Here is a 57,671-nt window from a genome sequence, read left to right as displayed (position 1 = left end):
TCAAGGAAGGCCTCACCCTGGCCAAGCGCCACAAACTTCCGCAACCCGTCATGGACGCCATCGAGCAGCACCACGGCAACGGCCTCATCTCCTTCTTCTACCACAAGGCCAAAACCATGGCCAAGGCCGGCGCCGGCGGGTCGATGAACGATGTCATCAACGATTCCGATTTCCGCTACGGCGGCGCCCCGGCCGTCTCGCCGGAGATGGCCATCCTGTCGCTGGCCGATGCCTCCGAGGCGGCCTCGCGCTCCATCGAGAAACCCACGCCGCAGAAAATCTCCAACATGATGGACGACATTTTCGCCGCCAAGATCCGCGATGGCCAGATGGACTACGCCAACCTCACCATGGCCGAGATCAATGTCGTGAAACAGTCCTTCATCTTCTCCCTATCCAACATGCTGCACGGGCGCATCCCGTACCCCAAAGACAATGACAACAACCTTACTAAACCAACAGCAAAACCATACCCTTCGGCTGTCGCAGCTCCAAAAGCTAGCTGATTGGCTCGGGCAAAAACTGGAAGCACGCATGGACGAGGCATGGGGCGAGGTCTGCATTGTCCTGACCGACGACGCGGGAATCACCCCCGCCAACCTCGAATATTTCGGCAAGGAGCGCCCGACCGACGTCATCAGCTTCCGCTACGATCCCGTGCCCGGCGAGGACGAAGGATTCAGCGGCGACCTCATCATCAATGTCGACCGCGCCGTGCAGGTTGGCCCGGAACAAAACGGCGCCGACTACGAGCTCGCGCTCTACATGGCCCACGGTTTCGACCACCTCTCCGGCGCCGAGGACGACACCCCCGAAAAGAAGCAAGCCATGCTGGCCACCGAAACCGCCTGGCTCGAAGAAGCCGGCGAAATGGCCACCGGCCTGGTGGCTTAAATCCCCAATCCTTGAAAAACAGCTGGATTGCACGCATGCACCTTTGATATTCATGGTTCCTCTTGAGCGAATCCATAACAGGGGGACCTAATGCAACTAACACGACGTCAATCCACCCATGCCCTGGCCACCTTGCTGGCGGGGTCATCGGCCGCAAAAGTCCTGGCCAAACCGGCGGCCACCGAAACGATGGTTTCGTTCGGGCTGGCTCCGGACCTCATGAACAACGTGCTCGTCCGCATCCAACTTGAAAACTCCGAGGTTTGCGGCTTCATTGCAACCATGGACGGCAACCACTATGTGCTGACCAATACCAAACTCATTTCAGGGCACGACCGTTTCACGCTCGCCACCCTGTCCGGAACCGAATTGCGCCCCTCCCGCATCGAACTTTCCACCACCCGCGACCTTGCCCGGATCCAGGTTCAATCGGACAAAGGGCTGGACATCGCCGCCGGCGTGCCCAACGGAACCTCGGTGGTGCTGGCCGACTTCTCGTCGCCCGGCCGGAACTTTGCCGAGCTTGGAGGCACCATCGAAAACGCCAACGAGGAACGCTTCGACGTTTCGGCAGGGCTTGGCCCGGAACATTGCGGATGCCCCATCCTGACCGCCGACGCAAAGGTGTGCGGCCTTGTGAGCAACATCGACTACTACAAGGACAAAGGCACTTCCTGGGGCAACACCGCCCGGCTCTTTTCCTACCGCATCGAGGATTCCGCATGGTTTGCCCCGAATTGGAAGCAATACGACAAGCAGTTCGGCCGGCCGCTGCGCGATGCCGATGAATTCCGCGAAATGATCTACGGCCTCGCGACCGAATGGATGGGCAACCTCAAATCCGAAATCGAAACCGACCAGGATGTCGGGCTCGATGTCCAACGCTGGATCAAGCAGCATAACGGCATGGTGAGCAACCTGGGGCAGAAGCGGAGCAAAAAAGGCGGTTCGGACCCCAGGGCCGCCTTCCAAAAGGATTTCAGCGACAGCTGCAAGGCCCTGGTCGACATTTGCTCCAGCAAAGCCAACACGCTCAGTTTTGTTGCCGAGCAGAAAAACGCCTCGCCCTTCTCGAGCAACCAGTTCAAATGGCGCGCCAGGGAACTGATGCAGTTTGTGAAGTTTATCAAGGCCTTCGAGGAAAAGAACGAAAACTACCGGTGGTAGATCCGAATTAACGCAGGTCGAGCTGATTCAGCTCGATAACGGGGCGGAAGGATTGGCGATGCGCGGGGTAAAATAGGGCCTTCCTATTTCTCTGGCTTGAACACGGTGTCGGCCCGTTGCGGTCGCATCGAACAAAAGGAATACGTATGAAAATCGAATGGTGGAAGTTGGCAAGGCGCGGGGCCATGGCGGCGATCGTGGCCTGTTGCATGGTTGGCTTAACCGGTTGCGGGGACGATGACGAAGAAGGTGACGGCGGAGGTTCAAGCGGAATTGTGGATCCATCAGACGATGTTGCACCAACCATCGTTTCCTATTCTTTTGATCAACCGGCGAAAACCTTGACCGTTATATTCAGCGAACCGATGCAGCAGGGGTACTACACAACCGGCGACTATCATCCGGATGTTTCCTATTGGATCGATAATACAACCTTCCGGATTGATTTCATTACTTGGGTAAGTGGGGGAATGATCGTTCTGAAAACAAGCGATGCTCAGTACGACGGCTTTATGGATCTGGCAGGAAACCCGATCGATGCGGATTACCCGATCGCATTTCCGTAAGCGAAAGGCTGGGTGTTAAGCGTCACCGGTGCCAGTCCGACATTTTAATACTTTTTCTTGCGGGCAGCGCTTGGTTGGCGAAGAAAGATGATACCCCCGAAAAATACAAGCCATGCTCGATACGGAATCGGCATGGCTCGAAGAATTCGGCACCCCTGCCATGAATGGCCTACTCGAATAACTGGTGTTCGCCACGGATAAACCCCGATGAACTCGGATTTTTATCTGTGTTTATCGGTGGCCTAAAAAAGCTCCCCCTGATTCAACTCGGCAACGGGGCGGAAGGATTGGCGGTGTGCAGGGGTGGCGCCGTGCTTTTTCAATGCCGCGAGATGCTGCCGGGTACCATAGCCCTTGTGGCCGGCGAATCCGTATTCCGGATATTCCGCATCCAGCTCCACCATCAGGCGGTCGCGGGTCACCTTGGCGATGATGCTGGCGGCGGAGATGGAAACCGAGAGAGCGTCCCCCTTAACAATGGCCCTGTGGCCGCAGGGAAGCCCCTTCACGGGCAGGCCGTCGACCAACGCGAACCGGGCATCGGTTTCCCCCACGGCCATGCCCATGGCCCTGTGGGTGGCCTTGAGGATATTGATACGATCAATCTCTTCCGGGCCAATGATGCCGACCCCGATGGCAACCGATTCGGATTCGGTCAGGATCCGGAAATATTCATCCCGCGCCTTTTCGGGCATCGCCTTTGAATCGGTCAACCGCCCGAAGGTGGGAGCCAGCTCGGCCTGGATGTAGTCGGGATCGAAAACAACGGCGGCGGCCACAACGGGGCCGGCCAACGGGCCGCGCCCGGCTTCGTCGATGCCGGCCAGACGCAAAAAACCCGACGCCCAGGCTTCTTTTTCATAAAGCAGGACATCGGGATGGTCGCTCATGGCATTCGCTCCGGGCCAAAGGTCCAAACGTCAAAAGTCGAAGGTCATTACAACAGCGACCTCCGACCTTCAGACGTTCGACCGCAAGACCGCGGCGAAGCCGCTTCCTTAGACGCGGCGTTCTTTAATGCGGGCCTTCTTACCGGCCAGGTCGCGCAGGTAGTAGAGCTTCGCGCGGCGAACCTTACCATGGCGCTCGATCTCGATCTTGTCGATGTTCGGGCTGTTCAACGGGAAGATACGCTCAACCCCTTCGCCATAGGAAACACGGCGAACGGTGATGGCCTCGGTGATACCGGAACCCTTGCGGGCAATAACCGTGCCGGTGTAAACCTGGACGCGCTCTTTTCCGCCCTCTTTAATCTTGTAGTGGACGCGGATGGTATCGCCGATAACGAAATCGGGATGGCGATCCTGATTGGCGTTTTCCTGTCTGATTTTCTCAATAGTGTTCATAAAACTCTCTCGCTTCTGGATTTATTAAAAGAGCGCTAGATAATATCCAACGCGGCTTGGCGGTCAAGCGTTGTTTTCGCCAATTTCGGTGTTATCCGGCAAAAGGTCGCTCCGGCGCTCTTTTGTGCGTTGCAACGCCTGTTCATTGCGCCATTCGGCGATTTTTCCATGGTCGCCCGAGAAGAGGATTTCGGGGACTTCCATGCCGCGGAACTCCGGCGGCCGGGTGTATTGCGGGAATTCAAGCAGTCCGGACGAGAACGATTCGTCCTCGGTGGCGATCTCCCCCGCCCCGAGCGCACCGGGCAGCAAGCGGACAACGGCATCGATCACCACGGCGGCGGAAAGCGCCCCGTTGGTCAGGACATAGTCGCCAATGGAGATTTCCTCGTCCACCAGGGCCTCGCGGACGCGCTCATCCACTCCTTCGTAATGGCCACAGATAAAGATGAGGTGGCTGCAGTCGTCGGCCAGGCGCCGGGCATCGGCCTGCCGGAAGGTCTTTCCGGCGGGCGTCATGAGCAGCACTCGGCTCTCCGGGGTCTTGACCGATTCGACGGCGGCAAACAGCGGCTCGCACTTCATCACCATCCCCGGCCCGCCGCCGAAGGGGCGGTCGTCGGTGGTGTTGTGCTTGTCGGTCGTGAAGTCGCGCGGATTAATGATGCGGAACTCGACGAGGCCCGCCTTGGAGGCGCGCTTCATCATGCTCTCTTCCAGGAACCCCGAAAGCATTCCTGGAAAGAGCGTCACCACATCAACTTTAAGGACACTACTCATGACTGATCATTTAACAGAAGATCGCAAAGTCCGCAAAGCAACCGAATCTTTATCCTTTGCGCGCTTAGCGACCTTCTGTTCGATTTTTTCCAAAAAGAAAAAAGAGCGGCCGTGAGGCTCGCTCTTTTTCGCTGTTTCCGGATATGGGAAACGCCTAGTCGACCACTTCGAGCATGGCTTTGCGGCCGTTCTTGGCGGCCATGGAATTGAGGATGGTGCGCATGGCCCCCACCGTCTTGCCGCTCTTTCCGATAATCTTGCCGACGTCCTTGGCGTTGCAACGCAGCTCGAAGATGATGGTCTTTTCGCCATCGATCTCAGTGATCTGCACTTCGTTGGGTGCGTCGACCAGGGATTTGGCGATGGTTTCGAGAATCTGCTTCATCGCCTAGGCTTTTTCTTCGGTGGCTTCTTCGGCAACCGGAGCTTCCTCGGCCACTTCTTCCGCATCGGCTTCCGCTTCAACAGCGGCAACCGGAACTTCCTCTTCGGTCACTTCGCCGGTAACGGCTTGTTCAACCGGAAGGGCTCCGGCCTTTTTGATGAGGCTCTTTGCGGTTTCGGACGGCTGTGCGCCGTTGGAAAGCCAGTAGTTGACGCGATCGAGGTTCAGCGAGAAGTTGTTGCCTTCCTGCTTGGGGTCGTACCAACCGAGGGTTTCGATGAAACGTCCGGTCGGCGCAACACGCCCGTCCTGAACGATTACACGATAGAATGCGGCGTTGCGGTTGCCCATTCTGCGAAGTCGAATCTTAACTGCCATAGTGTTGTCTCTCCGTATGAAAATCCCGTTATTTGGGGTAAAGGGGCTACTTTGTAGTGAACTTCTTCATGTGCCGCAACCTTTTTTCCATCTTTTTGAACTGCTTGCCCATTTTGCCCATTTGCTCAAACCGCTTCAGCAACTGGTTGACATCCGCCAGTTTGCGCCCGCAGCCCGCCGCAATGCGCAGCCGCCGGCTGCGGTCGATCGTCTTCGGGTTGCGCCGCTCGTGGGGCGTCATGCTCTGGATGATGGATTCAAACTTCCTCATTTCGATCTCGGACGCATTGGCGATGGCCTCTTTTTTCTTGGCATCCATCTTCAGCGCATCGCCCGGCATCATGTCGAAAAGGCTGCTCATCGAGCCGAGCTTTTTCATCTGCCGGATCTGGCCAAGGAAGTCCTCGAGGTCTAGCTGGTTCTTCGCCAGCTTTTCCTGCATCCTCATCGCCTCTTCCTGGTCGACGATGCCCTGGGCCTTCTCCACGAAGCTCACGACATCGCCCATTCCGAGGATGCGCGAGGCCATGCGGTCGGGATAGAAGGGCTCGAGGTCCTCCATCTTTTCACCGGAACCGGTCATGAGGATCGGGCAGCCGGTGACGGCATGGACGGAAAGCGCGGCCCCGCCGCGCGCGTCGCCGTCGAGCTTGGTCAGGATCAGACCGGTCAGCCCCACCGCATCGCGGAAGGCCTCAGCCACGTTGACCGATTCCTGGCCGATCGCCGCGTCGAGCACCAGCACCTTGTTGTTGGGCCGGGTTTCGGCTTCGAACTCCTTGAGTTCCTGCACGAGCTCCTCGTCCACTTGGAAGCGGCCGCCGGTATCGTAGATCACCACCTCGTATTTACCCTCTTTTGCCGCCAGCGCGGCGCGCTTTCCCAACTGGGGCACCGTCTCGCCCGGTTCCGGGCCGAGCACATCGCACCCCACCTGACCGGCGAGAATCATCAGCTGTTCGACGGCGGCCGGGCGGCGGATATCGCAGGCGACGAGCAGCACGCGGCGACCGTGCTTTTTCCAGCGCATGGCCAGCTTGCCGGACGAGGTGGTCTTGCCGGAACCGTGCAGGCCCATCATCATGACCGCCGCCGGGCTGCCGGTGAGGTCGAACTCCTCGTGCGCCCCGCCGAACAGCGCCTCGAGTTCATCCTGGACGCGCTTCACCACCAGCTGCCCGGGCGTGATGCTGCCCAGCACCTCTTCGCCCATGCAGGTTTCCTGCACCTTCTTGACAAAGTCGCGCGCCACCTTGAAGTTAACGTCGGCCTCGAGCAGCGCCAGGCGCACCTCGCGCATCGAGTCCTTGACGTTTTTCTCCGTCAGCTTGCCGTAGCCGCGTAGGTTCTTGAAGGTTTTCTGTAAAGAGCTGGATAGGTTTTCAAACATGGGAAGTGGGTTATTCGTTATTGGTTAATGGAAAGTCCGTGAGTTAAGCGGAACGGGAGCTATTTTCAAACTTCTAATCCACTCGAATTATGATTCGTATGGACTCCCCGGAAAATTCAAGAGATCGCGCGTGTGCTTGCGCTCCCCCGCGCGACGCAGTGCGCCACGGGCAACGAGACCCTGCAGATTGCGCGCGGCAGTGGAGGCTGAGGTTTTGCAATGCGGATATAATTTTGTCCGCACCCAGCCTGCCTGACTCCTCCCCCCCCGGAACAATATAGCACCAATTGCATCCATTATAGGCTCGCCACATCGCCCGGATGGGGTATTTTACCGTTTTGGAGCACACCGCGATTGCTGAAGTTTGTTTTCTGCACATCACGAAACGACGAGATTGCAAGCATGAGCGAACAAACCATAAATGAACCGGTCAGCCGGCAGGCGCTGAACAAGATCATCCTTCCGCTGACGACACCGGGGCGGGGAAAAGCAACCTGGCAGATAGCCAACACCCTGATCCCCTACGCCTTGCTTTGGGCCCTCGCCATCTATGCCTTCAAGACCGATCTTCCCAATTGGATCGGGATTCTTTCGATCCTGGTGGCCGGCCCCTTCCTCGTCCGGATCTTCATTATTTTCCACGACTGCTGCCACTCCTCCTATTTCAAGTCCAACTGGGCCAATACGCTGGTTGGCTACCTCACCGGCATCCTCTCGTTCACCCCGTTCCGGGACTGGGGCAAGGCGCACATCCACCACCACGCCACCGCCGGCAACCTGGACAAGCGCGGCGTGGGTGACATCTGGACGCTGACGGTCGAGGAATACATCACGGCTCCGAAACTCAAACGGATCACCTACCGGATTTTCCGGCACCCGCTCTTCATGTTCGGCGTGGGTCCATCGTATGTCTTCCTGGTCTTCCACCGGTTTTCACAGAAGGGGATCCAGCACAAGGGGCGGCTGAGCGTCTACATCACCAACCTGGCCCTGCTGCTCCTGCTGCTGCTGGGCGGCGCCACCATCGGCTACAAGACCTACCTCGCGATCCAGATTCCCATCACCGTCCTGGCGGCCACGCTCGGCGTCTGGCTCTTCTATGTGCAGCACCAATACGAGGAGGTCTACTGGGCGCGCAACGATGTCCGCGATTCCCTCAAGGCCGCGCTCGAAGGCAGTTCCTACTACAAGCTACCGAAAATTGCCCAGTGGTTCAGCGGCAATATTGGCCTGCACCACATCCACCACCTGAACCCCTCGATCCCCAACTACAACCTGCAACGCTGCCACAACGAAATCCAGAAACTGCAACACATCGAACCCATGGGCGTCCGCAAAAGCTTCAAGTCGCTCCACATCCACCTCTGGGACGAAGACACCAAGAAACTCATCAGCTTCAAGGCGATGAACCTCATCCGCAAAGCCCGCCGAAAAAAAGAAAACCCATAGGCCGCCCGCCAAGAAAAGCCATTCTGAATACGCTTCGTGAACGTGGTGCCCTTGTGCTTAACTCCCCTCCACTCGAAAGGAACCCGATCCATGACCAACAACGACACCCTGCGCCGCCTGCGCTATGCCCTCAACATCGACGACGCGAAAGTTGCCGAAACCATCGCCCTCACCGGCCGGGCAACCACCCCCGACGAAGTCGCCAACTGGTTCAAGCGCGACGACGAACCGGGCCATGTGGAAATTTCCGACCCCCAGCTCTGCCGTTTCCTGGACGGGCTGATCATCGACCGGCGCGGCCCCCACCCCTCCGGCAACGTGCCCGAACCGCTCGAATTCCTCTCCAACAACGAAGTCCTGAAAAAGCTGCGCATTGCGCTGGAGCTCAAGGAGGACGGCGTGCTGGCGGTTTTCCAGAAAGCCGAATTCAAGGTGACCAAGGCCGAACTCGGCTCCTTCTTCCGTAAGGAAGGCCACCGCAACTACCGCAAATGCCCGGAACAGGTACTGCGCAAATTCATTGCCGGCCTCAGCAAATAAACAAAACAGGCGAACAACATGCCGAAAATATTCACGAAGACAGGCGACAAGGGCGAGACCGGGCGGTTCGACGGGACTCGCGTTCCCAAAAACGATCCGCAGATGGAGGTCCAGGGAACGATCGACGAGTGCAACTCGGCCATCGGCGTTGCCCGGGCCCATATCGACGACGATCAACTCGACTCCATTTTGAAGAACGTCCAGAGCCTGCTGCTGGTTGCCGGTTCCGAGGTCACCAATGTGGGCCACGATAACCGTCTGCCGATCATCACCAAAGAAAACATAACGATGATGGAAGCGTTGATCGACGATGTGGAAGACGGGCTCGATCCGCTGACCAACTTTATCCTGCCGGCCGGCGGCAAGGCCTCGGCACACCTGCATGTCGCCCGCGCCGCATCGCGCAAGGTGGAACGGCGCCTGGTTTCGCTGCGGGAAACCTCCGAGGTGAATCCGGTGTTGCTGGCCTACTTCAACCGGCTCTCCGACACCCTCTTCGTCCTCGCCCGCCACGCCGCCAAGCTTTCCGGCAACAAAGACGAAATCTGGATCAACCCGCGCAACGCGTATTAACCTTGATCCGGGAATGGTCAAACTGACCCCTTCGCGGAGCATCGGCGGCTGACCGGCCACACGTCCGCCACGCCAAGCACCCCCATTCCCAGCACCGCATCTTTCTGCCGTATAATGTTTCTGCCCGAATCACCGGATGGATAGGAACGATGGGCGGTTCCAACGGAGCGGGGGCTTTCCTGCCCCCGCCGGGGACAGGAATGTCCCCGCTCCCGCACAAACCATTCCCGCCGGGGAAAGGGCACCGCCGACGTACCACTGGCTGTACCGCAGGCGGCCCGCCTGCCCCGCCGAACGGAAAAACGCAACCGTACCGCAGGCGGCCCGCCTGCCCCGCCGAACGGGCAACCACCGCACGCCCCAAACCCGCTCGTGTTCTTTTGCATCAAACCCTTGTGTTCTCAGCCTTTTCCAACGCCATTCGGAGCCTCTTGGATGACCCTTAGTTCATCAAACACAAAGATCAAAGGACTCCTTTGCCCAAAATGACGATTTAGGCGGCCTGACCCTTTTTCGGTTGTTTGAGGGAGCCTTGCTTCACTCGCCCATGTAGAAATAAAAACGGCACGCATTGAGACCAGGTTGGACAGTTCAATCGATAGTGGTAGTTGGAAAAACACGAAGATTGAGACAGGGGAATTTTTGTCTTTACTCAGAGGGACTTAATGGTGGTTGGGAAGCTGTTTCCTATTAGTAATATATGATTTTTCTTTAAGCTTCATTAGTAGGGGGTATCTCTGATCATCATCGTTGTTTTTTGAGTATTCATACATAACATTCAATGGAACGTGGTAAGTAAAGCGACACGAGTGCATGACTTCATTTTCAGGAGATAGATCTTCACTTTTTGCCTCTATACTGATCCATGAGTGGCGGATCATTTCCTTATCGATAATGAAGATTAATTTATGGAGCCGATAGAATTCGTCCTCCTCGGGGTGAAGCTCGCAGAAAAACACCGTTTCATCTGCTTCACGCCTCACCGAAACTTCTACTACATCCAAACCCAGTAGGTTATCAGTGTTACGCAGGTACAGGTCGCAATAAACCTCCCCGTCAATTTCATCGAAGAATGCGATTATGGGAAGGTTTTGAATGTTCTCTAGCGTTACATTATGCGGGTAGAGACAACTCGATACTTTGGTCGAAACCAAGAGTGCCATTATGGTCAAAAATAGTTTCATTTCATTCCTTTTCCCAACGTTACACGTGACTTTCGGTGCACATAGACTTCAACTTAATCGACTGGCGTTTTCACCGTAAAGTCCATGTGCTGGTTCGAAGTTTTTGTTTTTTATCCTACTGATACTCTCCAGATAATGAATGATACGAAGGCGATCAAGATTCCTATGACGATAGCAATGGGTAATAGAATTCTGTAAAGCCATTTGGATTTTCTGTGCACATAAATCATCCAGATTGTTGATGCGATAAGGAGAGGAATGAAAATATTCTTTCCAATCTCACCGGCATAATTTTCGTAATATACATTTTGGCTTTCAATCAGGACTACGACGATGAAACCGATCAAGCATAGAAGAGGAGAAAGCGCTGAAATGATTTTGATCTGTTTCATTTTTAGTCATTCGAACGTTCAAAGTGAGCCGCTTGGGAAAACCAACTTTGACCGAATCAACGGGCGTTGTCCAAGTAGGCTCCACTTTCTGGTTCGAATTTTTTATCTTGTTAGTATGAAAGTTGTAAGTGAAACGGCTGTCATGATTATGCCTGCAATTAATTTACCTCTACTTTTTAAATCACTTGAGACCATGGCCATAATCAACAGGTAAAGTCCAACGGCCATGAGTGGCATAACAGGGGTCATTTTCTTTGTTGTGTTCCAGTGTCCTTCGGTAAGCGTTTGGGTGCGGACAGTTAAGAAAATGAAGATGGATGATAGTCCCAATAATATGTTGTATATTTTATCCATCATTTTTTATTCGAACGTTCAGCCTGACCTGCCGTGCGCAAAACGTTGACCGGATCGACGGGCGATTTCACGGTAAGGTCAAGGCTCTGGTTAGGCAAGTTATTGAGTTGGATCATCTCCAAACCGATTTGAACCGTCAGTTCCTTTTAAGAATCCTCCCTCAACCAAGAACCACAAACCTCCAATGATTGGAATCAGAAGGATTAAAATCCACCAAGCTGACTTATTTCTGTCATGCCATCTTTTTCCCATGGCACAAATGGCAATCCAATAAATAATGGGCATGCATAATAGACGGAAGGTAAGTGATTCCTCCGGATAGTTCATTGCAAGAAATGTACTTAGTGAAACCCAAGGGATACTGATAGGGAGAACAAAGTATAGCCAATATTGTTTCCTGCTGACTCTGCCTTTTATGCTGAATAGAAATTGTGTTGCTGTCATATTCTTTTATTCCTGCCTAACAGTTGATTAGGCAGAAACGGCATCTGCCTATCTATTTCCTTAACAGGCCTTTTTTTATGTGATAGGTAGAATGCATGGCTAAAGAGCATGTGAAAAGAAAAATGTCGGGCAAAGAGCAGGTGTTCTGGGGCAAGTATGCCGAGAAGCTCGCCAAATACGGGGTCTCCGGCCGAAATGCTGAGTGGCATGTGCGACGTGCGCAGGAGTTCGTTTATGGGCTGGACGGGCTTAAACTGAACGCTGTGTCTTCTGCCTATCTCGATTCCTATCTCGATGTGTTAGGCAGAACGCCCGGTTTTAGAAAAAGGGTCACCCATTAGAGGTTCCGGTCAAACAAAAAATACCCTTCCATAGCCGTTTTCCAACGGCCTGCCAGTTTTACTTTTTTTGATCGGTTACAACATTTCTTTCCATCGCTGAACGCTTGCTGCATCAGTAGTCTTCGTCACGTGATTGTTCAGTCACCCATCTGGATCTCGGATGTCGGCGGCGAAGGCAACCACCTCCACTTTGTGCCGCATCCTCATTCCGCCATTGCGGAACCAGAAGAAAAAGGGTCACCCATTAGAGGTTCCGGTCAAACACAAAATACCCTTCCATGGTCGTTTCTCAACGACCTGCTTATTTCCCTTTTCGTTGATCGGTTCTGCGTTAATCCCCATCGCTGAACGTTTGCTGCCATCAGGGTCTTCGTCGCGTGGTTTGCCGCGTGATTCATCACGTGGTTGTTCAGTCACCCATCTGGATCTCGGATGCCGGCGGCGAAGGCAACCACCTGCGCTTTGTGCCGCATCCCCATTCCGCTATTGCGGAACCAGAAAACCGTCTGTACCCGTCCACCGCCCATTCAGTCAAAGTGGTTTGCCTTCGGTCCCGCATCTGCGGGTCCTCCGGGTTTCCAGACCCTTGGGGGCTGGCAACGGGGCAACCGCGTTTCAAACGATAGAGTTGGGACGCCGCCGGATTCCAATCAGTCCGTTGGTTTTACCAGACCCTTTTCCGGTTCCCGGCGGCATCCCGTTTATCCAAACATCAGCTTTTCATCAAAATCCTTTCCGTTCATTACATGCCACATCGCCTTGGCCAACTTGCAGGCCAGCGCTTTTTTCGCCTTAGGCACGCCGCTCGTTCTTTTTTTACGTTCGTACCAGGCGTGGATGCGCGGGTTGAAGCGCGCGGCATAGGTTGCGGCCTCAACGAATGCCCATGCGAGATAACGGTTGCCGTTCTTCGCGTTGTTTTTACCCTTCTTTTTTCCGTTCGAACTGCATTCACTTTTTACCGCCCGGCAGTAGGAGGCGTAGTCGCCCGCGCTTTTGAAGCGGCTGAAATCCCCGCTCTCAAGGGCGACAAGCATTCCCAGCGCAACCCCGATTCCCGGAACCTGCTGCGCTCGTCGGTATTGCTTTGTCGGTTTTGCGACTGCCAGCACCTGCTGCTCGACCTTTTTCGCCAGGCGATCCGACTCACGGATGGCTTCAAGCAGGGTTTCGAGCTGAAGCTGAACGAATTCGTCGAGTCCGGTGGCCTGAATATCTTTTAATGTCCACTGTTCCAACTTGCGCGCACCCGGAGCATCCAGGCCATAGCGTTCGAGCAGGCCGCCGAAGCTCAGCAGCACCTGTGTCCGACGGCGCACGAACAGCTGTCTTCTGCGCAATGCATCGCGTACGGGGCGTGTTTCCTTCGGATAGATGTAGCTTTCCGGAAAGATACCCAGCCGGAGCTGCTCGGCCAGCCAGTCCGCATCCGTCAGATCGTTAGTGATCTTGATCCCCTTGTACTGCTCCATCTTCGCCGGGTTGCCCAGCTTTACATTACGGTCTTTCTCGTGAAGTCCATCGACGAACCAGTACCAGTTAAAGGTCGATTCCACGCCCAGCGCCACGATCCGATCCCAGAACGGGTCGAGCGCAGCATTGACGGCCGCAAGGTTCGCTTTCACGCGTTTGCGGAACACCGTGTTCCCCTCCTGATCACAAAGGGAGAGGAAAACATTGTTTCCATGCAGGTCGGCACCTGCGTATAGTGCATTTGCTTTGGTCGTTTGCATAACTGCTCCTTTAGTTAGTGGTTTAACCCAAGGATAGTTTGCGCTCGACCAAGGCTTATTTCAAAGAACCTCTTTATGATTATCAGGCCGCCTAATTCGTCATTTCGGCTTTCAACTCCCATGGCAGGCCGTCTTTTGACTCCTCAACCGCCCGCACAACGGAAAGCGCCGACGCCGTCGGCGCACTCCAGGGCGGCTGCGCCGCAAAATTATTCTGCCACCAAATCATTCTGTCAAATAATCCGCCCGCACCGTCCTTGCGTTTCCCAGCGCGATACTTGACCGCCGGAGCCTTGGCGAAGGAGGTTTGCGGCGAATAACGATCCGGTGCGGCGGGCGGCTCGGATGGAACCTCGCCCTCCAATATGTGGAGCGGGCTTTCTTGCCTGCTCATGGCCGGGCTGGGCAGGATTTTTGCAAAATGATTCTCGGTGCGGACGGAGAGATTTTACAGGACGATTTATAACAGGACTATTTCCGGTGCGGACGCAGGGGAAATTCGTGTTCATTCGCGGTTAAGCAAATCGTGCAATTTTTTTGACAGAATAATTAGGACAAAATGATTCATGGTTACGGCATAAAGGAAATCATTCTGTCCCAATTGTTCTGTCATTTTTTCTACTGCGAAGCCGCTTTGGTGTGAATCATACCCAATTAAACAGGTTTGTTTTTTTTACCACAGAGGTCACCGAGACACAGAGCAATTGAACATTCCCGTTCCTCTGTGCTTCGTACTACTATCTCCCCAAAACTTGTTTTTCCGGCAAGATTTTCTCCGCAAGCCTTTGGATAATAGCAACTACGTCAGAGTTTTTTTGCAAAATAATGAGTGGCAAAATAATCTACTTGAAGCATTTCAGATCATTTTGCCGTCCATTATTTTGCGATATCTTTGGTTGCGGCTGAGCTGCGCTAGGCACTTCTGTCTTAGTGTTTAAATTCGGTTGCGGAGTGCCCGCGCTGGGTCCTCTGTGGTGAGACCATTCAAGTTAAGTTCATAGGGATAAAGAGCCTGGCTGTGGTCGTTGTTCTATGCGCGCAATTGCTTCTCAATTGCGTGGCCATCCCATCGCCTGCGATGCCTTGCTGGAGGGGCGCACGCCGTGCGCCTGGGCGGACAGCGTCCGCCCCTCCACGGGCGGCTCGGATGGAACCTCGCCCTCCAACCCGATTTTTTTCACAAGACGATTAACGACAGGACTATTTCCGGTGCGGGCGCAGAGGGAATTCGTGTTCATTCGCGGTTAAGCAAATCGTGCAATTTTTTTGACAGAATAATTAGGACAAAATGATTCATGGTTACGGCATAAAGGAAATCATTCTGTCCCAATTGTTCTGTCATTTTTTCTACTGCGAAGCCGCTTTGGTGTGAATCATACCCAATTAAACAGATTTTTTTTACCACAGAGGTCACCGAGACACAGAGCAATTGAACATTCCCGCTCCTCTGTGCCTTCGTGTGCTCTGTGGTGAGACCATTCAAGTAAAGTTCATATAGGGATGAAGAGCCTGGCGGTGGTCTTTGTGCTATGCGCGCAATTGCATCTCAATTGTGTGGCCAACCAAAACCGTCCGCACCGGTTTTAAAAGCGGCGTGGCCTTTCCGTTCCCGCCGCACTTGAATTTATTCCCGCCCCGTCCTTGCGTTTCCCTGCGCGATACTTGACCGCCGGAGCCTTGGCGAAGGAGGTTCGCGGCGAATCACGATCCGGTGCGGCGGGCGGTTTCCGGCAAACTTATTTTCCGATGCAGAAGCGGGAGAAAATGTTATCGAGCAGTTCTTCGTGGTAGGCGCGTCCGGTGACCTGGCCGAGGAACTCGAGCGCCGAGCGGAGGTGTTCGGCCGCCAGCACCGCGTTTTCCTCGACGTTTTCGCTGAGGAACGCACGCGCCTGCTTAGCCTCGAGGTGAGCCTCGATCAGCAGATGGCGGTGCCGCTCGGAAATGACGGCGTGCGGCGGCGCCTGCAGATCGGCCCCTTGCTCGAGGGTTTCGGCCATGGCTTGCTTCAGTTCGCTGATTCCCGTGCCGGATATGAGACTCGCTTCGACGGTTCGGGATTCAGGATTGGGGAGTCGGGCGATGCGTCGGCCTTGGTCGACCTTGTTCAAGATGATGACACTGCGTTCGGGCACTAGCTTTTCCAACCTCGACCGGTCTTCTTCGTGCAGGGGTTGGGAGGCATCGAGCAGATAGAGGGAAAGGTGGGCTTCTTCGGAATGCGCTTCGGCGCGGCGAATGCCTTCGGCCTCGATTTCGCAGTCGGTTTCGCGCAGGCCGGCGGTGTCGATGATGCGGAGCGGGATGCCGTCGAGGACGAATCCTTCCTCGATGGTGTCGCGGGTGGTGCCGGCGGTGCTGGAAACAATGGCGCGGTTGAAACCGAGCAGTGCGTTGAGCAGGGTTGACTTGCCCGCATTCGGGCGGCCAAGGATGACGACGCGCGCGCCTTCGCGCAGCAGGCGGCCTTCGTCCCAGGTGTCGAGCAGTTCGTCGAGGGACACAAAGGTTGTGTCCATTAATCGGGCGATACCGGAGAAGACATCGTCGGGCAGCTCGTCCTCGACAAAGTCGAGGGTGGTTTCGAGGTTGGCGGCCACTTCAAGGAAGGCTTCGTATATGGCATCGAACTCGCGGCTGAGCTTGCCTTCCATCTGTTCGAGGGCGGCGGATGCGGCGCGGTCGGAGCGCGCGCGGATGAGATCGAAGATGCCTTCGGCCTGGAGCAGGTCGATCCGGCCGTTGAGGAAGGCGCGCTTGGTGAACTCGCCGGGTTCGGCCATGCGGGCGCCGGCTTCGAGGGCGCGGCGCAGGATGCGGCGCATGCCGACGGCTCCGCCGTGGCCCTGGATCTCGACGACATCCTCGCAGGTGTAGCTTCTGGGTGCGCGCATTACGAGCGCAAGGCCGGTATCGATTTCCCCGCCACCGGCCTCGACCACCTTGCCGTAGGCGAAGGTGCCATGGTCCCGGCCGGAGACCGGCGCCTTGTCCATCGGCCGGAACAGTTTGTCGGCAATTCGCCAGACGTCGGGCCCGGAAATGCGGACGATGCCCACCCCGCCCTCGCCGGGCGGCGTTGCGATGGCTGCGATTGTATCTGGATTGTATAGGCTCACCAAGCCACCTCCACGTCGTAGGATTTTATGTTCGAATTGGTCGAGAGCAATGGCATTTTTCAACCGCACTTTGCGCCACCAACAGTTGATCGGCCGGGTCGCCGTGATGATTCGACAAGCCCTGGATCTTTGCGGCGAAAGTGGACTAACCGCGCAGACGAAGTCAAGCGGATTGACCGGACACCCCCCCTTGCCAACGAACCGGCAAACAACCGCGTTTCCTTGCATGGCCGGCGAGCTACATGCCGGGGCGTTTGACGACCAGGCATAAAAAAAACCCCGTTCGAAAACGACGGGGCTTTGATGGTGTTCCAAAGGAGGGGATTATTCCTCTGTTTTTTCTTTCTTCGGTTTTTTAGCCGGTTTTTCGTCGGCGGACAGCTTGCCGTCTTTGTTCTTGTCCATCTTGTCGAATTTGGCTTCAGCTTTGGCCTGGTCGAACTCAGTGCCTTTCTTTTCAGCCATTTTCTTCTGCTGGGCAACGAACTGTTCTTTCGTTACGTCTTTGCCGCCTTGCTTGGCATCGCCATCTTTTTTCTTGCCTTCGCCGGCCTGAACAGCCACTGCGACACATGCGATCAACGCCAATACGAACCATTTTTTCATGATTATTCTCTCCATTTTGGAGTTTTGTGTCCCGGCCTTTGCCCAATCCCAATCATGGTGCAACCCGATTGACTTACATGAAACGTAGATGCTTCTTTTTTATTGGACATGTCGAGCGAAAAATAATCAGGGGCGATAATGTGCCAAGGCCTCGGGCATGTGCTCCCGCAGTTTTCGGACGCGGGTTTCGTCGGCGGGATGGGTGCTCAGGAACTCGGGCGGCTTTTCACCTCCGGCAGCCCCCATGCGCTGCCAGAACCCGACAGCCGCCTCGGGGTTGTAGCCGGCCATGGCCATGAACACGAGGCCCATGCGGTCGGCCTCGCTCTCGTGCTCGCGGGAATAGGGAAGGATGGCGCCGATCTGGCTGCCAATGCCATAGGCCTGCATGATGGCTTCGTGGTAGTCGGTTTTCTGCGAGAACATGGAAAGGAGGTATCCGCCGCCCTGCTGCAGCATCTGGTGGCTGATGCGTTCGTTGCTGTGGCGCGCGACGGCATGGGCAATCTCGTGGCCCATCACCACGGCAATCCCGGCCTCGTCCTGCGTGAACGGGAGGATGCCGGTGTAGAAGGCCACCTTGCCGCCCGGCATGCACCAGGCATTGGGCGTATCCTCGTCGATGAGGTTGAACTCCCAAACGAAGCCCTCGAGCACCTGCGACTGGCCGCGCTCTTGGAAATATTGCTCCACCGCCGCTGAGATGCGCCGACCGGCACGTTGCACCATCTCCGATTGCTGGCGATTGGTCGAGAGCGGCCCCTGCTTGACCACCTCGTTATAGTTGGCCGCGCTCTGCGGAATCAACTGCGCATCCGAAACCAGATTCACCTGTTTGCGTCCCGTGAGCGGCACCGTCGAACAACCTGCGATCAACAGCACCGAACCCATCAACATCAACAACGTTTTTTTCATCAATAACCCCTTGTTCCGTAAAGACCGCTGAACATAGACTTTCCGCATGCGTAAATCAATTTTCCCGTCAGGCATTCTGTTCGCACTCGCGCTTTCCCTCCCGCCTGGAACCGGGGCGCAATATGTCATCCACGAGGGCAACGAAACCGGCCCCGTCAAAAGCCGCACCATCATCGTCCCGTATGCCTTCTCCACGGAAACCCTGGGCACGGGCCTCGGACTGGGGGGTTCCGTTGGTTTCGACTCGCAACCGGAAAGCCTCAGCTACGGCAGCGCCTACGGCACCAGCAACGGCTCGTGGCTCCTGCTGCTGGGCGCAAGCAACCTCAAGGCCCCCGGCATCGGGCGGCTCTACATCAGCCCCTACGCCATGTTTACGCGCCAGACCCAGATGCGGATCCACGGAGGCGTGGACAACCCCGGCCACCCCGGGGAACGGGCGGGCTCCAACGATTCCAGCAAAGACAACTATATCGAGGAAAACGCAGGCGAAGCGACCCTCAACCTGGAGATGCGCTACATCCTTCCTTGGGGGCATTACCGCGAAAACACCATCCACTCCTACGTTACGCGCAATGCCATCCTCCAGGAAAACCCCAGCGGGGCGGAATCGTGGAACCCCCTCGAAAGCGGGAAATCGACCCTTCTGTTCAGGCCCTACTACCGCAACGTCTTCACCGACGTCGAAGAGCTCGAAACCCTCTATTTCGAACTCGGGTTCGAGCACGACAACCGCGACTACCTGCCGAACCCGCACCGCGGCTACAAATGGAACCTCGGCATCTCGCACGACTTCGACTGGCTCAACCACACCCGCCGCTGGACCTCGGTTGAGGGGGAGATCGACGGGTTCATTCCGCTGTGGGACACCTCCTGGAGCCGCCAGCAAACCCTGGCGCTCTCGTGGTGGTCGGCCTATTCGCCCTCGTATGACGCATCCTCACCGGACCACGACGGCAAACCGCCCTACTTCACCGGCCCCACCCTCGGCGGCCTGTGGCGCTTGCGCGGCTACCCCTCCAACCGCTTCCACGACAAGGCGGCCATCTACTACGGCGGCGAATACCGGGTCATGCCGGAATGGCAACCCTTTGGGGAAATCGAATTCCTCGATCCGCTCATGATCCGCTGGTGGCAATTCGTCGCGTTGGCCGAGGTGGGGCGCGTGGCCCCCGGATGGAATGTTGAAACACTCCATACCGACATGAAGCACTCCTACGGCCTCGGCATCCGCGGAATGTTCAACACCGGCATCGGCCGACTCGACTTTGTTTTTTGCGACGAAGGGTTTTCCCTCGTCGCCATGTTCGGCCAGACGTTCTGAGGGCATGCGCCTACCACTGGAACGAAAGGCGGGCAAAAACCCCGGGGGTAAAGAGACCGAAGCTTGTATCCAGACCAACGGCATCATCCTCCGGACTTTCCCCCGCCAGGTTCATCCAGCCCGAGGCGCGCAGGCGGGCGCCAACAAAACACTGCACCTGGGTATCCAGGAACTCCTTTGAAAAGGTATACCCCAACCGGCCATCCACCGCGCCGGCCAACAGCAGGTCGATCGATTCGAATTCATACCCCTGTTGCTCAACCATCCCTTGCGCCTCATCCTTGGAATAACTGAGCCACCCCATGCCCACCGAGCCCTCCAACGCCCATGCCCACGCCCCGCCCTCCTTGAATGCATTGAGCAGGTGCCGGGCGCGGTCATACCCAAAACTGATCGAAAGCGTGCGCGCCTGCGCATCGTCATCGAAAATGGCAAAGGCCACCTGCTCATTGTTGAAGGTGAGGATCGTCGGCAGGGTTAGGTCTTCATAGACCAACCCGATGGCGGTTCCCTTATAGGTCCGCAGCTCTATCCCGATCCGGTTCCATTCGGTATCGACCGGATATGCGACCGGATTCCCCAACTCGTCCTCCGTCTCCGCCTCACCTTTCACGGAACCGGTTTCCGCGTAAAGGCTCCACCAGGCCCCCACCCCCGGATCAATCCGGGAGACCTGCGCCAGGAGGTTGCGCATTTGGTCGGGATCGGACAATGAGGTGGTATAGTCCGCCAAGAAGACCCAGCCTTTAACGCGCACCGCACTTTCGAACAGGGTCGTCGTGACCGGATCGATGTCGTACGACGCATGGTATTGCCCGCTGCTGCTGGACGGGATCCAGTGCTGATAGCCGATTTCCGCACTGGCGCGCAAGCGGCCGGGGATCCAGTCTTCGGGCACCTCTTCGGGGAGGAAAAACGAGACTGCGTCGATGGCGTTTCCGCCATCACCTTCCTCATCCTCGGCCGATGAGACCGTATATGAAGCATCGTCATCCTTCAAGGAACGTGTTTCCGTGGAGCGCCCCAGAAAGGTCGCCGCGCGGGAACACGGCACCAGCAAGGCCATTCCCAGCAACGCCATGGCCAACCGGCCCAGATCATTCCGCCCGCACATCGCAACCATACCTCACCCACATCTGAAGAAGCGTCGAGAGTACAAATTGAGACGGCATAAAAAAAGAACAACAAGCCGACGATTCGGCAAACATAAAGAAGTCGGGACGAGAGGAACACTCGTCCACGGCGGTGCGAGGACGCCCCGCCCCACCTTAGATACCTAACCCAGCAGAGCCGGAACCAAATTTTACCACCCGGTTGCCGCTTCGCTGCCGTCGCTTCGCGCCAGCCTCACTTCGTGTCGCTAGAGAGCACCGAGACACAGAGAACTCCATCCCTCTGTGCCTCCGTACTACTATCCGTCAATTTCTTGTTTTCCTGACAAGTTTTCACCACCCGCTGCGCTAGAGGACACTGAGGCTCAGAGGATTAGGGTGCTCTGTGTCTCTGAGTTCTCTGTGGTAAAAAAAAATCTGTGTCTTCGGTGTTCATCAGTGGTTCTAAACAATTTGGTTGCGGCTATGCCGCGCTAGGTCCTCAGTGGTAAAAAAAATCCGTCGCCGCGAAGCATAATTTTCTGAAAGAAAATAGAGAGCAACGCGATCCGTTCAACATGATGGGATTTGAATAGAGAGGGACTAATCCAGCGTATTGACCAGCAGGCCGGAGCGAAGCTTCGGCTCGAACCAGGTGCTCTTGGGCGGCATCAGCATGCCGGCATCGGCCACGGCGAACAGCTGGTCCATGGAGGTCGGATACATCGAGAACGCCATCACGGCCCGCCCGTCGTTCACCCATTTTTCCAGCTCCTCGGTGCCCTTGATTCCGCCGATGAAATCGATGTCGTTGCTTTCGCGCGGATCGGCGATGTTGAGGATCGGGGCGAGCACTTCGTTCTGCAGGATGCTCACGTCGAGCGCCGCGACCGGGTCGGTGGCTCCCGGCATGGTCTTCGGGGTCAGCGTGCTCCACGCGCCATCGATGAACATGCAGATTTCGCCGGCCTTGCGCGGCACGGCAACCCCGTTGGCATCCACCTCGAACTTTTCGTTCAACGCCGCGAAGAATTCATCCTTCGTGCCCGGCAGGGCGAGGATTACGCGGTTGTAGGCGAGAATCTTCAGCTCGCTTTCCGGGAACATGACGGCCAGGAAATAGTTGTAGGGTTCGTCGCCGGTGTGGTTCGGGTTGGCGGCGCGGCGCTTGGCCCCAACCTTGGCCGCAGAGGCGGAACGATGGTGGCCGTCGGCCACATAGGTCGCCGGGATTTCGCCGAACGCGGCTTCGAGCTCGGTGGCATCTTCGAATTTCCAAACGGTGTGCGCCACGCCGTCCACGGCAGTGAATTTGTAGAGCGGTTCGGTTGCCTTGGCGGCATCGACCATGGCATTGATCTTCCCGCTGTCGCGGTAGGCCAGGAAAACGGGGCCGGTGTTGGCGTTCTGGATGTCCACATACTTGATGCGGTCCTCTTCCTTCACCCGCCGGGTTTTTTCGTGGATCTTGATTTTGCCCTCTTCGTAGTCCTCGAAATGGCAGGTGGCCACGATGCCGTACTGGAGATGATCGCCCATCTGCTGGCTGTAGAGATAGATCGAAGGCTTCTCTTCGCGGATCAGGATGCCGTCGTTTTTAAAACGCTCGATGTTCGCTTTCGCCTGGTCGTAAACCGCGTCGCTGTAGGCGTCGGTTCCCTCGGGGAGGTCGATCTCCGCACGCACCACGTGCAGGAAGCTGTCGGGATTGCCCGCGGCCAGCGCCGCCGCGCCCTTGGTGTCGACCACATCATACGGAACCGATGCCACGCTCTCCGCCTTGCCTTCCGCCGGACGCCATGCCTTAAACGCTTTTACTCTCATTTTTTTATCTCTCCAGAAAGGGTTGAATTGAAGGGGCGCACTCTAATGCGCCCCCCGGCGGTTGTCAAAAATACCTTGGTTGAAATCAGTATATACTTTGCCAAAACCCGCAATCCGGCGTATCCTGAACCTGTTCCGGCAACAGGAGGGTATTATGAAATTCGTTCCAACCGTCGCGTTCCTTTCCGCCCTGGCTGCAGGCACGGCCATCGCCGGCACCTGGCATGTCGATCCATCCAGCCCGCAGGACGGCCCCGGCACCAGCTGGCCCAACGCCTTCCATTCCATCCAGGACGCCGTTAACGCCGCCGCAACCGGCGACACCGTGCTCGTCACCAACGGGGTCTACCAACCCATCACCGTCTCAAAAAACATAACCCTTTCCAGCATCAACGGCCCCGATGTCACCCTCGTTGATGGATCGAACACCTCACGCTGCGCCTACGTTAGCGGCCTGGCAACGATCAACGGATTCTCCTTCGTCAATGGATTCGCCAACGAAGGTGGCGGGGTATTGTGTGATCATGGCGGAACTCTCGAAAACTGCGTCATTTCCGGCAATTCCGCCACCACCAAGGGAGGCGGGGTTATGTGTAATGTCGGCGGAACGCTGAGCAACTGCACCATTTCGGGAAATTCCGTCACGGCAACCAGCATCGGGACGGATTGGGGCGGTGGCGGGGTCTATTATAATTTTGAGGGCGCGCTCAATAACTGCACCATCAGCTCCAACTCGGCCGCGTTCACCAAAGGGGGCGGAATGTTTTTCTACTATGCGATGGGGCGATATGACTGGTCGCAGGTCCGAGACTGCACGATCCGGAACAATGATGCGCTATATGGAGGAGGGATCGCCTCCACGTTCGGCAATTATGGGGTACCCGTGTCTGCCAATCCAATAACCGGCTGCATCGTTGCCGAAAATACGGCCACCCAATCTGGCGGAGGAGCGTATCTCCTGTGCAAGGTCGCGCTCCACAACTGCCTGATCCTCTCCAACTATGCGAACAGTTCGGGCGGGGGCGCCTATCTGGGCCATGGAATACTCAACCACTGCACCATTACCGAGAATTCGATCAACCTGTTCGGCGGCAGCGCAGGCGGGGTGTGCTCTGAAGGCACCGGATCCATGACAAACTCAATCATCTACAGAAACTGGAAGGGAACGTTTGAGTATAATTGGAATGGCATCGGAACCTTGATATCCTGTTTCACCGGAGAGGATCCCCTCCAGCAGACCAACAATCCATGCATCGATGCCGCCCTGCCCATTGCGGGAATCTCGGACGACTTCGACGGGGTGCCCCGCCCGCTCGATGGCGACAACAACGGAACCGCCCTGCCCGACATCGGGGCCCATGAATTCGTCAGTTCCATGGCCGACACCGACAACGACTTGCTGACCGACGCCTTCGAGGTGGATACGCTCGGCACCAGCCCCGTTGATGAGAACACGGACGGCGATCCCGCAGGCGACTATGCGGAATATGTGGCCGACACCGACGGCACCGATCCATCCGACTGGTTCCGCATCCTTTCGATCACCAACCACACCCTCTTCTTCAACGCGTCGAGCAACCGCCTCTACACCCTCTCGGCCAACACCAACCTGGTGGAGGGAAGCTGGGGCGACGTGGCGGGACAGACGGACATCCCGGGCAGCGGCGGAGTCGATTCGCTCACCCATCCGCTGCCGGATCCCGCCGGCTTCTACCGCATCCAGGTCGGACTCCCTTAAATGCCTTCCGGCTTGGGAGCGCGCGACATCAGATCGAGCACGGCCTGCCGGGGATCCTTGCCTTCGTGGACGACGGCGTTAACCTGTTCGGTAATGGGAACGGAGACGCCTTTTTCGGCGGCGAGCTCCTTGGCGGCTTGGCAGTTCCATACGCCTTCGGCGACCATCTTCATGCTGTTCATGATCTCTTCAAGCGTTTCGCCTTTGCCGAGCCGCTCGCCAACGCCGCGGTTGCGGCTGTGCCGGCTCATGCAGGTGACCATCAGGTCGCCGATGCCGCTGAGCCCGGAGAAGGTTTCGGGTTTGGCGCCCAGCGCCGTGCCCAAGCGGGTGATCTCGGCGATTCCGCGCGTCATGAGCGCCGCCTTCGAGTTGTCGCCGAAGCCCATGCCGTCGGAAATCCCGGCGGCCACGGCGATGACGTTCTTGAGCGCCCCGCCGAGTTCAACGCCCACGACGTCGTCGAGGGTGTAGACGCGGAAGGTATCGTTCACGAACAGGTCTTGGATTTGCTCGGCCACCGCATGGTCCTTCGCGGCAATGGCCACGGCGCAGGGGACGCCGCGGGCGACCTCTTCGGCGTGGCTGGGCCCCGACAGCACGGCAACCGGGCGGCCGAGAATCTTTTCGGCCGTCTCGCTCATGCGCTCGTGCGTCTCTTCGTCCAACCCCTTTGTGGCGCTGACCACCAATGCGTCCGCCGGAATGAAGGGCTTGAAGGCTTCGACGACGGGTTTGTAGAAACGCGAGGGCACCACCAGCACCACCAACGCGGCATCCTTCACGGCATCGGCATGGTCGGACGTCCACCTCAAGGAAGCAGGAACCTCCACGCCGGGAAGATAGGTTTTGTTTTCGCCGGAAGAGCGGATTTCTTCGAGATAGTCGGGGAATGGCCCCCAGACGGTGGTTTCGTGCCCGTTGCGGTCGAGTACCATGGCCAAGGCCGTCCCCCAGCCTCCGTCACCGATTACGGTTACCTTCATGATGCGGCCTCTTTCTTTTTTCCAAACCGGTTTTCGGTTCCGTTGAGCAGGCGCTTGATATTGGCACGGTGCAGCCAAATAACCAGCACCGACATCAACGACAATGCCGACTGGACGATGATGCTATCTTCGCGGGGATCAACCCAGACCGTTATGCCCACCGCGAACGACGCGATGATGGAGCCGAGCGATACATAGCGCGAAACCAGCACCGTAACCAACCAGCAGACAAAACCAACGCCGACCGCCACGGGAGCAACGCCCAGCAGCATGCCGGCACTGGTGGCAACGCCCTTGCCGCCCTTGAATTTGAGATAGATCGGGAAGGTGTGGCCGACAATGGCCAGCAGGCCGAACAGCACGCCCCACTCGGCCGAAAAACCCTCAACCAAACAGGCGCCGGCCTTCGGGAACGCATAGGCCGGAAGGAACCCCTTCAGGGCATCGAGGACAAACGTACACGTGCCCCACCCTTTCCCGACCACCCGGAAAACGTTGGTGGCGCCAATGTTGCCGCTCCCCTTGGACCGGATATCAACGCCCCTGGATTTGGCCACCAGCAAGCCAAAAGGAATGGCCCCGAACAGGTAGGCCACCACTGCTAAAACAGATACCAACATCTAAACATCCCCTACTTTCCGAAGAGCCAGCCGCCGAGTTGCTTCAGGTCGTTCTTGAGCTCTTCATCCTCCCCGATTTCCTTCACCTCTTCACCGAGGAGATCCACCAGCGTATCGATGCTGACCGGGGAAGGCGCGTTTGTAGCGGAAGGTTCGCCGTCTGCCAAATCCTTTAGGACTTTCTTTACCGTCTCGCTCTCGCCGATCTCCTCCACATGCGCTCCAAGAACCTCGACGACGGCATCGGTCATTTTTTCAGGCGGTTCCTGCATGCCGGTCTCCGTGGAAACCGCCCCCTTCAGGAAGGCATCCAGGATGGAGATTGCATTGCCTCCGATGGCCGAAGTCAATGCACGCTCGAAATCCATTGTGGGTTCCTGCAACGATCCCTGAACCGGGACAACCAGCTTGAGCGAACCGATAGTTCCCATACCGCCCAGGCGCTTGGAAAGCTTGTCCTCCAATTCGATATCCCGCAGGTTGAACCCAATCGACGACTCCTCGAACCAGCCGTTGCGGCACTGGAACCGCGGATCCAGGCCGAACGGCGCGGAGCGGATCCCCATGTCGTCGTAGATTTCCTGCATAATGCGCGGGTCGATCTCCATGATCTTGCCGGTCAGGTCGAATGACGGATTCTCCAAATCAACCAAGGGGGCAATGCGCAGCTTCAGGTCGGTGATGAAACTGGTGCGGTCATCCCCCAGGGAACCGGCAATCGAAACATGGCCCCAGGGGGTGGCGGGATCCTGCAGGGTGGACAATCCTTGCGCTTTGGCATCGAGGTCGAGGGCAATATCCAACTCGTTCAACCTGAAATCGAGGTAGCGCACCGTGGCCTTGCACACGATGGCATCGAACAGCATTTCCGGCAAAGGTTTGGACTCCGCCGGCCCGGGCGCGGGTTTGCCAGGCTCCGGCAAACGTTCCGTCGGCGTTCCCCCTTCGCCCGGAACCGGTTTCTTCCCCGGTTCCCCCGAAGGAGGCATGGGAAGCCCTTCCTGCAGCTTGTTCAGGTTAATGTCGCCATCCTTGTTGCGGATTACATTGACCAACACATGGTCCAGTTCAACGTTCCGGGCATGGATCGGCTTCTTGCTGATGAGGGAAACGAAATCGACCTCGACCAAAACCCGTTCGGCGGAAGCCAGGTTTTCCAGCAGGAAGCCCTCGGGGTTGCGGATCTCCACGTCATTGAGAATCAACTCCCCCCCCGCGACATTGATGGACAACCGGCCGACCCTCGCGTCGATCCCCGACTCCTCCTTGATGCGCGGCAAAACCACATCGCGCATCGCCCGGGTGAGGCCATGGAGCATGACCAGGTGGAATACGAGCAGAATGACCAGCCCCAATGCAAAAACCGATCCCAAGACCTTCAATGTTGTTTTCATAGTTGGAAGCAAACGATACAGCAATGCCCTCATTTTTCCACCCTGAATTCATTCAACCCAGAGCGGCGGCGAGCAGGGCTCCGGGTAGCTTTTCCGTCTGTTCCAGCAAACGGACTTCTTGGCCTTCCTTGGCAACAAAGCCCCTGGACTTCAGCTTGCGGAGATGGCGATAGAGTGATTGGGGCGAAATCTGCGTCGTAACAGACAACCGTGTCTTTTCAACCGCACCTTCTCCGAGGGCCTGAACAATATCGATCCGGCGCGGATGGGTGAACGCCGTCGCCATCAGAATGACGCGCTCAAAGGGCCACCCATCGCAATGGCACTGCTTCAATGCATCCAGGAGGGCTTCCGAATGGGCGATCTCCGGGTTGGCGGCGGCGGAATAGAATACATAATTCCGACGCCGTTCACACCGCACCAATCCGCAGGCATTCAGCATTTTCAGATCCTTGCTGGCATTCGGCTCCTTCAAATCCACCGCCCGGGCCAACTGCCCCATGCTCATTTCCCCATGAACGAACAACTGCCAGAGCATCTTCAATCGCTTCTCATTCGCCAGCACCCGGCACGTTTGCCACACCGCAGGTTTGAACGCATCCATTCCTAACTCCTTGTTCAATCATACTTGCATAAGTAGGAAACTTATATTCGCGCCGTTATTGTTGGTCAATACCAAATATCCCACTTATGCAAGTATGATAAAACCGGCATTGGCAAAGGCCATGGATCGGGGAATTCCAGCATACCCGAGGTTGCACTGGCGCAGGGTTATCCATATCCTCGTTGGCATGGGTTTATTCGGCAAAAAATTCACGATCATTGTGGCGTGCAAGGCGAACATTACGCGCAGCGCCTATTTGCATGGCTATATGGAGCAATACCTGAAGGCGCACTATCCGTATGCCCGGAAAAAAATCCGGATTCTTTCCGCGGGCGTGAAAGCCCGTAGCGGAAGTTCGGCGAGCCAAGTGGTGAAGCATGTGGCCAAGACCCAGGGGTTCAGCCTGCGCGGACACTATTCGGATCCATTCACGAAAAAGCTGATCAAGCAGGCGGATGTGATTTTGGTGATGGAGCAATGGCAGAAGGAAAATGTGCTGGAGCGGTTTCCGATGGCTGAAGGCAAGGTGTTCCGGATGATGGAATATCTCTGGAACGGCGACACCGAGGACATTCGCGACATCCCCGATCCAACCGGCCAGAACACGGCGGACTACACCGAATTCATCGAGGTGGCCCACTCCGAGGTGGAACGCATCTTCCGCGAACTGGGCCGCGAAGGCATCATCTGACCCCGCTCCGCCTTCAGTGGCGGCCGGCAGCGGATACGCCATTCCCTAAACCTATCCCGTCTTTCGCTATTCACGGGTAAAAGTGCCTTGTTTATTCCATTTCTGTTCATAGGTCTGCACTACATTTATTTTTTAGTTCCTCGAGCCGAGGGGGCGGCTGATCCGGTAGCGTCAGGTTGAGCTGGTGCAGGAGAAGCTGGAGATCCTTTTCGGGCTGGGTGTAGCGCGGCAGGACCAGGTTGCGGCCGTCGGTGGTGGGCAGGTGCACGTCGATCATCTGCATGGCTTTGAACTTTTCGAGGATGGCGCGGGGCGTGAGGCCGGGCGCTTTTACCTTGGCCCGCTGCTTGAGCGTGACCTGCAGACAGTAGGAGAGGAAGCTGACGAAGATATGCGATTCGATGCGGTCGTCTTTCTGGTGGTAGACGGGCCGGATGTTGAGGTCGTGTTTGAGTTCCTTGAAGGCCTGCTCGACTTCGGTGAGCACGATGTATTGTTTCCACAGCTCTTCGGGGTTGCCGGCGGTGAGGTTGGTGCGTAGCAGGTAGGTTCCCTCGCCGCGCCGCGCCTTTCGTAGTTTCTGCCGGTTGAGGCGGAAGGTGAAGGTGTCGGGCGTGACGGGTTGTCGGGGTTCGGGGAGCTGGATATCGATTAGTCCCCATGCTTTTCCGGCGTCCTGCCTGGCGGCGCCGAGCTTGAGCAGCAGCGCGTCGCGCTTGAGGTTCTTCATGCCGCTGATTTGGTGCAGCCGTTTCCAGAGCTTCTTAAGTTTGCGCCGCCGCATGGATTGCTCCTTATCGCGCCGTCCGCCGCTGCGGGTGAGCACGTAGAGGTCTTCGCCGTCGCGGGCGAGTTTGACTTCGATTTGTTCCTGCACTTTTTTCCACGGCTCGGCGAAGAGCTGGTCCTCGAGTTTGGTGAGCCGTCCGCGCGGGGTGCCGACGAGGTAGCTCGCGCCTTCATCGCGCATCTGTTCGAGGGCGTCTTCGGTGGGGATGCCGCGGTCCATGATCCACAGCCGGTTCATCCTGCCGTACTGCTTTTCGATTTTGCGGAGGAAGTCCGGCAGCGTGGTTTTGTCGGACGTGTTGCCGGGCATGACTTCGTAAGCGACCGGGAAGCCTTCGGGGGTGACGATCAGCGCGATGACGACCTGTACACAGTCAGATCGTTTGTCGCGGCTGTAGCCGAAGCGCTTGAGCCCGTCGGCATCCTCCGGCGGGTCGCATTCGAAGTAGGTGCTGGTGAGGTCGTAGAGAAACACGTCGTACGAGGCGCCGAAGAGATCCGCCCACCGTTGCTTCAGGAAGGAGAACAGGCCGGCCTTATGTTCGCAGAGCTTGTCGAGGCAGCGGTAGAGCGTGTCCTTGGCAGCCACCGAATCGTCCTCGCCGAGCAGGTCGGCCATGGCGCTGTTTCGGAACCAGTCGCGGTGCAGCCGCCATTCGCTGCCCGGATCGAGCAGGCGGTAGGCGACAAGGGTTTTAAGCACGTTGATCCATCCGGTACCTTTGCGACTGTCCGGCAGGCGCGGTCCCCAGAACGAATCGAGTTCCAGCTGGTTCCAGAGTTCCATGGCCAGCCAGCAGCCGCCCCACTGGCGGGGATGGCGCAGCGTCATCTGGCTGAGCCGGATCTGGACGGGGTTGGACACCTCGGGCGGCGGCATCCGGTCGTCGGGGAACAGGCTCATCTGCTTGACGCAGTCATGCGACTCGTCCAGCACATCCAGGGCCGAACACCACTGCGCCTGCTGGCTGTCATTGAGTTCACCCAGATAGAGCAACTGACGCTGATGTACGCCCCGGCGCGTGCGGACACTTTCCACGACACTCCAGTAGCGATGTTCCTTACCGTCCTTCAACCGCTTGTGGCATCTCAAGTACATGCCCTTATTTTTCCATAGAAAACAAAGTCGTCAACGGGCAAGGTCTGCACTACAGCCCGTTTTGGAACACGCACCCCGGTAAATAAAGGGCAAAACGGAGGTCGCACCCCCGAAATTAGTCGTTTTCAGGGTCGAATAGCGAAAGACGGGCTATAGATGCGGCGGCTAAATTTCGGGATTTATTTGCCACAAGAGAGCGCAAAGATAATACCAAATTAAACTGATTCGTTTTTTTACCACAGAGGGCACTGAGGCACAGAGGAGCGGGATTGCTATATTTCTCTGTGCCTCCGTACTACTATCCGTCAATTTCTTGTTTTCCTGACAAGTTTTCACCACCCGCTGCGCTAGAGGACACTGAGGCTCAGAGGATTAGGGTGCTCTGTGTCTCTGAGTTCTCTGTGGTAAAAAAAAATCTGTGTCTTCGGTGTTCATCAGTGGTTCTAAACAATTTGGTTGCGGCTATGCCGCGCTAGGTCCTCTGTGGTGAGACCATTCAAGCTAAGTTCCTATAACAAGGTATTCTCCGTTCTATGCGCGCAATTGCTTCTCAATTGCGTGGCCAAACCTTCCCTGCTGAGAATTCACAATATTTAATCGTTGGAGCAATAGATGCGGGAATGGAATCACCACGAAATACGCGAACCACACGAAAACATGGGCTCAGCTCGCTATCTGAACATTCACTTGCGTTGTTTTGAATTCATCGGGTTGCAAGCTTCCTGGAATACGCAGGTTGCGATTCGTATATTTCGTGGTTCATTCCCGAGTTAAGGCTAAAACAACAGGGTCGCCCATCGCCGCAACAAAAACGGCGGCAATCCGAAGACCACCGCCGTTCCGGTCATAGGAACCCTATCGCGCTATTCAACGATGATTTCGTAGAAGACCGAGCTCGCTGACGGAATGCTTGAAGTCACCGAGGTTTCTCCCGCTGCCCCGAGAATTCCGTCGGCCGCAATCCCCGGCGTTCCGACCACCAGGTTGAGGTTGGTTCTGATGCTGTAGCTCTTGCCGGCAACCGACTGCCAGGTAATGACATAGTCGCCACCATCGGAAGTGACCGACGTGACTTTGAGCACCGAGCTGGAATCGGTCGGGATGGTTCCGGCAATGTGTTCCTCCCAGGCCAGGTGACCGTCCAGGTCCGTATCCGAAAGGTCGGCGGCCTCGTAGTCGCCGCCAAACAGGGTGTCGACATCATAGAACGAATCCAACCAGCTGTACAGCGTGCCGTTCGTGGTGGACTGGATGTTTTCGGAAGTAATGAAGTCTATTTCAGCCAGGAAATACAGCGGTTTGGCATCGGGATTGGCGGTACGGCCCTTAGCGCGGACATACCGGAAGGACGACGCGTTGGTAATGGTGATCGAGTTGACCGTCGGGTAGGTTGCAACGTTCGTCGGTATCGTGTGCAGGATTTCGACTCCGGTGAGGAAGTCCGGATCATTGGATCCCTCGAACGTGCCATTGGTACCGTTGTTGACCGCATGGGGGTTCCAGTTCCTCAACACATAGTCGATCTGAACCACCTGCTGGGCAGAGCCGAGATCCAGGCCGGCCCAGCTGCCGGCCACCGTGGTGTCTGCAAAGACAGCGGGGTCGCCGTCGAACAGGTTATCCATATCCAATGCACTGCCTTCACCATACGAAGAAGGTGGGCCGATAATGTCATAAGGGAGCCCTTTACCTGTCGCTTCTGCGGAAAGATCGCTGGCCCCGAACTGGTTGGTTGCAGAAACCACATAGTGGTAGAGTTCGTTGGTTTCCACCGTCGCATCCACATAGCTTAGGTCGGTCACGCCCGTGGCGAGCGTCACATAGTTGGATCCACTGTCCGTCGTGCGCTTCACGTCATATGAATCAGCACCGCCGGCTGCTTCCCATTTCACCTCCACCGCCATATTACTGATGACGGTATAGACGTTCTGGGGAATCGCCGGAGGTGTTTCGGCATCGATTTCGACCACATCGAAATCGCGGAAGCACACCTTGGCGTTGGAGCCGAAGAAAATATGCACCACGTTGGTATCCGAAAACTGGCCATCAATGGAAATCTCCGGCGTGGAGAGATCGATATCGCTGTAGCGGCCGCCGTTCCAGTCATCGAGATCGAACTGGATGGTTTTGTTGATATGGTTGTAGGTCATCCAGAGGTCATAACCCGGATCGCCGCGCCAGGCCCCCGTGTCATATAATGTGGTTCCATTATCATTAAAGACGCCCACCTTCGAGTTTCTATTGCCGGTCTGGAACTTGAGGTATACCGTGTCGGCATTCCTCGGTTCATGGTATCTGTTCCCCGCCTCGTTAGGCTGCGGGTTGCCCAGGCCAAAGAAATAGTAGGGCTTTTCGGCATTCGGCGCTTCCATGCCGATATGGGCCGTCCAGGATTTCCCCAGCCAGTTGGAATGGATCGTTCCCAGGTAACTGCGGGCGGTATCCGTATCCTCGGTTACCCAATCAATGATCGCGCCGCCTTCCAGGACGGTATTGGTTGTCCCGCTGTCCGTCACCATATAGCCGTTCGTGTAGGACCAAACCGCATTGCTGTAGGACGAAATATATTCATTGAAGTCCAACGCCACGCTGGCCGCGTCCGTCAGGTCGTTCGTGAAAAACTGCGCCTTTGCCGTCTGGGTTGCGCATGCCATTGCCACCGCGCCAACTACTACTAGATGTCTCTTTTTCATGGATACCACCTTTTTATTTCTCATCTCTCGCTCAGACTCCCCTGCCTAACCCTCGGCAGGGCGCTCACTTGGTCGAAAACCTCTTCCGACCTAGGAATAGTTCTACCAGAGGGATGCAAGTATACCATGCCTTTAAAGGCTACCCTGTTAGCCCGCGAGATCGGTGGTTCCTTTCCGTTGTTTGACCAACGTCAGTTTGAATCTGACCGAATCACACCCCCCAGCAATTCAAAAGGCGCTAATGCGTGTGCTCTTCTCGGACGGATTGGCCGTTGCAGCTTTCACGCACGGAAACCTTTACGGCCTGGGGGTGCGCATCGAATCCGGAAATCGTGATTTCCTGCGTACGGCCGTCCGTGAGTTCAACGACCAGCTCATGGGCACTTTTCGCCGACACCGACTTGATCATCGATTCGGATTCATAGGGTTCGAGGACGGAGAGGAAGTGGGCGTCTTTTCCTTTGCTTCGAACCGCCATGGTTTTGCGGCGCTGGGTTTCGCCGCCCAGCGGGAAATCGCCGCCCAGCGTCGCCTTGAAGGCGACCGCTCCCATGCCGGAAAGGTCGAGGGTGATGCTGCCGGACTCCTTGCTGTTTTCCGGCATGCCCGGAATGGAATCCTGCATCGGCACGCCCTCGATCTTGATCGGCCCGTTGTAGTAGTCCCGCCCCTTGGCCGGCGGCATCAGGATGTTGTCGTACTTCACCGGCAGGGAGGCGAGCAACACTTCGGAACCATCGTTCAGGATCAGCTTGGCATCGCCCCAGAAGATGGTGTTGTTGCGCGGCTTTTCGGTCCGGGTGGTCAGCACCAGCTCGTTCTTGCCGGAAATGTTGACCTCAATGGGTTTGGCCCCCAGCACCCAGGCTCCCGTACTCCCGTCATCCAACGTTTCGCCATCGGCCTTCACCTTATACCAAACGCGCTTATTCACGCCGAAGCTTTCGGAGGCCGTCGCAACCATGATTTCGTTGCTCTGCGGCCAGGCATTGAACACGTCGATCATGAGTACGCCGTCCTCGCTGTTCGGCATGCGGGCGCCTTCGTTGTCGGCCCCTTCGCCCCACAGCGTCTTGAAGGTTGCGCGCGAAGTGCCCTCGGTCTTGTACCAGTCGCAATCGGTAATGAATTGCGCCGCCCCCAGCGGGTCCTTGTTCATCTGGCCGGTGTGGCGCACCTTTTCAACCGTGTCGCCCTTCAAACCTTGGAACCCCTTGATCTGCATCAGCCAGTCGAAGGTGTGTTCTTCGTCGCCTTTCAGATAGTCGGCCAGCACCACATAGTCGTCCATCATGACCATCAGGCGGCGCTGGGTGATGTCTTCGGTGAAGCCGGTGCAACGGCCGTATTCCGGCGCGTCCGCCGGCACGAACAGGGAGCGGTTTTCCTCCTCCGACTTTTCCTTGAAGGTCATGCCTTCCTTGCCGGAGTAGGTCATGCCCCCGTAGGGCGGATGGCTCCAGCGCGAGATGCTTTCGACGGCGGAGGCCTGCATCATGTCGCCTTCGTAATAGAACGTGCGGAAACTCTCCTTCGGCTCCTGCTGCTTCTGGTCGACCACCACCATGTTTTTGGTCATGGAGGTCTGGACGAGGAATTTGTAGAGGTAGGATTGATACCCGTACCAAAACATTTCGGGGTTATAGAAGCTGCGGCCGTAGCGCATCATGCTGATGAGGTTGAGCCGGTCGAAGTGGCCATGGTGCCCGCCATGCGAGCCATAGTGCAGCACGGCCTGGATCTGCTCGCGCTGTTCGCGGCCCGGGGTCTGCGAACGCAGCATCACGGCGCCAATGTTGTCGGCATAGGCCGACTGCGTCATTTTTTCCGACGTCACATCCGGCAGCTCGGGCACCCCGTAGAGCAGGTCGCGCGAGTCACCGCGCTTGATCACCGCCGCATATTCCGGGTCGCCATAGAGGTAGTAGGCCAGCTCATACGGTTTTCCGGTCACTTTGTCTTCCTTGGCATCGTTCACGGCAAAGATCACCCCGCGGTAATCGAGGAAAGGAATTACGGCATCCCACATATCCTTGATGCCGATATGGTTTTGATTGATCGAGCCCCACTTCTCGAACGCCATGCCGTGCAGCCCGGCCACGCGGCGGCTCGCCTGCAGCGAGAAATACGGCGTTGTGCCGATCGGGAACTTGCGATCCTTCAGGTTGATGCCCCACGGCTCCAGCGCAATCGCGATTTCGGAAAATTCGCTGGCCACCCAGGTGTTGTAGCCCACCGCGCACTCATACCACCAGCCATCGCCCATGATGCCGTGATAGATCTGCGCATAGATCCCCGACGGGGATTCCAGCAGCTGCTCGACCAAGTGCCAGTCCTGCAACGCCAGGGCGCAGTAGCATGCCGCCGTCAACTCGGCCACGTTCCAATTGCTGATGGCGCCGCGCGTGTTGCCCTTGATGGTGCGGTGGATAAAAAGCCGAAAGGTTTGCTCGACCAGCCGGTGGTCTTCATCCGTCAACAGGCCGGAATCGCGCACCATGTCGTAGGCGCGCGCCACGCCCTGGAAAAAGACCCCCTCGCCCACAAACGACATATTGCCGCCACGGAGCGTTACCGGATAGCCGTCTTCCTCACGGACGAGGCGACGCAGCAGGTTGGCCACCTTTTCCGCATACTCCTGCTTGCCGGTCAATTGATAGGCGATGCCGCACGTCTTGAGCGGATCAGCGTGGGTTTTATGGAACAGCGGCTGCTGCGGATCGGCCGGATCAAACTTAGCCTCCGGAACCTTCCATCCGGAAGCCGCCTTCTCGCATTCCGTCAATTCCTTCTTGGCCCAGTCATGGTTGGCCACCTTGTCCTTCACTGCCTGCCATTGGTCGGCGGTGAAGACGATGTTGGGGGTTGGAACGCGAACCGCAGTGAAAAACGCGATGGTTCCCGACGCGGCGCCCAGGCCATTCGGGATGGCCTTGATGATCTGTTTCTCGCGGGCCCCAGCCGGAAGCGATGCGGGAATGGCCACCTCGACCGCAACCGTTTTCTCTTCGCCCGGCTCCAACTCCAGCGTGGAGGTTTCGAGCGAAACGACCATCGACTCCCAGCCTGTTTTTTCAACATGCAGCCGGACACCCAGCTTGCTGTCCGAAGTGTTCCCGACGCGCAGTTCATAGTGCACCGAACCGCCCGCCTCCGTTGCGCGTCCCTGAACCGGGGATTGAACGGAAACCAGCTCGCCTTTGACCACCCGCACATTGCGGATTTTCAGCTCGCTGTTTTCCGCCGACGTTGCGGTGAGCTCCAGCTCCTTCACGGCCTGTAGCGCGTTGCCGAGCTGGGCCGCGTTGACGTCGAACAAATCCCACGGAAGATAAACGGTTTTCCACCCCTGCCCCGTAACCAACACCGTGGCGGTCGAGGCCGGGTTCAGCTCCATGTGATCCACCGGATCGGCCTTGAACGTTGCGGTCACCTCGGCGGTGGAAGGCTTATCGAGAAATAGCTCGAAGGAGAGTCCGGCATAGCCGTACCAGTCCGCGGCATCGCCGTAGAAATCGCGCATCAGTCCCGGATAGACCCGGTTCTGGTTTTGGTAGGTATAGGAAACCGGCTTACCGCTCTCCACTCCCGCTTCATTTTTTCCGACAGTGGAAACACCCGTCCAATCCGACAAATCGGAACGCCCAACATCCATTCGCAAATCCGCCATCGTCATCAATGGGAAAACCATCGCTAGAAAAACAGATAAAAATTTCATGAGAACAACTCCTATTTTTTTTAAAGCAGGTTTTAACCCCCGCTTCGCTTAAGGCACCAAAAACTCCAAGCGTTGTATTTCAATTATTCCGGCTTGATCGGCACCACAATGTTCCAGGTGTTTTTACCATTCCCGAAACCGCCCGGGCCGTCCATCACGGCAAAACTCAGGTGGGTCAGCACACCGTCTTCAATCAAGCCCTGCACGCGTTCGAGTTGCCCCATTTCGCCTTCGGTGCCGTCATCCCATTTGATGTGTTTCGTGTAGGCCAGCGGATGTTCGCCGATCTCCCAGTTCAATCCATCCTTGGAGTGGGCCACGATACCGGCATGATGTTTTCCGGCAATCTTCCCCTTCATATCCTTGGCCAGCATGTGATAGCCGCTTTCGTCTTTCCAGAGGTAGGGATCTTCCACCACGCCAAACCGCGTTTCGCTGAAGATCGGCTCATCCATCGCGACGGTATAGGGGCCGGTGAAATGCGGTGCCTTGGCCACGCCCAGCATCATGTCGCTGTGATACGGAAACTGGTCGTTGTGCTTTCGCGACTTGAAGATCAGCAGCACGCTGCCGTCGTTGTTAATGATGGGGGTTGGGTTGGAGGTCAGGAAGCTGTAAAAGGTGCCCGGCTTCGTATCCAGCACCGGCGCATCCATCCGCGTCCACGGGCCGTACGGGCTTTTTGCCGTTGCAACGCCGATGCGTTTATTGGAGCGGCCGACAATGGAATATTTTGAATTCAAAACAACTTCATCCGGATGGTTCACGGCATCATCGAACGGATGGGTTGAACCCGTGTAAAACAGGATATAGGTATCCCCATGACGGAACACCTTCGGGTTGTGCTGTGTGCATCCGTCCCAATACTGCGGATGCCGCTTGCCCAGGGCAACGTCGCTGAACGCATACGGCCCGACCGCGGTGTCCGAGACCGCATGGACAATCTCCGAGGCCACCATCCAACCCGGATGAAACTTGAGCGACTTCGGCCAGCGCGAAACATACATGTGGTATTTCCCGTCATCGCCCTTAACGATGGAGCTGCCCCAGACCCAGTAGCCCTCCTGCTTAAATCCGCCGTCCACCGGCACCACACCCAGGCGGTCGCTCAGGTCCATGTTCCAATCGCTGGCACCCGCAGATACGGAGCAAGCAGTAATCGCGACACCCATCAACATGACTTTTAATACGTTCATCGTGCTTCCTTTGTTCATGCGCCATTTCCAAACATTATTTCGGATCCAACCGGTAGATTTTCAGGTTCCTGTACTGGTGATGCGTCCGCACCAGGCGGAAGCCGAAATAGCCTTCCACATAGGCCGGGAATTCCTTCAGCGAATACGGCTTGGTCACCTTGCCCTTGTCGGGGGTTTCAATATCGATGGAGTCGCCCTCCTTGATCTCGTAAACCACCTTGCCGTCCACGATGTACTGCACCAGCCCGTTGCAGGCAACCAGCTGAACGGTGTGCCATGCGCCGGGCGTAATCAGATAGCCTTCCTGATCGTCGCGATCATTGAGCGCAATGTGCGGATAGGGCTTGCCGTCCACTTCGCGCGGATAGCGGCGGAAGCGCGTGGTATGATTCCCCTCGTGTGCCCCGCCCCCGGTGCTGGCATAGTAGCCCTGCATCTTGGAATAGCTGCCGAACCCGCCGTGGTAGAGCTCGGCATCGAAGATTTTTTCGGCGTCGCCGGGGTGCGAGCAGTGCCAGAAATTGTTGATATCGCGCGCCTGGATGGCGTCGCCATCGATCCACTCCAACGGACACTTCACCTGGTACACGATCGCAATCGGCCCTTGGAACTTTTTCGTCAGCCACGCGGTGCAACCGCGCGCCGGCATGCACAGGTCCAGCATATGGTCGCCGAACCGGATCCACTCCTTGCCAGGCTCGCCCTTCTGCTCAACCTGCACCACCCAGCCTTCCGAAGAACTGAAATCCGTCTCGTAGAGCTTTTCCCCAACCGTGAAGGCCGCCTTGCCATGGCCCGCCACAACCACTGCGGGAGCCTCCTCCACCTTCGTGCTTCGGCACCCGGCCAACGCCCCCGCCAGAATCCCCAGCAACATGAACTTAACCAACTTCATCCCGTACTCCCTTCTCCGATGTAATTCAGACAGGATAACAGGATTTTCAGGATCTGTTTAAATAGAATCCTGTTCATCCTGTTATCCCGTCAAAAACTCGCCTGCCCAGATTTCTTATTCAGGTACCAGCTCGTAAATCTTCAAATTCTTATATTGATGGTGCGAACCCACCATCCGGAAGCCGAAATAACCCTCGTCGTAGGCCGGAAATTTATCCAGCGTGTAGGTTTCCTCGTGCTTCTGCCGCCGGTTATCCTTGTCGCGCGTTTCAACGGTAATGGCATCGCCTTCCTTGAATTCATACACCACAAGACCATCCTTGATGTACTGAAGCAACCCATCGCAATAGACCAACTGGATCGTGTGCCACGTGCCGGGTTCGATCAGGAACTCCTTCTTTCCGTCGTTCGCGTTCACCGCGATGTGCGGGATGTCCTTGCCGTCCTTCCAGCGCGGATAGCGCCGGAAGCGCGTGGTCCGGTTGCGGCCACCGCCGGTGCAGGCATAGTAGCCGCGCATCTCGTGATAGCCCAGGAAACCACCGTGGTAGTGCGTTTGGGTGGTAGTGAGAACGGCATCGAAGTTCCGGGGATCGGAGCAGTGCCAGAAATTATTGATGTCCGTTGCAAGGATTCCGTCATCCTTCTCCGTCTCCAGAGGACAGCGCACGTTGTAGACGATCGTGATCGGCCCCTTGAACGGTTTGTTCAACCACGCCGTGCAACCCCGGTCCGGCATGTACAAATCCAACATGCCTGCTTCGAACGTTACGCGCTCCTTCGTCGGGGAATCCACGTCCGCAACCTGGACCACCCAGTTTTCCGGGTCGGCAAACTCCGTCGCATACAATTCATTCCCGACCGTGAACGCCTCTTTACCATAGCCCAGCACCAAGGGTTCCGATGCTTCGCAAACACCCATGGCGACGAGCCCCCCGGCGAGGCAGGCGAAACGCCTGCTCCACGCAATGCAAAACATGCTAAAGCCAGTGACCCCGCCGCTCCGAACCGGTTTCCTATTTCCCATGTTCAACCTCCAGCCCCAGCTTGGCTCCATCGAGCGACAGCACGGCCGACCACCCCTCGCCGCCCACCCGCCAGCGGTCCGCACCGACCTGCTTCACCGAACGGATCTTCGTGCCATCCGCCTGCAATGAGGGTTCATAAACCGCGACGAACGGACGCTCCCACGCTTCGCCCATCTGGCGCACCACCAGGGTCGGCTGAAGTCGATCCCAATATTGTTCGTCAACGTAGTGGCGGGCGCCGCGGTTGGCCGGAGCCATCACCGAATAAACACGGCGGCCCTCCTCCGCGAGCATCCAGACATCCATCGCAACCTCGTTCCCCTCGATATGCAGCGGGAACGTCGCCTTGACCGGTGAATCGGTTTCGGTCGATTTCTCTTCCGTGAAATAATCGTAGCCCTTCATATTCCCGCGCTTGGAAGTGAGCTGCTTGCTCGGCTTCAGCGACAACGCCTTCACGTCCATCGCGTCGGCCATGCCGTGGTAGAACCAGTCGTGGTACTGGTCGGGATCCGCTTTATCCGTTTTTGAACGGAAGACATCAAAATAGAATGCGGTGGTGTCGTCGATCCGAACGAGAGCCAGTGTGCGCTGCTGGCTGGCAGCGGGCTTCGTGTGCCTGAAACTCGCGGTGAGATAGGTCAGGTGCTCGTTTTCCGCGGGCTGGTCAAAGGCCGGTTCGACCGCCTCGACCTGCATCGCGATCGTATCCCTTCCATGGCGCGCGTAACTCGACGTCCCGTTAACGATCACCGTGTTATGCGCCGGCGCCTTTGAATAATAGTCGCCATGGTCGGGTTGCCAATAGCTGCTACCGCGCCCGGAGTCGAAGCCCAGCACATAGCCCGCGCCATAAAGCTCGACCGCAAGCCCGTTGGCGTGCATGTGGCCGCCCTTGGTGCCAAACATGGCGGCCCCCAGCGCATAGCGGGCATCGCCGTTTCCTGAACGGTTTTCCAGCATCACCAGGTTGACCGGCTCGGCAAAATAGGTCGGCGTCTTTTTCAGCACCTCGGGATGGGCCTTCGGCAGCTCGGCCGCATAACGGGTCAAGGCCAGCAGGCTCTCCTGGGAATTGCGATCATACTTCCCGGACGCCACCTCGCCCTGCAGCAAGGCGGAAAACGCCTCGATCGCTTCCTGGTCTCCCTGGCTCAACGCCCAGCTCAGCATCAGCTCGCCGGCACGGGCATCGACGCGCGCATAGCTGGTGTCGCCCATCGCATGGGAATAGCCCGGCGGATAGGTCTGCTTGCGCTGATCGAGCACCGCCTTCTTGAGCAACGGATTTTCGAGCGCCTTGCGCCCGTCGGGATCGGTCGACAGCAACGAAACAATCTCGATGATGTTGGCGGTGGTGTCGAACGCATAGCCCGGGGCCTCCGGCCAAATAGCCGTTTCCTGGTCGTAGCCCTCGCGAATCACATGGGTAACGCCCCATTGGTTCGGCAGGTCGGCGTTCAGTGCAATATCGATGTAGTATTGCCGCCCTTTCAGATCGGCATAGGCTTCATTCGAGCCCAGCACCATTCCGCCGTAGGCAATCTTCTTGGCCTGGTGCAGGTTCCAGTTGCCCGTGCGCCCGCCCCCCTCGATGATGCGATCCACAAAACGCTTGATGCCCATCTCGACCACGGTTCCATCCATGGAATCATCAGACCGGATGTAGTCGTACAGATAATCGTAGGCCACGGCGATGCTGTGCAGGATCCCGTCGTGGATCACCTCATAGGAAGCGGTTCCTATGATCCTGTGGGGCCCGCCATTTTCATCCAGGATGACCGGCTTCTTCGTGTGCGCCAAACCGTTCATGTAGGTCCATAGAATCGGCGCGGCAAAGTCGGCATACGCCTTGTTGCCCGTCACCCAATAGAGGAACGCGGCGTCGGCGGCCAGCGCCATGATCTCGTTGTTGATCCGCTCAATGGCGTGGCCGGTGATGGAGGGGTCTACCCACTCCTCCTGGCCGGTCGTTTCGTTGACCAGGCAAATCTTGCCATCCTTGTCGTTGAACGGCTTGAGGTTTTCAATCGGCGTCTGGCGGACATAGTCGGTCTTCCAATCGCGCGCGCCGGCAAAGCGTGGCGTCGGCACTTCGGCACGGCCTTCGCCTTTGATGGTGCGCGAACCTTCCGTAATCGGCGTAACATAGTGCGTATCCCAGTTCATCGCCAAACGCGAAACCGCCCACTGCGGATCGGCGGCCGTTTGGGCCACATAGCCGTCAATGCGCTCCTGCAACTTGGCAAACGCCGACTTCGCCCAATCAACCGTCGCCACTTTCCGGCGGATGGCCTCGTGCTGCTCCGCCGTGGTCAACAGTTGTGGATGCCCAGCGCCCGCCGCCAAGGCCAACATCAAAATTCCCGATGCGATTACACTACGATTCATAACGATGCCCTTAATTATTGTGCTGCTCCTCGCGAACCCATTTTCCATTGTTGAATTCCTGGATGGACACGTTGAGGTCTTCGCCTTGCTCCATCCCCTGAACGCGCACAACATGCGTGCGGCCATCCTTGAGTTCAATGGTCACCTCGTTCGCCGAAGCGGCGATCACGCTTTTGATTTTGCTGGCGGCTTCGAACGGTTCGACAACCGTCAGGAAGCGCGCCTTTTTTCCGGTGGTGCGGAAGCTGAGCGATTTGCGGCGCTCGGCTTCGTTGCCCAGCGGATAGTCCCCGCCGACATAGGCCTTGAAACGCGCGGCGTTGAGATTCGTCAGATCAACCGTGATGGTGCCGTCGACATTTTCCTTCACTGGGTTGGCCGGAACCGTTCCAACCATTGGAAGTCCGGACAGTTTCACCGGACCGCCATAATAATCTTTTCCAACCTCTGGAACTGCGGCGATCTGATCCGTCACCAACTCAACTCCACTGAGAGGTATTTCTTTTCCGTCCTGCGTCACGATCACCGGATTGCCCCAGAAGAGGGTTTTCTTTTTCGCAGACGCATCCGTTTTGGTGACCAGCTTCAGCGTCTTCAACCCTTCAAGCGAAACGTCGATCGCATCGCGCCCGAGAATCCATGCCCCGAATTTTCCTTCGGCGAGCACCTGGCCATCGCCCTGGACGGTGTACCAGAATTTGCGGTTCACGCCATGGGCCTCGGGCAGTGTGCCCAGCATCACCTCGCGCTGTTTCGGCCACGTATTGTAGACATCCATTTTCAGCACGCCGTCAAGCCCGGTAATGCGGGTTCCGGCGTTGTCGGCGTCCGGGCCGAACTTGGTTTCGAAGCTGACCTTGGTGGTGCCTTCGGTGTCGTACCAATTGCAATCGGTGATCAACTGCGCGGCCAGAATCGGGTCTGGGTTCATGCTTTCCGTGTGGCGCGGTTCGGAAACCTGGTCGGCATCGATCCCGAGCAGGCCCTTGATGTTGAACAGGCAGTCGAAGGTGTGCTCCTCCGGTGCATCGAGATAGTCGGCCAGCACAATGTAGTCGTCCGCAACCGCCAGCAGGCGTCGCTGCGTGACGCGATCCGACCACTCGCCGATGGAACCGTAGACCGGCTCGTTTTCCGGTTGCGGCAGGTAGCGCCCTTCATCCCAGCACTTTTCCTGCAGTGTAGGCGCCAGCGCCGGATATTTAAGCCCGCCATACGGGGGATTCGACCAGCGGGCCTTGGTTTCAACGGCCGTGGCCTGCAGCAGCTCGCCTTCGCTGAAGAGCAGCCGGCGGCTTTCGACCGCTTCCTGCTGTTTCATGTCGACCACCACCATGTTGTGCGGCAGCGAGGTCTGCACGAAGAAGGCATACATGAAATTCGGATAGCTGTACCAGATGTGCTCCGGATTGTAGAAGCTGCGGCCGTAGCGCATCAGCGAGTTCAGGCCGGCGCGGTCGAAGTGGCCGTGGTAGCCGCCGTGCGTTCCATATTTCAGAACGCCCTGGATCCGTTCGCGCGGTTCTTCCTGCTTCGAGCGCAGCATCACCTGCCCGGCGTTATCGGCATAGGCTGATCCCTCGCCCAGCTCGGGCGTATCGTCCGGCAGCTCGGCCACCCCGTAGAGCAGATCGCGCTTGCCGATGTGCTTGATGATCGAGGCATAGATCGGATCGCGGTAAACGAAGTAGGCAATCTCGTAGGCATCGCTCGTGAACTTGTTCTCGGTCGAATCGTTGTTCGCAAACATCATGCCCTGGTAGTCGATGAATTTCGGCAGGGCATCCCACATGTCCTTGATTTTGATGTAGGGTTTATAGACCGGCCCCCACTTCTGGAAGGGTTTGCCGTAGATCTTCTTTTTGCGCTCTTCCACATCCTGGGAAAAAATATTGTATTCCACGGAATAGGAAGCGGGGATCGCGGCATCGACATAGTCGATACCCCACGGTTGCAGTGCGAGGGCCAGCTGCGTGAACTCGCTCGAGACCCACGCATTGTAGCCGATCGAGCACTCGTACCACCAACCATCGGCCATCACGCCATGGGTGGCCTGCTCGTGGAATCCGCCCGGCCCTTCGATGAAGCGGTTGGCCAATGCCATATCCTGAATGGCCAACGCCCCGTAGATTGCGCCGAAGGCCTCGGCCACCTGCCAGTTGCCGGAAACGGCCTGGCTGATGTGCTGGTCGATAATCTTCGAATAGAGGCGGATCATGGCCGCCATGTTCTTATGATCCTCATCCGACAGCGCGCCCGAATCATGAATCAGGTCATAGCCCCAGGCGACATGCTGCATGAAGCCGCCTTCCTTGACCAGGTTGCCGGCCGCGCCCGCCTGGGTGCGCGCATAGCCGTCGACCGGGTCGCTCAACTGGCGGAGATAGAGCGCGGCCTTCTCGGCATACTTCATCTCGCCGGTCAGCTGATACGCCACCGCGCAACCGAACATCTTTTCATGCTCCTTGAGCTCGTAGACATATTCACAGTTGGTATGCCGTGAAAGTTTCCCGAAGTTGACTTCCGGTACATTCCACTGGTCGGCATCCGATACATATTTCGCGGCGGCTTTTTTGGCCCACTCGACGGTTTCCGCTTTTTTACGGATGTCGTCCCATCGCTCTTTGGTGTGCAGCAGGTAGGGATGTTCGAGGTAGGCCAACGTGATGTATTCGATCGTTCCGGCATCCCGGCCATTGGCCATGGCCTGGATGGTCTGCACTTCGCGCCCGCCCGGGGCGACGCGCTCGGAGACCGTCACACGGACTTCGACGCTCCTGCTTTCGCCGGGTTCCAGCGTGAGCTCGGTCGGCGTGATTCGGGTATCCATCACTTCCCGGCCCTGAACGCGGCGGGCCAGATTGACGACCTGCGGTTTATCGGTGCAGTTGGAAACCTTCAGCGCATAAACCGCATCCTTCCCGCCCTGGGCCGATGCGGAACGGACTTCGCTTTCCAACGCCAGGAGGTCGCCCTTGATCAGCCGCGGATGGCGCAGCTTGATCGTCCCCTTTGATCCATCGGAAAACTCGGCCTTGACCGCGAAGGTTTTGATGGTTTCGAGCATGACGGGCATCGACTGTTCCAGATTGAACGATTTGAGCGGAACGGTCACCGTGTGCCAGCCCTTGCCCACCAGGCCGAAGGCGGCGGAATAGGTATCCACCACGTCCTCGCTTCCGCCATAAACCTTGCGCGCGGCGGTGTGGACCATGGCCTCGCCCTTCAGCGGGGCATCGCCCGGCAGATAGACCTCGAAGCGGACGCCGTAAAAGTTTTTCCAGTAGCCGGATCCGTCGTGCCGAAGTGCGAGGCCCACCCGGAACCAGCCCTTTTCCCCATCGGGATAGGTGAAGGAAGCCTCGCCCGGCAACTCCAGCTTTCCCCCTTTCGAAAGACCGTCCCAGGCTCGCAGGTTCGACAGTTGTTCCGCCGCGTCCTTTTCCCAGCCGAGCTGGTTGGCAAACAGGTCTTTTGCATCGTGTGCGCAACAGCACAACGCTCCCGCCAAGAGGCCGGCGGCAATGAAGATTGGTTTCATGAAGGGCCTCCTTGGTTAGGCTTTGTTGCGGGCGCGCTTTATACCGATTAGACGGAGGACGACGCCGACTACCACCACCGCGCCGCCACAGATCAAGATCAGCATGCGCGCCTTCAGGTCGTTCGGCACCAGCAGCAACAGCAGCACCATGCCGCCGTAGGCCAGACATAGGTTGGCAAGAACGGCGTACTGGCGGCTGTCGCTTTCATAGTCCGGCTCGTGTTCGGTGGAGCGGTCGATGGGTGTGTTCATCACCTCAAAGAACTTATCCACCTGCTCGCGGTATTCCGGGCTGGAATATTTATGGAAGATACCCGTAAAGAAAAACCAGATCGTGCAAGCCAGGAAGATCGTGCCGGTGGTCAGTCCTAGCTTGAGGTCGCCGAACTCAATATCGCTGAGCGGAGCGGACGCATCCCAACCATAGCGCAACGCGTCCGACCAGCCCCAGTACTTGAACCCAAGGTAGATGGCGAGTGAAACAATGAAACCGAACACCATCGTGCTCCAACCGGCCCACGCGGGCACCTTTTTCACGAACATGCCGTAGAGCATGGGCAGCGCCGCCGGCAGGCCGATGGATGCCGAGGCGATGAGAATCAGCTCGAACAGTTTGATCTTGTCATTCTGGGAAAGCACCATCGCGATGCCCATCCAAATCAAACCGTAAATAAAAATAAAGATCCGGCCCACCAGGATCTGGCGTCCCTCGCTCGCGTTTTTATCGACCACGCGGATCCAGAAATTCCGCACGAAACCAGCTGAAAAGACGTTCAGCAGACTGTTCATCGACGTGAGGCTGGCGGCGAAGATGCCGCAGACCAAGAGCCCCAGCAATCCCGTAGGCAGCAACTCCTTCGCGATCGCCACGTAGGCGGCCTCGTTTGGATTGTTGAGATTGGGGAACATGGAGGCCAGATCCGGGAAGATCACCGAGGAGGCGAAGGCGGGAATAAGCCAGATGATGGGCAGGAGGATAAATCCAACCACGGAAACCCAGGCGGACTTGCGCGCTTCGCCGCCGTCTTTCACGAACAGATAGCGTGCGCCGCCGCTTTGCATGCTGTTGGCGAAAACGATCTGGTTCACCACCAGCGTGATGGCGTAGATCCACGTAATGCTGGGCCGCTCGAACTCCGTCCATTCAAAATGGCCCTTCGGCACGTTGGCGATCAAGCCGCCAATGCCGCCGATGGCTTCGTGGTTCAGCGCCAGCACCGCCATGATGACCGTGATCGTCAGTACCACCAGCATTTGGACGAAGTCGCCCGCGGTCGCCGCCCAGGAACCGCCGAGCAGCGTCATGGCGATCATCACCGCGCCAAGGATCAGAATGATCTGATACATCTTCGCCCCGAACACGCCCGACATGAAGACGGAGATCGTATAGAGCATGATGCCGCCAAACAGGATGTTGAAAATGAGCGGCAGCCAGTTGAAGATTTGCTCGCTGGAATTGCCGAACCGGTCGCGGATGGCCTCCACCGCCGTGATGACGCGCAACTGGCGGAAACGGTGCGCCGTGAACGCCAGGCAGACCAGCGTGGCCACCGTGTTGCAACTAAACAGGATCAGCAGGAAGGTGCCGGTTTCATAGGCTTTCGCCGCACCGCCGGTGAACGACCACGCGGAGAACGAGTTCATGAAGGCAGAGCTGCCGACCACCCACCAGAGCATGCCGCCGCCGCCGCGAAAGAAGTCCGATGCCGTTTTGCTGAAGCTCTTATAGATCGGCCCCAGCGAAAGCATGAACACCAGATAAACGCCAATTACAATGTAGTCGAAATTACTCATATCGTTCCTATCCTCTCTTCAACACCCAGCCACCGGGAACGGAGGCCTGCGTGTCTTCTTGTTTTTAAAATTCGCCGCGCCCTTGAACCTGGAGTTCGAGCGTCTGCCGGATATCTGCGGAAGAGGCGCCAACCCGGACTTCGAACCCGCCCGGTTCAACCACATATCCCCCACCCTCGCCATCCCAATGGCGCAATGCATCGACCGGAAACTCCAACTCCACCATCGCGCGCTCCCCGCCGCCAACGGCCAACCGCTGGAACGCCGCGAGGCTGTGGATCGGCTGCGAGACGGAAGAGGCGAGATGCCGGACATAGAGCTGCACAACCTCTTCCCCATCGACCGCCCCGGCATTGGCTAGCTCGAAGGAGACGCGGAAGATGCCCGCGTCTTCGGACGCGGTTAATGCTCCATATTCAAATCGGGTGTAGCCCAGGCCGTGGCCAAATGCATAGAGCGGCTCCCCTTCAAAGAACCGGTAGGTGCGGTTGGCCATGCCGTAGTCGTAGTAGTGCGGTAGGTCTTTGGTCGAGCGGTAGAAGGTGAGCGGAAGCTTGCCGGAAGGGTTGCAGGCGCCGAACAGCACATCGGCCACCGCGGTGCCGCCCGCCTGGCCGGGATACCACGCCTGCAGGATCGCCGGCAGGTTTTCGGCCTCCCACGGAAAGGCCACGGCCCCGCCGCTGCTGTTGATGAAAACCACCGGCGTTCCGGTGGCGTGGAGCTTCTTGAGCAACGCGGTCTGCACCGGCGGCAATTCGATGAAGGTGCGGTCGCCGCCGTTGAAGCCCTCCATGTTAACCGGCATCTCCTCGCCTTCGAGCTCGCCGCTGATGCCGCCGAAATAGAGCACCACATCGGATGCGGCGGCCAGCCGGAGCGCGTCCGCGAACCAGGAGGGATCGATTTCGGGATCATCCTTCGGCAAAGCCAGCGGACAGCCCACGTCGTAGATGATTTCGACCGCGTCTCCGAGGGCGGCGCGAACCCCATCCAAAAAGGTGACGGGGGCGGAGGGATCGCCGTGGTAGTTGCCCAGCAGCGCCGGAACCGAATCGGCGTTCGCTCCGATGACCGCCACCTTTTTCAGCGCGGATTTTCCGAGCGGCAGGATGCCGTCGTTTTTCAGCAGCACCAGCGATTTCCGCGTTGCCTCAAGCGCAAGCGCCTGGTGCTCCGGCGAGTCGTTTTGTTCCAGCGTAATCTTCGACCAGGGGTTCATCGCCGGTGGATCGAACATGCCCAAACGGAAGCGGGTACGCAGCAGGCGGTGCAGTGCGCGGTCGATCTCTTCGTCCGAAACGAGCCCTTCCTTGCGGGCGGTGAGTAGGCTGCCGAAGGTGACGCCGCAATCGAGATCGCACCCGGCCTTGACGGCGAGGGCAACGGCCTCCTCCGCCGTTCCCACATGGCGATGGTGGGCATAGACGCTGCGGATCGCGCCGCAGTCGGCCACGACATGCCCGTCGAACCCCCACTGCCCGCGCAGCAGCTCGGTCAGCAGGAAATGGCTGGTGTTGCAGGGTTCGTCGTAGAGGCTGTTGTAGGCGCCCATCACGGCTTCCACACCGCCCTCGCGCACGGCCGCCTCGAACTGGGGCAGATAGGTTTCGTAGAGGTCGCGCGCGGTTGGCGAAACATCGAAGGAGCGCCGTCCCGGTTCGGGGCCGCTGTGGGCGGCATAGTGCTTCGCGCACGCGGCCACTTTCAGATAGGTTCCGTCGTCGCCCTGCAGGCCCCGGATGAATTCCACGCCGAGGCGGGCGGTCAGGAACGGGTCTTCGCCATAGCTTTCCTGGCCGCGCCCCCAGCGCGGGTCGCGAAAGAGATTGAGGGTGGGCGACCACATGGTCAGCCCCTGGTTGCGGTGGTAGACCGGCACCTTTCCGAGCGCGTTGAACTTGGCGCGCGCCTCGGTGGAGATGGCATCGGCAATGCGGCGCATCATCGGCGCATCCCAGATGGCGGCCATGCCGGTGGCCTGCGGGAAGACGGTCGCATAGCCGTTGCGGGCCACGCCATGGAGGCATTCGTTCCAATAGTCGTAGCCCGGCACGTCCAGCCGCTCGATCTGGCCGGCGGCATTGACCAGCTGGTCGATCTTTTCCTTGGGCGACATGCGGCGGATCAGGTCGTCCACCCGTTTTTCCAAGGGGTGGGAGGGATCGTTGTAAACCGGCGGTTCATCCACGTGCGGGACGATGCGCGCATCCGGATCGACCGCATCGGCAAGATCCCTGGCGAGCACATGCGCCACCACGTCGCCGGCCTCATCCTTCACCGTGATGGCATTGAACTTGGCCTCCTGCACCCGGCCTTCGAACTGGACGGCGAGCGGCCCGCGCTGGGCATCGCCGAGGTGCTCCACGGTTCCGGAAACGCGGTAGGGCTGCTTGAAACCGCCGGCCGCCACCACCAAATCCAGATCCTGGGCCAAGACGGCGTTGCCGCACTGGATGTCCATCACGCGCTGCCCCACCCCGTCGAGCACCGCCTCGACGAGATCGATCTCCACCAAATAGGCCCCCGGCTCCAATCCCGGAGCCGATGCAATGAACGAGGTGCCCGAGATTTCCTCCACATAAACCTCGGGCTTTCTGGCATCGAAGGCGCCGAGGGTCTTGGAATGCCTAATGTCGCCACTAAGCGAAAATTGAGCTTTGATCACGATGTTTCCTTAATATCTCGTGGGTTTGGGACCGGTGGGGTAGACCCGCTCGCAGCTCTTGTCGAGGAACTGGCCTACTTGTCGCTCCTGCAGGGTTTCGAGGTTGTCGTACAGCCAGTTCGCCGTCGAATTGTAGGCGACGATTTCGCCGCGGACGTCGGTGACCAGCACCAGGCTTTCGGCCACGCGCATGCCGCGGCGGTGGTCCATCAGGTCGTAGTCCATCAGCTGGACGGCCCGCTTCCCTTCCATCCGGAAGGCGCGCTTGTTCTCGGCCGTCGGGGTGAAGTGCGCAACCTGGTGGTCGAGCAGCTTGTATTTGTCGGCGTCGAGATACTGCTGGCCGAACGCATAGTATTCCACCTTCAGCTCGTGGTCGTAGGCCATGGAGTTTTCCTGCTTCAGCTTGGCCCCGAAGGTCCATTCGAGGACGCGCGGCGGGGTTTCGTTGAGGTAGGGCGTGGTTTCGATGAACACCTGCTTGCTCGAGCGAAGGAAATCGACCGAGAACTTCGGCGGATTCGAGATCTGGATATAGTCGATGTCTTCGGCCGAAACCTCCGCCACGGGCACCTTGACCTGCTTGCCCTTGGCCGAACGCAGCACGACATCGTTGCCGATCTTGGTGATGTATTCGGCTTCGACGGTCTTGCCGTTGTTAAGCGTCCACAACCGCATCTTGGAAGGCTCCTCCTCCGCCCCGGGCTCCGGGGCTTCGGCCTCCTGCTCGGCCACCACCGCGGTGTTGGTGTTTTCGGGCACCAGGTAGTCCCGGAAGATGGGGCCTTTGAAAACGTCGGCCTCGCCCGGAACGAGATGCTCGAGGATGGCATCGGCCAGGTCGTGCGTGGTTTCCGCCGTCTTGAACATCGGGAAGATGCCGCGGCTCTGGCGGTTGTTTTCGTATTCCGCGTCTTCGACCTCCACCGTCAGCATCGAGCAGAAGGTGCCGCCCGGCACCTCGCCGACGATCACCTCCATGTCCACCGGCTCGCCGGCCTTGAGCTCGATCCAGTCGCCGCCCCAGGCCAGGTTGTTGCCCATGTAGAACTGGCGGTTCTTGGTGGCGTTGCTCACCCACTTCCCGCCGATCAGGTAGGTGCCCCGGTTGTTATCCTCCCAGCAGGCGTTGAGCACGATCTCCCCGTTCACCCGCACCGCCAGGATATCGTCGCCCATCCCCCAGAAACGGAACTTGATATCCTCCGGATAAACCAGCTTCCCCTTGTAGTGGACCATCCACGCATAGCCGATGGTGTCGGCTTCGTTGAACGCGGTCGGCGCAACCGACGAGCGGATCGGCGGCATCATGAAACTCGTCGCATACCGCTTGTTCGGCGAGCGGTAGTAGCGGCTGATCGACGAGGGCTTCCAGCCGCTGGAATTAAACTTGATCATCGCGTCCACGAACTGGACATCCGACATCGGGATCGGGCGGCCGGCGCGGTCGCGCTTGAAATCGTAGAAGGTGCCGACAAAGTCGTTGCCGATGGTCTGCCCGCCGCCGAAGACCGTCATCTGCTGCAAATCCGGCAGCAGCTCGAACCCGCCGATGTCCCCGACCAGGCCATCCGCCATCCCGCTCATTTCCGGCAGCTGGATGTCCGGCATGCTGGCGCGCTTGACCTTCGTCACGATGCGGGTGGTGGGTTTCGGCTTGGCCGTCTTCTTCACCTTCACCTTCGGCTTCTTGAGCTTCATCTTCGGGCGGTCGACCGGCTTCGGCGGAACAAACTTCGTCTCCTCCTTCTGGTGCACCGTGAACACCACCAGCATGCCGGCCAGCAGGAACGCCGCCGCATGCACCAGCAAACTCACCACAAACCCGCTCGGAGCCCCCTTGTTTATTTTTCTACTGTTTTTCATGGCGGAATGTTCGACCTTCCGTCGAAGGTCTTGGCGGAATCAAACGACTACCGTCTCGAGCTTTTCCTTCGGCAACCAGGCCTTGAGGGCCGCGGCATCCCGAAGGAATTGTTCGGGGTCGTCGCCGCGAACAAACTCAATCAAGGCGTAGTGCTCGCAGGAAGGATCGAGCGGCACCTGGAAATAGGTTTCCCAATCCGCCGCCCCCTCTTCCAGCGGCCGGCGGTTGGTGGAGTCGCCCCACGAGCCGGCGCCCGGGCTGAACAACCAGTGGAACACGTGCAGGTTCAGCACCCGGTCCGACAACTCCTGCAACCCCGCCAGCCGGTACGCGGGATCCGTCAGCCAATAGATCGGCTGCCAATAGGTGAAAAGGTGGGAATGGTTGAGTTCGTTCAAGACGTCCAGCGTGGCGGCATTGCTATCGGAAAGCGTATTGGCGTGGAATTCGAGCGCGAGCTTGATCCCCTGCGCCTTGGCGGCATCGAGCGCATGGCGCATGCCGTCAACGACCGCCTCGCGCTCGCTGGCGCTTACGGCATCCGAAGGCTTGTGGCCGGCCCAAATGCGGATCGTGTCGGTCCCGAGCGCCATGGCGCTTTCGAGCACCGGCTCGAAGGGATCGGGCTTGCCCGCGGCATCGACCACCTTCCAATACGAACCGTAGGAGGAAACCTCCAACCCGGCATCGAGCGTCATCTTGCGGACATCGGAAGCCACCTCGAGGGCGCCGGGCGGCACATGGACATCGCCCCCCCACTCGATCGCGTCGAGCCCGGATTGCCTAACCAAAGAGACCAGTTTCGCGGGATCCAACTGGCGCAGCGTTATTGAACAGAGTCCTGTTTTCATCGTTTGCATGCCTTCCATACTAGGCCATCGACCTTACGGTTTCCAGATCCACTTCATGTTTCAACGCTTCGCCGGCGGCCAAGCGCTTGTATTCGTCAACCATATAGTCGGCCATGCGCCGCAGCTCGGTTCCCTTGGAACCTGCAATGTGCCCGCTCAACAGAATATTCGGCACGGTATAGAGTTCCGACCCATCGACCGGGGGCTCCGGGTGCTGGACGTCGAGCAACGCGGTCAGGTCCGGGCGCTCCTTCATCACCTGGATCAGCTCGGGTTCGTTGACCTGGCGGCCGCGGCCGACGTTGATGAAGGTGGCGCTGTCGAGCATGCTGCCGAACAGCTTGCCGTCGAAGACGCCGACGTTGTCGTCGCGGTCGGGGAACAGGTTGACCACGGCCACCGAGGTGGAGAACGCCTCTTCAAGCGAAACCGTCCGGTTGGACTCGCGCGAGGGCACCACGACGACCTCGAGCTTGTGGTGCGCGAGCAGTGCCTGGAGATGGTTCGAGATGGTGCCGTTGCCGAGGATGGAAACGCGGTTGTCGTAGTTGCCGTGCCCACGGTGGTTGTTGCCCATGAAGGTGGAGTCGTGGTCGACGCACTCGCGGCTGTTGCGCCAGAACCCGGCACCGGCGAGCAGCACCTGCGCCAACGCCAGTTCGGCCACCGGAACCCCGTTGGCTTCGATGGCGCTGCACACCTTGATCCCGCGCTCGAGGTAGGGAACGGCAAAGTTTTTCACGGAACCGGCGGCATAAAGGATCGCCTTGAGATTGGGCAACCGGTCGATTTGCTCCTCCGTCAGATCCAGCATGCGCCAGGTGCAGAAGACCACCTCCAGATCCTGGAGATTCCCCACCTCGTCCTCAAAATTGTCTGGCGTAACCAGGACGGGATACAAATCGGATATTTCAGCGACCAATTGCTGGCGGTCCGCATAGACCTGATCCACCATGTCGGTGTTGCCCACCGGATCCACCCTGTTAAAAAATGCCGTCTTCATTATTTCTACCTCTGCCATCGGGTTAACGTTGCCAAGCGCCTGTTCCTTTGCGCCATTCATGAAGTATCTATATATAGTCGCTTAACCCTGGCAAGGCCACCGGCCATCTGGTTTCCCTGTTAACCCCGGCCTATCCGGACGCCCGGATGTCCTGAACCTGCAACTGCAGGCTGGAGTTGCCCATCCACTGGTTTTCCTTGAGCGTGAAGGCCACATCGACCTCGCCGGCGGGCAGGTTTTCCAGCGGATAGTTGAAGGCGATGGCATCGAAGGTTTCCCCGGCGGCCACCAGCGAGAGTTTCAGGTGGTTTTGCCCCACCACGCGGGGGCTGCCCGACACCCGCAGCCGCCGCACGGCCCAGACCGGTTCGGGGTTTTCCTGCCCGAAGGGATAGAGCCGCTTCAGCTGTTCCAGGAAATCCCAATCCACCTCTTCGGGCGCCACCTCCGCATCGATGTGCAGCACGGGCGAAAGGTCGGTTTCGCCGAGGGTTGCGGCCACGGCGGCATTGAAGGCGGCCTTGAAGGCCTCCAGTTCACCGGGTTTCACTTCGAGCCCGGCCGCCATTTTGTGGCCGCCGAATTTGGACAGGCATACCTCGCAGGCCAGCAAGCCTTCGAGCAGGTTGTATTCGTCGATGCTGCGGCACGAGCCGCGCGCGGAGCCATCCTCCTCGATTCCCATGATGATGGCGGGGCGGTTGTAGTGGCGGGCCACGCGCGAGGCAACAATGCCGACCACCCCCGGATGCCACCCCTCCCTGGCAACGACGAGTCCAAAGTTTTTCCCGGCGGAAAAATATTCATCGATCTCCGCAAAGGCCTCGTCGGCCATTTCGCGCTCGATGCGCCGCCGCTCGGCGTTGGTGTCGTCGAGCAGCTTGGCGATGCGCTGCGCTTCGCCGGCATCGTTGGTCACCAGCAGTTGCAGGGCCTGCATCGGCTGGCCAATCCGGCCGGCGGCATTGATGCGCGGCGCGAGCTGGAAGCCGAGTTGGAAGGTATCGGCCTCCCCCTTCACGCCGGCGACGTCTTTGAGGGCCTGGAGCCCGACCCATCGGGTCCACCCGAGCTGGGCCAGGCCGTGGCGCACGAGGATGCGGTTTTCGCCCACCAGCGGAACAATGTCGGCCACGGTGCCGAGCGCGACAATATCAAGATAGTTTCGCAGTTCGAGCTGGATGGCCGCAGGCTTCCCCTGCCCCCGCCCAAGCTTGACGAGCGCATGGGCCAACTTGAAGGCCACCCCGACCCCCGACAGGTTTTCGAGATCGGGTTGATCGCCCAGCTTGGGGTTGATCAAGGCATAGGCCGGGGCCGTTGTTTCCTCCGGCTCGTGGTGGTCGGTAACGATGACATCGATGCCGAGTTGCTGGGCGTAGGCCACGCTCCCGACCGAATTCACGCCGCAATCGACGGAAACCACGACCGTTGAACCATGTTCGGCGAGGCAGCGTTCGAGGGCATCCTGCGAAAGGCCGTAGCCTTCATCGAGCCGGTCGGGAATGAACGCCCGCACCCGCCCCCCAAGGGCGGTGAGAATACGGGTGAGCAGCGCCGAGGAGGTGACGCCGTCCACATCGTAGTCGCCGAATACGGTAATGGATTCCTGCCCGTCGATCGCCGCCCACAGCCGGACGGCCGCCTTTTCCATGTCGGGCAGCAGGAAGGGATCGGACAGCCCGGACAGGCGGGGATTCATGAACGCGCCAACCCCGTCCGCATCGTGGAACCCGCGTTGCACCAGCACACGCGCAATCGGAAGCGGGAGCCGGGCCTGGGCGGCGATGGACTCGGCGAGCGGCAGGTCGGTTGGATGGATGTTCCACTGTTTGGGCATGGTTCGATCTTCCAATCGGGAAATAGGATTATTGCCGACCGGCCGAGAGGAAACGGGTTAAGAGGGCTTTGATCAGGATCTTGAGGTCTTCATAGAGCGACCGGATATGGGCGTACCAGAGTGAATCGATCAGGCGATCGGATTCCTTGTTATAGTCCTGGTAGCAGAATACGCCGGGATAATATTGGCGCAGCTGCTTGACGATCTCGCCGTCTTCCGGATGGCGCATGGGGGGCTGGCCGCAGAGAAAGAGCCGCCCACGCAACACCAGCAGGATCCAGGGGAAGCGATCGAGCGAAAAGCTGCGGAACAGGCGATAGGCCACCGATTTCTTGTTTAGGACCTTGCGGAAAACCGGAAGCTTGATGTAGCCGGTGCGGGGATCGTGGAACGATTCCAGGCTGAACCGCCCGACACGGATGAGCTTCACGATGGGATACAGGATGCAGAACGGAACAACCTGCACCAGAGCCAAACCAAGGGCCACGAACCAGAGGATGACGTAGCGGAGGAGGTCTTCCGTCCGCGTCTCGGTCCGGTTTCGCGCAATCAGCCAGGAGTCGTCGATTTGCACCATGGTGCCGTCGCTGGGGTCGATCACCCGGTTGCCGGCCACGATCTTGTTGCGGATTTCCAGGTTGCGGCCAATGTAGGTGTCGTCGAGGACAAGGCAGTCGGCCAGCTCGCTGTGGGCATCGACAATCACATGGTTGCCCACCACGGCATTGGCCCCCACGGTGGTCATTGCGCCGAAGCGGCAGTCGTCGCCCACCATGATGGGGGCCACGAGATGGCTCGAAGGCGGCGTCCGGACGTTGTAGCCGATCGAACTGCCATCGTTTGCGGAAAAGCCCGCCGTGACATAGCGGGAGAATTCGCCGGCGATCATTTTCATGTTCAGGTCGAAATAGGCGGCCGCGGAATCGATGGCAAAGGGGTGGAGATGGATCTGCTCGAGCCCATGGCCGGAACCGGGTTGCCCCTCCAGCAGGGCCTCCACACCGTTACCGGTTGAAGAAAACAGGAAATGGATTTCGCCGTGGAAGTCATGTCGGCAAGCATCGAGCGCTTTGAATCCGGATGGACTAAACGCCTGCCTGCGCCGCATGAAAAACGGATGGCCGAGGTAGAACAGGCCATCGCGGCAGAGCGCGGAAATGGAACGCAGGTATCCGGCCGGCGATTCGCTGGGGCGCGCAAAGATATACTGCACGTCCACATTCCACCGGTCGCCGTTCCGCACGAAATCCTCGATCGCCTTGGCCTCGTCGCCCCCCAGGATCAACTGGACGGACTTGATGCCCTGGTCGGTGCACGCCTCCAGCCAATAGTCCAGCAGGGGACGGTTGGCAACCGGCAGCATGGGCCAGGGCACATCCCCGAAGGGTTCTGCCCAGGCACATGCAGTTGAGGTATTGAGCACGGCAATCATCGGAGCGGGAGACGGAAACTATTCAAACGCCTTCAGGGC

General features: G+C 58.0%; 47 protein-coding genes (2 of these 47 running past the window's edge). 11 read left to right on the top strand and 36 right to left on the bottom strand.

Going from position 1 to position 57,671, the window contains the following annotated elements:
* The 4 genes from E9954_RS25445 to E9954_RS25430 form a co-directional block, all read left to right on the top strand.
* On the top strand, positions 1 to 506 hold the 3' end of the coding sequence (locus E9954_RS25445) for an HD family phosphohydrolase (RefSeq protein ID WP_136082076.1). 1,798 nt of this gene lie to the left of the window's left edge; only the last 506 of its 2,304 coding nucleotides appear in the window; its start codon lies beyond the left edge, outside the window; its stop codon occupies positions 504 to 506.
* A complete protein-coding gene (gene ybeY / locus E9954_RS25440; protein WP_136082075.1) occupies positions 436 to 894 on the top strand; it encodes an rRNA maturation RNase YbeY in 459 nt (152 codons plus the stop codon). Before E9954_RS25445 ends, ybeY begins: the two co-directional genes overlap by 71 nt.
* A 90-nt stretch (positions 895 to 984) precedes the next feature.
* Positions 985 to 2,061, top strand: coding sequence for a PWWP domain-containing protein (locus E9954_RS25435; RefSeq protein ID WP_136082074.1), 1,077 nt, complete (start codon positions 985 to 987; stop codon positions 2,059 to 2,061).
* A gap of 146 nt (positions 2,062 to 2,207) precedes the next feature.
* Positions 2,208 to 2,627: an Ig-like domain-containing protein gene (locus tag E9954_RS25430; RefSeq protein ID WP_136082073.1), complete on the top strand. Its 420-nt coding sequence runs from the start codon at positions 2,208 to 2,210 to the stop codon at positions 2,625 to 2,627.
* Positions 2,628 to 2,869: 242 nt separating this feature from the next.
* On the opposite strand, the gene E9954_RS25425 is transcribed toward E9954_RS25430, so the two are convergent.
* The 6 genes from E9954_RS25425 to ffh form a co-directional block, all read right to left on the bottom strand.
* Positions 2,870 to 3,517, bottom strand: coding sequence for a ribonuclease HII (locus E9954_RS25425; RefSeq protein ID WP_136082072.1), 648 nt, complete (start codon positions 3,515 to 3,517; stop codon positions 2,870 to 2,872).
* 108 nt (positions 3,518 to 3,625) lie between these two features.
* Entirely contained in the window at positions 3,626 to 3,973 is a 348-nt protein-coding gene (gene rplS / locus E9954_RS25420; RefSeq protein ID WP_136082071.1) for a 50S ribosomal protein L19, read from the bottom strand.
* Between the two features lie 63 nt (positions 3,974 to 4,036).
* Positions 4,037 to 4,753: a tRNA (guanosine(37)-N1)-methyltransferase TrmD gene (trmD, locus tag E9954_RS25415; protein WP_136082070.1), complete on the bottom strand. Its 717-nt coding sequence runs from the start codon at positions 4,751 to 4,753 to the stop codon at positions 4,037 to 4,039.
* A 154-nt stretch (positions 4,754 to 4,907) separates the two neighbouring features.
* Entirely contained in the window at positions 4,908 to 5,138 is a 231-nt protein-coding gene (locus tag E9954_RS25410) for a KH domain-containing protein (RefSeq protein ID WP_136082069.1), read from the bottom strand.
* Positions 5,139 to 5,141: 3 nt separating this feature from the next.
* Positions 5,142 to 5,516, bottom strand: coding sequence for a 30S ribosomal protein S16 (rpsP, locus tag E9954_RS25405; protein WP_136082068.1), 375 nt, complete (start codon positions 5,514 to 5,516; stop codon positions 5,142 to 5,144).
* 46 nt (positions 5,517 to 5,562) lie between these two features.
* Positions 5,563 to 6,906 (bottom strand): signal recognition particle protein, encoded by a 1,344-nt coding sequence (ffh, locus tag E9954_RS25400; RefSeq protein ID WP_136082067.1) that lies wholly within the window; start codon positions 6,904 to 6,906, stop codon positions 5,563 to 5,565.
* 402 nt (positions 6,907 to 7,308) lie between these two features.
* Between ffh and E9954_RS25395 the strand changes: the two genes are divergently transcribed.
* The 3 genes from E9954_RS25395 to E9954_RS25385 all read left to right on the top strand — a co-directional run bounded on the left by E9954_RS25395 (position 7,309) and on the right by E9954_RS25385 (position 9,468).
* Positions 7,309 to 8,355 (top strand): fatty acid desaturase, encoded by a 1,047-nt coding sequence (locus E9954_RS25395; RefSeq protein WP_136082066.1) that lies wholly within the window; start codon positions 7,309 to 7,311, stop codon positions 8,353 to 8,355.
* A 90-nt stretch (positions 8,356 to 8,445) separates the two neighbouring features.
* Entirely contained in the window at positions 8,446 to 8,895 is a 450-nt protein-coding gene (locus tag E9954_RS25390) for a YehS family protein (protein ID WP_136082065.1), read from the top strand.
* Positions 8,896 to 8,913: 18 nt separating this feature from the next.
* The gene (locus E9954_RS25385; protein ID WP_136082064.1) at positions 8,914 to 9,468 is read left to right on the top strand and encodes a cob(I)yrinic acid a,c-diamide adenosyltransferase; all 555 of its coding nucleotides are present in this window, start codon (positions 8,914 to 8,916) and stop codon (positions 9,466 to 9,468) included.
* Between the two features lie 662 nt (positions 9,469 to 10,130).
* On the opposite strand, the gene E9954_RS25380 is transcribed toward E9954_RS25385, so the two are convergent.
* Complete coding sequence (locus E9954_RS25380) at positions 10,131 to 10,652, bottom strand: hypothetical protein (RefSeq protein WP_136082063.1); 522 nt, start codon at positions 10,650 to 10,652, stop codon at positions 10,131 to 10,133.
* 845 nt (positions 10,653 to 11,497) lie between these two features.
* Entirely contained in the window at positions 11,498 to 11,842 is a 345-nt protein-coding gene (locus E9954_RS25375) for a DUF805 domain-containing protein (protein WP_136082062.1), read from the bottom strand.
* Between the two features lie 95 nt (positions 11,843 to 11,937).
* Between E9954_RS25375 and E9954_RS25370 the strand changes: the two genes are divergently transcribed.
* Positions 11,938 to 12,183, top strand: a complete 246-nt coding sequence (locus tag E9954_RS25370) for a hypothetical protein (RefSeq protein ID WP_136082061.1) — start codon at positions 11,938 to 11,940, stop codon at positions 12,181 to 12,183.
* A 701-nt stretch (positions 12,184 to 12,884) separates the two neighbouring features.
* Here E9954_RS25370 and E9954_RS25365 read toward each other — a convergent pair.
* The 6 genes from E9954_RS25365 to E9954_RS25340 form a co-directional block, all read right to left on the bottom strand.
* Positions 12,885 to 13,916, bottom strand: coding sequence for an IS110 family RNA-guided transposase (locus tag E9954_RS25365; protein WP_136082060.1), 1,032 nt, complete (start codon positions 13,914 to 13,916; stop codon positions 12,885 to 12,887).
* Positions 13,917 to 14,007: 91 nt separating this feature from the next.
* A complete protein-coding gene (locus E9954_RS25360; protein WP_136082059.1) occupies positions 14,008 to 14,310 on the bottom strand; it encodes a hypothetical protein in 303 nt (100 codons plus the stop codon).
* 655 nt (positions 14,311 to 14,965) lie between these two features.
* The gene (locus E9954_RS25355) at positions 14,966 to 15,154 is read right to left on the bottom strand and encodes a hypothetical protein (RefSeq protein ID WP_136082058.1); all 189 of its coding nucleotides are present in this window, start codon (positions 15,152 to 15,154) and stop codon (positions 14,966 to 14,968) included.
* Between the two features lie 498 nt (positions 15,155 to 15,652).
* Positions 15,653 to 17,035, bottom strand: a complete 1,383-nt coding sequence (gene mnmE, locus E9954_RS25350) for a tRNA uridine-5-carboxymethylaminomethyl(34) synthesis GTPase MnmE (protein WP_168442597.1) — start codon at positions 17,033 to 17,035, stop codon at positions 15,653 to 15,655.
* Between the two features lie 324 nt (positions 17,036 to 17,359).
* A complete protein-coding gene (locus E9954_RS25345; RefSeq protein WP_136082056.1) occupies positions 17,360 to 17,641 on the bottom strand; it encodes an EF-hand domain-containing protein in 282 nt (93 codons plus the stop codon).
* Between the two features lie 126 nt (positions 17,642 to 17,767).
* Complete coding sequence (locus E9954_RS25340) at positions 17,768 to 18,556, bottom strand: M48 family metallopeptidase (protein ID WP_136082055.1); 789 nt, start codon at positions 18,554 to 18,556, stop codon at positions 17,768 to 17,770.
* A 46-nt stretch (positions 18,557 to 18,602) separates the two neighbouring features.
* Between E9954_RS25340 and E9954_RS25335 the strand changes: the two genes are divergently transcribed.
* Entirely contained in the window at positions 18,603 to 19,880 is a 1,278-nt protein-coding gene (locus E9954_RS25335) for a BamA/TamA family outer membrane protein (RefSeq protein ID WP_136082054.1), read from the top strand.
* 10 nt (positions 19,881 to 19,890) lie between these two features.
* Here the strand turns inward: E9954_RS25335 and E9954_RS25330 are convergent, their stop codons facing one another.
* Together E9954_RS25330 and E9954_RS25325 are read right to left on the bottom strand one after the other, a co-directional pair.
* Positions 19,891 to 21,003 (bottom strand): hypothetical protein, encoded by a 1,113-nt coding sequence (locus E9954_RS25330; RefSeq protein WP_136082053.1) that lies wholly within the window; start codon positions 21,001 to 21,003, stop codon positions 19,891 to 19,893.
* A gap of 571 nt (positions 21,004 to 21,574) precedes the next feature.
* Entirely contained in the window at positions 21,575 to 22,795 is a 1,221-nt protein-coding gene (locus E9954_RS25325; RefSeq protein WP_136082052.1) for a DUF1015 domain-containing protein, read from the bottom strand.
* Positions 22,796 to 22,949: 154 nt separating this feature from the next.
* Here E9954_RS25325 and E9954_RS25320 point away from each other — a divergent pair, with 154 nt between their 5' ends.
* A complete protein-coding gene (locus E9954_RS25320) occupies positions 22,950 to 24,533 on the top strand; it encodes a right-handed parallel beta-helix repeat-containing protein (protein ID WP_136082051.1) in 1,584 nt (527 codons plus the stop codon).
* Here the strand turns inward: E9954_RS25320 and E9954_RS25315 are convergent.
* Genes E9954_RS25315 through E9954_RS25300 form a run of 4 tightly spaced genes read right to left on the bottom strand, consistent with a single transcriptional unit; the run spans position 24,530 to position 28,137 of the window.
* Entirely contained in the window at positions 24,530 to 25,519 is a 990-nt protein-coding gene (locus tag E9954_RS25315) for an NAD(P)H-dependent glycerol-3-phosphate dehydrogenase (protein WP_246046743.1), read from the bottom strand. The two genes, E9954_RS25320 and E9954_RS25315, sit on opposite strands and share 4 nt — an antisense overlap.
* Entirely contained in the window at positions 25,516 to 26,139 is a 624-nt protein-coding gene (plsY, locus tag E9954_RS25310) for a glycerol-3-phosphate 1-O-acyltransferase PlsY (protein ID WP_136082050.1), read from the bottom strand. The genes E9954_RS25315 and plsY overlap by 4 nt, the downstream gene beginning before the upstream one ends.
* An 11-nt stretch (positions 26,140 to 26,150) precedes the next feature.
* Positions 26,151 to 27,533 (bottom strand): AsmA family protein, encoded by a 1,383-nt coding sequence (locus E9954_RS25305; RefSeq protein ID WP_136082049.1) that lies wholly within the window; start codon positions 27,531 to 27,533, stop codon positions 26,151 to 26,153.
* A gap of 52 nt (positions 27,534 to 27,585) precedes the next feature.
* A complete protein-coding gene (locus E9954_RS25300) occupies positions 27,586 to 28,137 on the bottom strand; it encodes an ArsR/SmtB family transcription factor (RefSeq protein ID WP_136082048.1) in 552 nt (183 codons plus the stop codon).
* A 121-nt stretch (positions 28,138 to 28,258) separates the two neighbouring features.
* Between E9954_RS25300 and E9954_RS25295 the strand changes: the two genes are divergently transcribed.
* Positions 28,259 to 28,828, top strand: coding sequence for an arsenate reductase/protein-tyrosine-phosphatase family protein (locus tag E9954_RS25295; RefSeq protein ID WP_168442596.1), 570 nt, complete (start codon positions 28,259 to 28,261; stop codon positions 28,826 to 28,828).
* A gap of 106 nt (positions 28,829 to 28,934) precedes the next feature.
* Here E9954_RS25295 and E9954_RS25290 read toward each other — a convergent pair whose 3' ends face one another.
* The 16 genes from E9954_RS25290 to E9954_RS25215 all read right to left on the bottom strand — a co-directional run.
* Positions 28,935 to 30,716, bottom strand: coding sequence for an IS1634 family transposase (locus E9954_RS25290; protein WP_136082046.1), 1,782 nt, complete (start codon positions 30,714 to 30,716; stop codon positions 28,935 to 28,937).
* 863 nt (positions 30,717 to 31,579) lie between these two features.
* Positions 31,580 to 33,409: a fibronectin type III domain-containing protein gene (locus E9954_RS25285; protein ID WP_136082045.1), complete on the bottom strand. Its 1,830-nt coding sequence runs from the start codon at positions 33,407 to 33,409 to the stop codon at positions 31,580 to 31,582.
* Positions 33,410 to 33,647: 238 nt separating this feature from the next.
* A complete protein-coding gene (locus E9954_RS25280; RefSeq protein WP_136082044.1) occupies positions 33,648 to 37,127 on the bottom strand; it encodes a COG1470 family protein in 3,480 nt (1,159 codons plus the stop codon).
* A gap of 83 nt (positions 37,128 to 37,210) precedes the next feature.
* On the bottom strand, positions 37,211 to 38,323 hold the full coding sequence (locus tag E9954_RS25275) for a glycoside hydrolase family protein (RefSeq protein WP_136082043.1): 1,113 nt from the start codon (positions 38,321 to 38,323) through the stop codon (positions 37,211 to 37,213).
* Between the two features lie 34 nt (positions 38,324 to 38,357).
* On the bottom strand, positions 38,358 to 39,218 hold the full coding sequence (locus E9954_RS25270) for a DUF6250 domain-containing protein (protein ID WP_136082042.1): 861 nt from the start codon (positions 39,216 to 39,218) through the stop codon (positions 38,358 to 38,360).
* A gap of 114 nt (positions 39,219 to 39,332) precedes the next feature.
* Positions 39,333 to 40,244, bottom strand: a complete 912-nt coding sequence (locus E9954_RS25265; RefSeq protein ID WP_136082041.1) for a DUF6250 domain-containing protein — start codon at positions 40,242 to 40,244, stop codon at positions 39,333 to 39,335.
* Positions 40,234 to 42,636: a heparinase II/III domain-containing protein gene (locus E9954_RS25260; RefSeq protein ID WP_168442595.1), complete on the bottom strand. Its 2,403-nt coding sequence runs from the start codon at positions 42,634 to 42,636 to the stop codon at positions 40,234 to 40,236. The genes E9954_RS25265 and E9954_RS25260 overlap by 11 nt, the downstream gene beginning before the upstream one ends.
* Before the next feature lie 10 nt (positions 42,637 to 42,646).
* A complete protein-coding gene (locus E9954_RS25255) occupies positions 42,647 to 46,177 on the bottom strand; it encodes a COG1470 family protein (protein WP_136082039.1) in 3,531 nt (1,176 codons plus the stop codon).
* A 15-nt stretch (positions 46,178 to 46,192) separates the two neighbouring features.
* Entirely contained in the window at positions 46,193 to 47,971 is a 1,779-nt protein-coding gene (locus tag E9954_RS25250; protein ID WP_136082038.1) for a sodium:solute symporter family transporter, read from the bottom strand.
* 64 nt (positions 47,972 to 48,035) lie between these two features.
* The gene (locus E9954_RS25245; protein ID WP_136082037.1) at positions 48,036 to 50,639 is read right to left on the bottom strand and encodes a glycoside hydrolase family 3 C-terminal domain-containing protein; all 2,604 of its coding nucleotides are present in this window, start codon (positions 50,637 to 50,639) and stop codon (positions 48,036 to 48,038) included.
* A 9-nt stretch (positions 50,640 to 50,648) separates the two neighbouring features.
* Positions 50,649 to 52,505: an SHD1 domain-containing protein gene (locus E9954_RS25240; RefSeq protein ID WP_136082036.1), complete on the bottom strand. Its 1,857-nt coding sequence runs from the start codon at positions 52,503 to 52,505 to the stop codon at positions 50,649 to 50,651.
* A 39-nt stretch (positions 52,506 to 52,544) separates the two neighbouring features.
* Entirely contained in the window at positions 52,545 to 53,357 is an 813-nt protein-coding gene (locus E9954_RS25235; RefSeq protein WP_168442594.1) for a sugar phosphate isomerase/epimerase family protein, read from the bottom strand.
* Positions 53,358 to 53,376: 19 nt separating this feature from the next.
* Entirely contained in the window at positions 53,377 to 54,360 is a 984-nt protein-coding gene (locus tag E9954_RS25230; protein ID WP_222847313.1) for an NAD(P)-dependent oxidoreductase, read from the bottom strand.
* Between the two features lie 130 nt (positions 54,361 to 54,490).
* Entirely contained in the window at positions 54,491 to 56,200 is a 1,710-nt protein-coding gene (gene recJ, locus E9954_RS25225; protein ID WP_136082034.1) for a single-stranded-DNA-specific exonuclease RecJ, read from the bottom strand.
* Positions 56,201 to 56,228: 28 nt separating this feature from the next.
* Positions 56,229 to 57,623: a nucleotidyltransferase family protein gene (locus tag E9954_RS25220; protein ID WP_168442593.1), complete on the bottom strand. Its 1,395-nt coding sequence runs from the start codon at positions 57,621 to 57,623 to the stop codon at positions 56,229 to 56,231.
* A 27-nt stretch (positions 57,624 to 57,650) separates the two neighbouring features.
* A protein-coding gene (locus E9954_RS25215) for an STAS domain-containing protein (RefSeq protein WP_136082032.1) crosses the window boundary here: on the bottom strand, positions 57,651 to 57,671 show its end. 321 nt of this gene lie beyond the right edge of the window; only the last 21 of its 342 coding nucleotides appear in the window; its start codon lies beyond the right edge, outside the window; its stop codon occupies positions 57,651 to 57,653.

Origin of the sequence: Pontiella desulfatans (assembly GCF_900890425.1) — a bacterium.
GTDB classification, from domain to species: domain Bacteria; phylum Verrucomicrobiota; class Kiritimatiellia; order Kiritimatiellales; family Pontiellaceae; genus Pontiella; species Pontiella desulfatans.
Note: the sequence above shows the minus strand (reverse complement) of the source record. Positions and strands in the feature narration are given on the sequence as shown.

Coding starts and splice junctions, on each gene's coding strand:
- E9954_RS25300 (WP_136082048.1), bottom strand. CDS start 28,137: ATGGATGCGTTCAAACCTGCGGTGTGGCAAACGTGCCGGGTGCTGGCG.
- E9954_RS25260 (WP_168442595.1), bottom strand. CDS start 42,636: ATGAATCGTAGTGTAATCGCATCGGGAATTTTGATGTTGGCCTTGGCG.
- ybeY (WP_136082075.1), top strand. CDS start 436: ATGACAACAACCTTACTAAACCAACAGCAAAACCATACCCTTCGGCTG.
- E9954_RS25425 (WP_136082072.1), bottom strand. CDS start 3,517: ATGAGCGACCATCCCGATGTCCTGCTTTATGAAAAAGAAGCCTGGGCG.
- rpsP (WP_136082068.1), bottom strand. CDS start 5,516: ATGGCAGTTAAGATTCGACTTCGCAGAATGGGCAACCGCAACGCCGCA.
- E9954_RS25295 (WP_168442596.1), top strand. CDS start 28,259: ATGGATCGGGGAATTCCAGCATACCCGAGGTTGCACTGGCGCAGGGTT.
- E9954_RS25285 (WP_136082045.1), bottom strand. CDS start 33,409: ATGAAAAAGAGACATCTAGTAGTAGTTGGCGCGGTGGCAATGGCATGC.
- E9954_RS25275 (WP_136082043.1), bottom strand. CDS start 38,323: ATGAACGTATTAAAAGTCATGTTGATGGGTGTCGCGATTACTGCTTGC.
- E9954_RS25240 (WP_136082036.1), bottom strand. CDS start 52,505: ATGAAAAACAGTAGAAAAATAAACAAGGGGGCTCCGAGCGGGTTTGTG.
- E9954_RS25370 (WP_136082061.1), top strand. CDS start 11,938: ATGGCTAAAGAGCATGTGAAAAGAAAAATGTCGGGCAAAGAGCAGGTG.
- E9954_RS25280 (WP_136082044.1), bottom strand. CDS start 37,127: ATGAAATTTTTATCTGTTTTTCTAGCGATGGTTTTCCCATTGATGACG.
- E9954_RS25320 (WP_136082051.1), top strand. CDS start 22,950: ATGAAATTCGTTCCAACCGTCGCGTTCCTTTCCGCCCTGGCTGCAGGC.
- plsY (WP_136082050.1), bottom strand. CDS start 26,139: ATGTTGGTATCTGTTTTAGCAGTGGTGGCCTACCTGTTCGGGGCCATT.
- E9954_RS25235 (WP_168442594.1), bottom strand. CDS start 53,357: ATGAAAACAGGACTCTGTTCAATAACGCTGCGCCAGTTGGATCCCGCG.
- recJ (WP_136082034.1), bottom strand. CDS start 56,200: ATGCCCAAACAGTGGAACATCCATCCAACCGACCTGCCGCTCGCCGAG.
- rplS (WP_136082071.1), bottom strand. CDS start 3,973: ATGAACACTATTGAGAAAATCAGACAGGAAAACGCCAATCAGGATCGC.
- E9954_RS25265 (WP_136082041.1), bottom strand. CDS start 40,244: ATGGGAAATAGGAAACCGGTTCGGAGCGGCGGGGTCACTGGCTTTAGC.
- E9954_RS25380 (WP_136082063.1), bottom strand. CDS start 10,652: ATGAAACTATTTTTGACCATAATGGCACTCTTGGTTTCGACCAAAGTA.
- E9954_RS25385 (WP_136082064.1), top strand. CDS start 8,914: ATGCCGAAAATATTCACGAAGACAGGCGACAAGGGCGAGACCGGGCGG.
- E9954_RS25250 (WP_136082038.1), bottom strand. CDS start 47,971: ATGAGTAATTTCGACTACATTGTAATTGGCGTTTATCTGGTGTTCATG.
- E9954_RS25390 (WP_136082065.1), top strand. CDS start 8,446: ATGACCAACAACGACACCCTGCGCCGCCTGCGCTATGCCCTCAACATC.
- E9954_RS25395 (WP_136082066.1), top strand. CDS start 7,309: ATGAGCGAACAAACCATAAATGAACCGGTCAGCCGGCAGGCGCTGAAC.
- E9954_RS25315 (WP_246046743.1), bottom strand. CDS start 25,519: ATGAAGGTAACCGTAATCGGTGACGGAGGCTGGGGGACGGCCTTGGCC.
- E9954_RS25230 (WP_222847313.1), bottom strand. CDS start 54,360: ATGAAGACGGCATTTTTTAACAGGGTGGATCCGGTGGGCAACACCGAC.
- E9954_RS25345 (WP_136082056.1), bottom strand. CDS start 17,641: ATGAAAAAATGGTTCGTATTGGCGTTGATCGCATGTGTCGCAGTGGCT.
- E9954_RS25435 (WP_136082074.1), top strand. CDS start 985: ATGCAACTAACACGACGTCAATCCACCCATGCCCTGGCCACCTTGCTG.
- E9954_RS25410 (WP_136082069.1), bottom strand. CDS start 5,138: ATGAAGCAGATTCTCGAAACCATCGCCAAATCCCTGGTCGACGCACCC.
- E9954_RS25290 (WP_136082046.1), bottom strand. CDS start 30,716: ATGTACTTGAGATGCCACAAGCGGTTGAAGGACGGTAAGGAACATCGC.
- E9954_RS25340 (WP_136082055.1), bottom strand. CDS start 18,556: ATGAAAAAAACGTTGTTGATGTTGATGGGTTCGGTGCTGTTGATCGCA.
- E9954_RS25325 (WP_136082052.1), bottom strand. CDS start 22,795: ATGAGAGTAAAAGCGTTTAAGGCATGGCGTCCGGCGGAAGGCAAGGCG.
- ffh (WP_136082067.1), bottom strand. CDS start 6,906: ATGTTTGAAAACCTATCCAGCTCTTTACAGAAAACCTTCAAGAACCTA.
- E9954_RS25305 (WP_136082049.1), bottom strand. CDS start 27,533: ATGAAAACAACATTGAAGGTCTTGGGATCGGTTTTTGCATTGGGGCTG.
- E9954_RS25365 (WP_136082060.1), bottom strand. CDS start 13,916: ATGCAAACGACCAAAGCAAATGCACTATACGCAGGTGCCGACCTGCAT.
- E9954_RS25255 (WP_136082039.1), bottom strand. CDS start 46,177: ATGAAACCAATCTTCATTGCCGCCGGCCTCTTGGCGGGAGCGTTGTGC.
- E9954_RS25375 (WP_136082062.1), bottom strand. CDS start 11,842: ATGACAGCAACACAATTTCTATTCAGCATAAAAGGCAGAGTCAGCAGG.
- E9954_RS25270 (WP_136082042.1), bottom strand. CDS start 39,218: ATGAAGTTGGTTAAGTTCATGTTGCTGGGGATTCTGGCGGGGGCGTTG.
- E9954_RS25335 (WP_136082054.1), top strand. CDS start 18,603: ATGCGTAAATCAATTTTCCCGTCAGGCATTCTGTTCGCACTCGCGCTT.
- E9954_RS25360 (WP_136082059.1), bottom strand. CDS start 14,310: ATGAGCAGGCAAGAAAGCCCGCTCCACATATTGGAGGGCGAGGTTCCA.
- trmD (WP_136082070.1), bottom strand. CDS start 4,753: ATGAGTAGTGTCCTTAAAGTTGATGTGGTGACGCTCTTTCCAGGAATG.
- E9954_RS25330 (WP_136082053.1), bottom strand. CDS start 21,003: ATGGTTGCGATGTGCGGGCGGAATGATCTGGGCCGGTTGGCCATGGCG.
- E9954_RS25430 (WP_136082073.1), top strand. CDS start 2,208: ATGAAAATCGAATGGTGGAAGTTGGCAAGGCGCGGGGCCATGGCGGCG.
- E9954_RS25355 (WP_136082058.1), bottom strand. CDS start 15,154: ATGAACACGAATTCCCTCTGCGCCCGCACCGGAAATAGTCCTGTCGTT.